The sequence below is a fragment of the Stenotrophomonas sp. 107298_Sma genome (assembly GCF_056480345.1).
This window is the reverse complement of sequence record NZ_CM151094.1, coordinates 4,284,610-4,340,405: the sequence shown is the minus strand read 5'-3', so window position 1 is coordinate 4,340,405 and position 55,796 is coordinate 4,284,610. Positions and strand designations below refer to the sequence as shown.

General features: G+C 66.4%; 55 protein-coding genes and 2 tRNA genes (1 of these 57 running past the window's edge). 30 read left to right on the top strand and 27 right to left on the bottom strand.

Annotated features, from left to right (window positions below; all coding sequences use genetic code 11):
- Positions 1-157 precede the first annotated feature (157 nt).
- The 3 genes from ACZK2G_RS20090 (at position 158) to ACZK2G_RS20080 (ending at position 3,638) form a co-directional block, all read left to right on the top strand.
- A complete protein-coding gene (locus ACZK2G_RS20090) occupies positions 158-1,657 on the top strand; it encodes a peptide MFS transporter (RefSeq protein WP_136639148.1) in 1,500 nt (499 codons plus the stop codon).
- A 19-nt stretch (positions 1,658-1,676) separates the two neighbouring features.
- Positions 1,677-2,276 carry a thioredoxin family protein gene (locus ACZK2G_RS20085; RefSeq protein ID WP_136639149.1) on the top strand — a complete coding sequence of 200 codons (600 nt, stop codon included), beginning with the start codon at positions 1,677-1,679 and terminating at the stop codon, positions 2,274-2,276.
- Between the two features lie 222 nt (positions 2,277-2,498).
- A complete protein-coding gene (locus ACZK2G_RS20080) occupies positions 2,499-3,638 on the top strand; it encodes a hypothetical protein (protein WP_478474198.1) in 1,140 nt (379 codons plus the stop codon).
- Between the two features lie 88 nt (positions 3,639-3,726).
- On the opposite strand, the gene ACZK2G_RS20075 is transcribed toward ACZK2G_RS20080, so the two are convergent.
- On the bottom strand, positions 3,727-4,284 hold the full coding sequence (locus ACZK2G_RS20075; protein WP_081307605.1) for a MarR family winged helix-turn-helix transcriptional regulator: 558 nt from the start codon (positions 4,282-4,284) through the stop codon (positions 3,727-3,729).
- A gap of 66 nt (positions 4,285-4,350) precedes the next feature.
- Here ACZK2G_RS20075 and hppD point away from each other — a divergent pair, with 66 nt between their 5' ends.
- Both hppD and hmgA read left to right on the top strand, forming a co-directional pair.
- Positions 4,351-5,463 (top strand): 4-hydroxyphenylpyruvate dioxygenase, encoded by a 1,113-nt coding sequence (hppD, locus tag ACZK2G_RS20070; RefSeq protein ID WP_211195207.1) that lies wholly within the window; start codon positions 4,351-4,353, stop codon positions 5,461-5,463.
- Between the two features lie 102 nt (positions 5,464-5,565).
- Positions 5,566-6,873, top strand: a complete 1,308-nt coding sequence (hmgA, locus tag ACZK2G_RS20065) for a homogentisate 1,2-dioxygenase (RefSeq protein WP_426354966.1) — start codon at positions 5,566-5,568, stop codon at positions 6,871-6,873.
- Positions 6,874-6,954: 81 nt separating this feature from the next.
- Here the strand turns inward: hmgA and ACZK2G_RS20060 are convergent, their stop codons facing one another.
- Positions 6,955-7,482, bottom strand: a complete 528-nt coding sequence (locus tag ACZK2G_RS20060; RefSeq protein ID WP_046984829.1) for a hypothetical protein — start codon at positions 7,480-7,482, stop codon at positions 6,955-6,957.
- A gap of 125 nt (positions 7,483-7,607) precedes the next feature.
- On the opposite strand from ACZK2G_RS20060, the gene ACZK2G_RS20055 reads away from it, so the two are divergent.
- Together ACZK2G_RS20055 and ACZK2G_RS20050 are read left to right on the top strand one after the other, a co-directional pair.
- Positions 7,608-8,261, top strand: a complete 654-nt coding sequence (locus ACZK2G_RS20055) for a hypothetical protein (RefSeq protein ID WP_253079264.1) — start codon at positions 7,608-7,610, stop codon at positions 8,259-8,261.
- A 73-nt stretch (positions 8,262-8,334) separates the two neighbouring features.
- Complete coding sequence (locus ACZK2G_RS20050) at positions 8,335-9,300, top strand: sodium:calcium antiporter (RefSeq protein WP_478474195.1); 966 nt, start codon at positions 8,335-8,337, stop codon at positions 9,298-9,300.
- A gap of 143 nt (positions 9,301-9,443) precedes the next feature.
- On the opposite strand, the gene ACZK2G_RS20045 is transcribed toward ACZK2G_RS20050, so the two are convergent.
- The 8 genes from ACZK2G_RS20045 to ACZK2G_RS20010 all read right to left on the bottom strand — a co-directional run bounded on the left by ACZK2G_RS20045 (position 9,444) and on the right by ACZK2G_RS20010 (position 17,333).
- Entirely contained in the window at positions 9,444-9,833 is a 390-nt protein-coding gene (locus tag ACZK2G_RS20045) for a Na+/H+ antiporter subunit G (protein WP_046984826.1), read from the bottom strand.
- Positions 9,830-10,114 carry a K+/H+ antiporter subunit F gene (locus ACZK2G_RS20040; protein WP_006399171.1) on the bottom strand — a complete coding sequence of 95 codons (285 nt, stop codon included), beginning with the start codon at positions 10,112-10,114 and terminating at the stop codon, positions 9,830-9,832. Before ACZK2G_RS20040 ends, ACZK2G_RS20045 begins: the two co-directional genes overlap by 4 nt.
- Positions 10,111-10,617: a Na+/H+ antiporter subunit E gene (locus ACZK2G_RS20035; RefSeq protein ID WP_006399169.1), complete on the bottom strand. Its 507-nt coding sequence runs from the start codon at positions 10,615-10,617 to the stop codon at positions 10,111-10,113. Before ACZK2G_RS20035 ends, ACZK2G_RS20040 begins: the two co-directional genes overlap by 4 nt.
- Positions 10,614-12,149 carry a monovalent cation/H+ antiporter subunit D gene (locus ACZK2G_RS20030; RefSeq protein ID WP_478474193.1) on the bottom strand — a complete coding sequence of 512 codons (1,536 nt, stop codon included), beginning with the start codon at positions 12,147-12,149 and terminating at the stop codon, positions 10,614-10,616. Before ACZK2G_RS20030 ends, ACZK2G_RS20035 begins: the two co-directional genes overlap by 4 nt.
- A complete protein-coding gene (locus ACZK2G_RS20025) occupies positions 12,146-12,538 on the bottom strand; it encodes a Na+/H+ antiporter subunit C (protein WP_046984823.1) in 393 nt (130 codons plus the stop codon). Before ACZK2G_RS20025 ends, ACZK2G_RS20030 begins: the two co-directional genes overlap by 4 nt.
- Positions 12,538-15,366: a monovalent cation/H+ antiporter subunit A gene (locus tag ACZK2G_RS20020; RefSeq protein WP_337302285.1), complete on the bottom strand. Its 2,829-nt coding sequence runs from the start codon at positions 15,364-15,366 to the stop codon at positions 12,538-12,540. The genes ACZK2G_RS20025 and ACZK2G_RS20020 overlap by 1 nt, the downstream gene beginning before the upstream one ends.
- Positions 15,367-15,699: 333 nt before the next feature.
- Positions 15,700-16,185: an Mpo1 family 2-hydroxy fatty acid dioxygenase gene (locus ACZK2G_RS20015; RefSeq protein WP_136639155.1), complete on the bottom strand. Its 486-nt coding sequence runs from the start codon at positions 16,183-16,185 to the stop codon at positions 15,700-15,702.
- A 221-nt stretch (positions 16,186-16,406) separates the two neighbouring features.
- Positions 16,407-17,333 (bottom strand): phosphoribosylaminoimidazolesuccinocarboxamide synthase, encoded by a 927-nt coding sequence (locus tag ACZK2G_RS20010; RefSeq protein ID WP_046983680.1) that lies wholly within the window; start codon positions 17,331-17,333, stop codon positions 16,407-16,409.
- Between the two features lie 141 nt (positions 17,334-17,474).
- On the opposite strand from ACZK2G_RS20010, the gene ACZK2G_RS20005 reads away from it, so the two are divergent.
- The 4 genes from ACZK2G_RS20005 (at position 17,475) to yegS (ending at position 20,191) form a co-directional block, all read left to right on the top strand.
- Positions 17,475-17,804: a J domain-containing protein gene (locus ACZK2G_RS20005; RefSeq protein WP_006399039.1), complete on the top strand. Its 330-nt coding sequence runs from the start codon at positions 17,475-17,477 to the stop codon at positions 17,802-17,804.
- Positions 17,805-17,861: 57 nt separating this feature from the next.
- Positions 17,862-18,539, top strand: coding sequence for a ribulose-phosphate 3-epimerase (gene rpe, locus ACZK2G_RS20000; RefSeq protein ID WP_046983681.1), 678 nt, complete (start codon positions 17,862-17,864; stop codon positions 18,537-18,539).
- A 12-nt stretch (positions 18,540-18,551) separates the two neighbouring features.
- Entirely contained in the window at positions 18,552-19,034 is a 483-nt protein-coding gene (locus tag ACZK2G_RS19995) for a GNAT family N-acetyltransferase (protein WP_426355731.1), read from the top strand.
- Between the two features lie 224 nt (positions 19,035-19,258).
- The gene (gene yegS / locus ACZK2G_RS19990) at positions 19,259-20,191 is read left to right on the top strand and encodes a lipid kinase YegS (protein WP_046983682.1); all 933 of its coding nucleotides are present in this window, start codon (positions 19,259-19,261) and stop codon (positions 20,189-20,191) included.
- 8 nt (positions 20,192-20,199) lie between these two features.
- On the opposite strand, the gene ACZK2G_RS19985 is transcribed toward yegS, so the two are convergent.
- Positions 20,200-21,225, bottom strand: coding sequence for an ankyrin repeat domain-containing protein (locus tag ACZK2G_RS19985; RefSeq protein WP_478474191.1), 1,026 nt, complete (start codon positions 21,223-21,225; stop codon positions 20,200-20,202).
- On the opposite strand from ACZK2G_RS19985, the gene ACZK2G_RS19980 reads away from it, so the two are divergent.
- The 7 genes from ACZK2G_RS19980 to ACZK2G_RS19950 all read left to right on the top strand — a co-directional run bounded on the left by ACZK2G_RS19980 (position 21,163) and on the right by ACZK2G_RS19950 (position 29,263).
- The gene (locus ACZK2G_RS19980; RefSeq protein ID WP_478474190.1) at positions 21,163-23,544 is read left to right on the top strand and encodes a Tle-like phospholipase domain-containing protein; all 2,382 of its coding nucleotides are present in this window, start codon (positions 21,163-21,165) and stop codon (positions 23,542-23,544) included. The genes ACZK2G_RS19985 and ACZK2G_RS19980 overlap by 63 nt on opposite strands.
- Before the next feature lie 176 nt (positions 23,545-23,720).
- Positions 23,721-25,196, top strand: a complete 1,476-nt coding sequence (gene trpE, locus ACZK2G_RS19975; protein WP_478474189.1) for an anthranilate synthase component I — start codon at positions 23,721-23,723, stop codon at positions 25,194-25,196.
- Between the two features lie 67 nt (positions 25,197-25,263).
- Complete coding sequence (locus tag ACZK2G_RS19970; protein ID WP_006399004.1) at positions 25,264-26,043, top strand: SIMPL domain-containing protein; 780 nt, start codon at positions 25,264-25,266, stop codon at positions 26,041-26,043.
- Between the two features lie 2 nt (positions 26,044-26,045).
- Positions 26,046-26,633 (top strand): anthranilate synthase component II, encoded by a 588-nt coding sequence (locus tag ACZK2G_RS19965; protein ID WP_046983686.1) that lies wholly within the window; start codon positions 26,046-26,048, stop codon positions 26,631-26,633.
- A 16-nt stretch (positions 26,634-26,649) separates the two neighbouring features.
- Positions 26,650-27,681: an anthranilate phosphoribosyltransferase gene (trpD, locus tag ACZK2G_RS19960; protein ID WP_046983687.1), complete on the top strand. Its 1,032-nt coding sequence runs from the start codon at positions 26,650-26,652 to the stop codon at positions 27,679-27,681.
- 74 nt (positions 27,682-27,755) lie between these two features.
- Positions 27,756-28,550 (top strand): indole-3-glycerol phosphate synthase TrpC, encoded by a 795-nt coding sequence (trpC, locus tag ACZK2G_RS19955; RefSeq protein WP_100435359.1) that lies wholly within the window; start codon positions 27,756-27,758, stop codon positions 28,548-28,550.
- Positions 28,547-29,263: a haloacid dehalogenase-like hydrolase gene (locus ACZK2G_RS19950; protein ID WP_136639161.1), complete on the top strand. Its 717-nt coding sequence runs from the start codon at positions 28,547-28,549 to the stop codon at positions 29,261-29,263. Before trpC ends, ACZK2G_RS19950 begins: the two co-directional genes overlap by 4 nt.
- A gap of 151 nt (positions 29,264-29,414) precedes the next feature.
- Here ACZK2G_RS19950 and ACZK2G_RS19945 read toward each other — a convergent pair whose 3' ends face one another.
- Positions 29,415-30,176, bottom strand: a complete 762-nt coding sequence (locus tag ACZK2G_RS19945) for a sulfite exporter TauE/SafE family protein (RefSeq protein WP_046983690.1) — start codon at positions 30,174-30,176, stop codon at positions 29,415-29,417.
- 55 nt (positions 30,177-30,231) lie between these two features.
- Positions 30,232-30,921, bottom strand: coding sequence for a cAMP-activated global transcriptional regulator CRP (gene crp, locus ACZK2G_RS19940; RefSeq protein WP_010482649.1), 690 nt, complete (start codon positions 30,919-30,921; stop codon positions 30,232-30,234).
- A gap of 149 nt (positions 30,922-31,070) precedes the next feature.
- Between crp and speD the strand changes: the two genes are divergently transcribed.
- On the top strand, positions 31,071-31,865 hold the full coding sequence (gene speD, locus ACZK2G_RS19935; RefSeq protein WP_006473908.1) for an adenosylmethionine decarboxylase: 795 nt from the start codon (positions 31,071-31,073) through the stop codon (positions 31,863-31,865).
- A gap of 166 nt (positions 31,866-32,031) precedes the next feature.
- Entirely contained in the window at positions 32,032-32,352 is a 321-nt protein-coding gene (locus ACZK2G_RS19930; RefSeq protein WP_005411314.1) for a DMT family transporter, read from the top strand.
- Between the two features lie 68 nt (positions 32,353-32,420).
- On the opposite strand, the gene coq7 is transcribed toward ACZK2G_RS19930, so the two are convergent.
- A complete protein-coding gene (coq7, locus tag ACZK2G_RS19925) occupies positions 32,421-33,065 on the bottom strand; it encodes a 2-polyprenyl-3-methyl-6-methoxy-1,4-benzoquinone monooxygenase (RefSeq protein WP_136639162.1) in 645 nt (214 codons plus the stop codon).
- Positions 33,066-33,261: 196 nt separating this feature from the next.
- Between coq7 and rplM the strand changes: the two genes are divergently transcribed.
- Both rplM and rpsI read left to right on the top strand, forming a co-directional pair.
- The gene (gene rplM, locus ACZK2G_RS19920; protein WP_006398837.1) at positions 33,262-33,690 is read left to right on the top strand and encodes a 50S ribosomal protein L13; all 429 of its coding nucleotides are present in this window, start codon (positions 33,262-33,264) and stop codon (positions 33,688-33,690) included.
- A 2-nt stretch (positions 33,691-33,692) separates the two neighbouring features.
- A complete protein-coding gene (rpsI, locus tag ACZK2G_RS19915) occupies positions 33,693-34,085 on the top strand; it encodes a 30S ribosomal protein S9 (RefSeq protein ID WP_005411311.1) in 393 nt (130 codons plus the stop codon).
- 236 nt (positions 34,086-34,321) lie between these two features.
- Here the strand turns inward: rpsI and ACZK2G_RS19910 are convergent.
- Both ACZK2G_RS19910 and ACZK2G_RS19905 read right to left on the bottom strand, forming a co-directional pair.
- A tRNA-Gln gene (locus ACZK2G_RS19910) sits at positions 34,322-34,396 on the bottom strand.
- Between the two features lie 58 nt (positions 34,397-34,454).
- A tRNA-Met gene (locus ACZK2G_RS19905) sits at positions 34,455-34,531 on the bottom strand.
- A 120-nt stretch (positions 34,532-34,651) separates the two neighbouring features.
- Here ACZK2G_RS19905 and ACZK2G_RS19900 point away from each other — a divergent pair.
- The 3 genes from ACZK2G_RS19900 (at position 34,652) to bfr (ending at position 36,205) form a co-directional block, all read left to right on the top strand.
- Positions 34,652-35,272, top strand: coding sequence for an RNA pyrophosphohydrolase (locus ACZK2G_RS19900; protein ID WP_006398836.1), 621 nt, complete (start codon positions 34,652-34,654; stop codon positions 35,270-35,272).
- 108 nt (positions 35,273-35,380) lie between these two features.
- Positions 35,381-35,590 carry a (2Fe-2S)-binding protein gene (locus ACZK2G_RS19895; protein ID WP_032951724.1) on the top strand — a complete coding sequence of 70 codons (210 nt, stop codon included), beginning with the start codon at positions 35,381-35,383 and terminating at the stop codon, positions 35,588-35,590.
- A 144-nt stretch (positions 35,591-35,734) separates the two neighbouring features.
- A complete protein-coding gene (gene bfr, locus ACZK2G_RS19890) occupies positions 35,735-36,205 on the top strand; it encodes a bacterioferritin (RefSeq protein WP_006398834.1) in 471 nt (156 codons plus the stop codon).
- A 58-nt stretch (positions 36,206-36,263) separates the two neighbouring features.
- Here bfr and ACZK2G_RS19885 read toward each other — a convergent pair whose 3' ends face one another.
- The 3 genes from ACZK2G_RS19885 to ACZK2G_RS19875 are packed head-to-tail and all read right to left on the bottom strand — an operon-like array spanning position 36,264 to position 41,012.
- Positions 36,264-38,462, bottom strand: a complete 2,199-nt coding sequence (locus ACZK2G_RS19885) for an ATP-binding protein (RefSeq protein ID WP_426354982.1) — start codon at positions 38,460-38,462, stop codon at positions 36,264-36,266.
- 1 nt (position 38,463) lies between these two features.
- Complete coding sequence (locus ACZK2G_RS19880) at positions 38,464-40,350, bottom strand: EAL domain-containing protein (protein ID WP_478474188.1); 1,887 nt, start codon at positions 40,348-40,350, stop codon at positions 38,464-38,466.
- 44 nt (positions 40,351-40,394) lie between these two features.
- Complete coding sequence (locus ACZK2G_RS19875) at positions 40,395-41,012, bottom strand: DUF4126 domain-containing protein (protein ID WP_046983694.1); 618 nt, start codon at positions 41,010-41,012, stop codon at positions 40,395-40,397.
- A gap of 179 nt (positions 41,013-41,191) precedes the next feature.
- On the opposite strand from ACZK2G_RS19875, the gene ACZK2G_RS19870 reads away from it, so the two are divergent.
- From ACZK2G_RS19870 to ampE, 5 genes are all read left to right on the top strand, one after another.
- Entirely contained in the window at positions 41,192-41,935 is a 744-nt protein-coding gene (locus ACZK2G_RS19870; protein WP_012512305.1) for a DUF6776 family protein, read from the top strand.
- 4 nt (positions 41,936-41,939) lie between these two features.
- Entirely contained in the window at positions 41,940-42,404 is a 465-nt protein-coding gene (locus ACZK2G_RS19865; protein ID WP_046983695.1) for a bactofilin family protein, read from the top strand.
- Positions 42,405-42,435: 31 nt separating this feature from the next.
- Positions 42,436-42,828 (top strand): iron-sulfur cluster insertion protein ErpA, encoded by a 393-nt coding sequence (erpA, locus tag ACZK2G_RS19860; RefSeq protein WP_046983696.1) that lies wholly within the window; start codon positions 42,436-42,438, stop codon positions 42,826-42,828.
- A 118-nt stretch (positions 42,829-42,946) separates the two neighbouring features.
- Positions 42,947-43,852 carry an NAD(+) diphosphatase gene (gene nudC, locus ACZK2G_RS19855; protein WP_478474187.1) on the top strand — a complete coding sequence of 302 codons (906 nt, stop codon included), beginning with the start codon at positions 42,947-42,949 and terminating at the stop codon, positions 43,850-43,852.
- 146 nt (positions 43,853-43,998) lie between these two features.
- Positions 43,999-44,886, top strand: coding sequence for a regulatory signaling modulator protein AmpE (ampE, locus tag ACZK2G_RS19850; protein WP_046983698.1), 888 nt, complete (start codon positions 43,999-44,001; stop codon positions 44,884-44,886).
- A gap of 385 nt (positions 44,887-45,271) precedes the next feature.
- On the opposite strand, the gene ACZK2G_RS19845 is transcribed toward ampE, so the two are convergent.
- The 8 genes from ACZK2G_RS19845 to ACZK2G_RS19810 all read right to left on the bottom strand — a co-directional run.
- Positions 45,272-45,697: a DUF2752 domain-containing protein gene (locus tag ACZK2G_RS19845; protein WP_006473646.1), complete on the bottom strand. Its 426-nt coding sequence runs from the start codon at positions 45,695-45,697 to the stop codon at positions 45,272-45,274.
- A gap of 43 nt (positions 45,698-45,740) precedes the next feature.
- Positions 45,741-46,019: a CD225/dispanin family protein gene (locus tag ACZK2G_RS19840; protein ID WP_005411298.1), complete on the bottom strand. Its 279-nt coding sequence runs from the start codon at positions 46,017-46,019 to the stop codon at positions 45,741-45,743.
- A 34-nt stretch (positions 46,020-46,053) separates the two neighbouring features.
- Positions 46,054-46,341: a CD225/dispanin family protein gene (locus ACZK2G_RS19835; RefSeq protein WP_012512303.1), complete on the bottom strand. Its 288-nt coding sequence runs from the start codon at positions 46,339-46,341 to the stop codon at positions 46,054-46,056.
- Between the two features lie 182 nt (positions 46,342-46,523).
- Positions 46,524-48,413 (bottom strand): MFS transporter, encoded by a 1,890-nt coding sequence (locus ACZK2G_RS19830; protein WP_478474186.1) that lies wholly within the window; start codon positions 48,411-48,413, stop codon positions 46,524-46,526.
- Between the two features lie 97 nt (positions 48,414-48,510).
- Positions 48,511-49,305, bottom strand: a complete 795-nt coding sequence (locus ACZK2G_RS19825) for an SDR family NAD(P)-dependent oxidoreductase (protein WP_295380246.1) — start codon at positions 49,303-49,305, stop codon at positions 48,511-48,513.
- 121 nt (positions 49,306-49,426) lie between these two features.
- Entirely contained in the window at positions 49,427-51,604 is a 2,178-nt protein-coding gene (yccS, locus tag ACZK2G_RS19820; RefSeq protein WP_478474185.1) for a YccS family putative transporter, read from the bottom strand.
- A 103-nt stretch (positions 51,605-51,707) separates the two neighbouring features.
- Positions 51,708-53,765 (bottom strand): TonB-dependent siderophore receptor, encoded by a 2,058-nt coding sequence (locus ACZK2G_RS19815; protein WP_478474183.1) that lies wholly within the window; start codon positions 53,763-53,765, stop codon positions 51,708-51,710.
- 327 nt (positions 53,766-54,092) lie between these two features.
- A protein-coding gene (locus ACZK2G_RS19810) for an efflux RND transporter permease subunit (protein ID WP_478474182.1) crosses the window boundary here: on the bottom strand, positions 54,093-55,796 show its 3' portion. Its footprint extends 1,419 nt past the window's final position; 1,704 of the gene's 3,123 nt are visible here — the last part of the coding sequence; the start codon falls outside the window, past its right edge; its stop codon occupies positions 54,093-54,095.

Here is a 55,796-nt window from a genome sequence, read left to right as displayed (position 1 = left end):
CCGGCGGCTGGATCGTTTCAGATGCAAGTTCAGCGAGCAGGCTGGCACCTGCCTCAAACGGCGTGTATTTGACGTGAACGCCAGAAGTCGGTGATCCTCGCGCGTTGCTCCACTGCACATCGGACGTGCTCGTCATCCACCGAACCAGGAAATCCGCATGAGCTTGAACGCCACTGCGAACACCCCAGAGCCGGCCGTGCCGGACTTCAAGACCATGATGGGCCACCCGCGCCCGTTGTGGATGCTGTTCATGACCGAGTTCTGGGAACGCTTTGCGTTCTACGGCATCCGCTGGGCCTTGGTGCTGTACATCGTCGCCCAGTTCCGTGATGGCAGTGCCGCCGGTGAAGCCGACGCCAGCCGCATCTACGGTGCCTACCTGGCGCTGGTGTACGCCGCGGCGATCTTCGGTGGCTACGTGGCCGACCGGGTGCTGGGGTACCAGCGCTCGATCCTGACCGGTGCGGTGATCATGGCCGCCGGCCTGTTCATGATCTCGTTGCCGGAAGAGCATCTGTTCAAGCTCGGCCTGGCCACGATCATCGTCGGCAACGGCATGTTCAAGCCGAACATCTCGACCATGGTCGGCAAGCTGTACGGCCTGAAGGATGAGCGTCGCGATTCGGGCTTCACCATCTTCTACATGGGCATCAACATCGGCGCGATGATCGCCCCGGTGCTGACCGAGTACCTGGCCCGCAAGGTCTTCGGCACCTCGGAAATGCCGTCCTACAAGGTCGTGTTCATCGCCTCGGGCGTGGGCATGCTGATCTCGCTGGTGTGGTTCTACATCGGGCGCGCCGGCCTGAAGGGCATCGGTGCTCCGCCGGCTGGCGCTGAAGGCTTCGGCCGTGTCGTCATGGTGCTGGTGGGCTCGCTGTTCGCCATTCCGGTGGCCTACTTCCTGCTGGCCACCGGCGCCACCGCGCTGGCCTGGATCCTGGGCGTGATGTTCGCCGCACTGGCCGTGCTGCTGCTGGTCGAGGGCATCCGCGAGGGCAAGGTGCAGCGCGACCGCGTGATCGCCATGCTGATCATCTTCGCCTTCAACGTGATGTTCTGGATGTTCTTCGAACAGGCCGGCAGCTCGTTCACCTTCCTGGCCGAGAACATCGTCAACCGCCAGATGGGCGACTGGACCTTCCCGACCGCCTGGTTCCAGTCGGTCAACTCGGTGGCCATCATCACCCTGGCGCCGATCATCGCCTGGATCTGGGTGGCCCTGGGCCGCGCCAATCCGTCGATTCCGCGCAAGTTCGGCCTGGGCCTGCTGTTCAACGGCGCCGCCTTCGCCCTGCTGATGTACGCCCTGTCGCAGATGGTGGTGGACGGCAAGATCCCGTTCTGGACCCTGTTCATGGTCTACGTCATCCAGTCCGTCGGTGAGCTGTGCCTGTCGCCGATCGGCCTGTCGATGGTGACCAAGCTGGCTCCGGTGCGCCTGGTCGGCTTCGGCATGGGTGGCTGGTTCCTGTCCACCGGCATCGGCAACAACCTGTCGGGCATCTTCGCCGGCGTTGTCAGTGGTGAAGGCGGCATGACGGTCGAGTCGGCACTGAAGGGGTATACCTTCGGGTTCTGGGCTCTGATCGGCTCTGGCGTGGTGCTGTTCCTGGTCGCCCCGCTGATCAACAAGCTGATGCACGGCGTCAAGTAATGATGAGAGGGTAGAAGGCATGCGTAGCAAGCTCGGTACTGCGGTAGCGGTGGTCTGTGCGGCGCTGATCGGCGCCTGTTCCCAACCGCAACCGCCTGCAGCCGCCGAGCCTACGCAGCCCCTGGATACCCGACCCACCGAGCCACCGGTCGCTGACCCCAGCGAACCGGTGGCCTCGGGCAACACCCCGGTGGCGGCGGACATCGCCGCCATCGCCGGGCTCGGTGCACAGTTCGACCCGGCCCGCGACCCGGCCAATGACCTGGCCACCGCCAAGGTGGAAGCCCAGCGCGGCAAGAAGCGCATCCTGCTCGAGGTCGGCAACGCCGCCTGCGAGCGCTGCCATGCGCTGGACGAACTGGTGGAAGGCAACGGCGACCTGCGCCGCTTCCGCGATGCCCACTACGTGTGGGTGAAGATCAACGCCAGTGACGAACAGCCCAACACCGCCTTTTTTGCCCAGTTCCCGATGATGGAACGCGACTACCCGTACCTGCTGGTGCTCGATGCCGATGGTGGACTGCTGGTCTCGCAGGCGACTGGTGAGCTGCGCAGGGGCGAAGCTTTCCAGCCTGCCCGAGTGAGCGCCTTCCTCAAGCAGTGGGCACCTGACCGGTAGTGCCGGCCGCTGGCCGGCAACCTGGCTGGGTGCCGCCTGCTGGTCAGCAGGCTCTGGTGGGTGCCAACCGTTGGTCGGCACAGACGTGCATCCACGCATGGCGTGGATCTATTGCGCGCGCCGTCACACTCTCCGAATCGGTGTCTCAATTTCACTGCGTGCACGCCGTTACCGGCAAGGACTTCAGTCGACGCCCCGTCGATGCAACCTACCGGAACGCCCATGCACAGCGACCACGCCGAACGATTGCCCGAACCTGCCAGCGCATTGGCCGAGAGCGGAGCAGATGAGGGCGTGAGCCTGCCGGCGCAGGAGGTGCTGCTCGATGACGATGGTACCGGCGAGAACACCGTTGAACTGACACCACCGCGCCACCGCCTGCCGCAGATCGCGCTGCCCGACAACGTGGTGCTGAAGGGGGCGGTGCAAAGGCTGGTCGAGCAGAAAGCGCGGCTGGATGCGCTGGCTGCCGAAGGCCAGCTGGCCGGGTTGCTGCCGCCGGAATGGCAGGGCCATGGCGCGCGGGCCATCGAACTGTCCACCTTCATCCAGGGCGTACTGCCGTTCCTGCAGCCGGGCGAACGTGGCGAAACCGCGCCGGCGCGCCTGCCGGTGCGCCACGTGCTGGGCGATGACAGCCGCTGGGGCCTGGACGATGTCTCCGAACCGAAATCGCTGGCCTGGTACCTGGCCAGTGATGAGCGCGCCACTGCCGGCAGCAAGGACGTGGCCGAGGCGTATCTGGTGGGTGCACTCGGCCTGGCGTGGATGCAGGAGGGACGCAGCCGTCCTGGATTCCTGCGCGCGATGGGCCAGGACAGCCTGGCGGCGCGGGTGACCATGCTTGGCTACCCGCCAGTGGGTGAGCTGGCGCTGTACAGCGTCACCGCCCATGGCCAGCCACAGATCTGGTGCGTGCATGGCCGACGCCGCATGCGACCGTTGGTGGCGCCGTGGCTGAGCGTGCCGCTGATGACCGCCTACGGCGTGCCGGCGCCGGTGGCGTGGCCGTCCAGCTTTCCGCCGGTGGAGGCCGTGGCCGAGCTGCTGGCGACCGCACGGCAGGGGCGCGCGCTGCCGGAAGTAGACCTGGGCAAGGCGGTAGCGAAGATCGCCGAGGACGCCGCATCCGACGCCTGGCAGCCGGTCAGCCTGCTGCAGCTCAACACCTGGTCGCCGCGCTGGCACTTCTTCCTCGGCACCTTCGTCGGCCTGCCGTCGCTGCTCTTGGTGGCTGCGGCACTGGCGCTGCCAGGGGCGGTCGAAGCGGCCACGGTTGCTGCGTCACTCGGTTTTGCAGGTGGTGCCATCGCCGCGCTGGCCGTGCCGTGGATCCATGCACGCCGCAAGCATCTGAGCTGAGGCGCGGAAAAAAGGGACAGAGGGGATAAAGCCGCAATCAGCACAGTTGTGCCCAAAACGACTTGATCCCCTCCGTCCCCTTTTTCTTTCAGACCCCTTCGCCCATCCGCTCCAGGCCGTCGCCGGCCAGGCGCAGGATCAGCTTCTCCAGCACCTGCTCCTCCTCCTCGCTCAGCACCGACATCAGCTTGCGGGTGATCTCGATCACCATCGGCGCAATGGTCTCGTACACCTCGAAGCCGGCTGCCGACAGCGCCAGCACCGAGCGACGGCGGTCGTCGCCATGGGTCTCGCGCTTGATGAAGCCACGCTCCAGCAGGCGGGCCACGGCGCGGCTGACCGCCACCTTGTCCATCGCCGTGCGGTCGGAGACCTCGCTGGCCGAGGAACCCGGGTACAGCGCCAGGATGGTGATCACCCGCCATTCGGGGATCGCCAGACCGTAACGATCGCCGTATAGCTTGGCGATGTTGCCGCTGACCCGGTTGGACAGCACGCTCAGCCGGTAAGGCAGGAACTGTTCCAGGTCGAGCAGGACGTGCGAGGAACGCAGGCGGGTCGAAACGGGATCGGCGGGGCTCATGTTGCGGTGCACCTTGCTGGTGGTTTCAAGTGTAACTATAAGGGGTAGGTCCAGACCCTGCATTCTCGCCGGGTCCCTACCTGCCCGCACCTGGTTTGTACCGATGCGGTACCGATTCGGAGCCACGCCATGAATACCGCAGTCCCGACCGCCTCGCATCCCAACCCCGGCATGCAGGTCACCACCTTCGAGAACCCGATGGGCATCGACGGCTTCGAGTTCGTCGAATTCGCCGCCCCGGCCGGCCGTGGCCAGGAGCTGCACGAGTACTTCCGGAAGATGGGCTTCAGCGCGGTGCTCAAGCACAAGCAGCGTCCGATTACCGTCTATCGCCAGGGCGACGTCAACTTCCTGGTCAATGAAGACCCCGATTCGTTCGCCGCCGACTTCGCCGAAAAGCACGGTCCGTGTGCCTGCGGCTTCGCCATCCGCTTCAAGAAGCCGGGCCAGGAGGTCTACCAGACCGCGCTGGGCAACGGCGCCGAAGCCATCGCCTTCAAGCCGGACAGCAAGGCGGTCAATGCCCCGGTCATCAAGGGCATCGGCGACTGCATGCTGTACCTGGTCGACCGCTATGGCAGCGCCGGCAGCATCTTCGACGGCGACTATGAGTTGATCGCCGGCGCCGACCTGCACCCGGTGGGCTTCGGCCTGACCTTCATCGACCACCTGACCCACAACCTGTACTTCGGCAACATGCAGCAGTGGTCGGACTACTACGAGCGTCTGTTCAATTTCCGCGAGATCCGCTACTTCGACATCAAGGGCCTGAAGACCGGCCTGGTGTCCAAGGCGATGACCGCGCCGGACGGCATCGTGCGCATCCCGCTGAACGAATCGTCCGACCCGAAGAGCCAGATCAACGAGTACCTGGACGCGTACAAGGGAGAGGGCATCCAGCACATCGCCTGCTTCACAGAGAACATCTACGAGACCGTCGAAGCGATGCGCGCGCAGGGCGTGGACTTCCTCGATACGCCGGAGACCTACTTCGACGTGATCGACCAGCGCGTGCCGAACCACGGTGAAGACGTGGCGCGTCTGGCGAAGAACAAGATCCTGATCGATGCCGATCCGGAAACCCACCAGCGCAAGCTGCTGCAGATCTTCACCCAGAACTGCATCGGCCCGATCTTCTTCGAGATCATCCAGCGCAAGGGCAACGAAGGCTTTGGCGAAGGCAACTTCACCGCGCTGTTCGAAAGCATCGAGCGCGACCAGATCCGCCGCGGCGTGCTGTAACGTTCATCGGTAGCGCCGGGCCACGCCCGGCGGCTGCTCATCTGTAGAGCCGAGCCATGCCCGGCTGCTATCCGTTCCGGCATCGCCGTTCCAGGAGCCACCATGTCCCCCGCCATCACCGCCCGCGGCTACCAGTCCGGCTTCGGCAACGAATTCGCCACCGAGGCCGTCGCCGGCGCGCTGCCGGTCGGGCAGAACTCGCCGCAGAAGGTGGCCCACGGCCTGTACGCCGAACAGTTGACCGGCACCGCCTTCACCGCGCCGCGCGGCAGCAACCGCCGCAGCTGGCTGTACCGGATCCGCCCGGCGGTCACCCATGGTGAGTTCACCCCGTTCGCGCAGTCCCAGCTGCAGTGCGATTTCGCTGCGCAGCCGGCGTCGCCGAACCAGCTGCGCTGGAGCCCGCTGCCGCTGCCGGAACTGCCGACCGACTTCGTCGAAGGCCTGTACACGATGGGTGGCAACGGCTCGCCCGACGCGCATGCCGGTGTGGGCATCCACCTCTACGCCGCCAACCGCGACATGGTTGGCCGCTACTTCTACGATGCCGATGGCGAACTGCTGATCGTGCCGCAGCTGGGAGCGCTGCGCCTGCTGACCGAACTGGGCGTGATCGAGATCGAACCGCAGCAGATCGCGGTGATTCCGCGTGGCGTGCGGTTCCGCGTCGAACTGCCCGATGGCCCGAGCCGCGGCTACATCTGCGAGAACTACGGTGCGCTGCTGAAGCTGCCTGACCTCGGCCCGATCGGCTCCAACGGCCTGGCCAACCCGCGCGACTTCGAGACCCCGCACGCGGCGTTCGAGGATATCGATGGTGATTTCGAACTGATCGCCAAGTTCGAAGGCCGCCTGTGGCGCGCGCCGATCGACCATTCGCCGCTGGACGTGGTGGCCTGGCACGGCAATTACGCGCCGTACCGCTACGACCTGCGCCGCTTCAACACCATCGGCTCGATCAGCCATGACCATCCGGACCCGTCGATCTTCCTGGTGCTGCATTCGCCCAGCGACACACCGGGGACCAGCAACATGGACTTCGCGATCTTCCCGCCGCGCTGGCTGGTGGCGCAGAACACGTTCCGCCCGCCGTGGTTCCACCGCAACATCGCCAGCGAGTTCATGGGCCTGGTGCATGGCGCCTACGACGCCAAGGCCGAAGGCTTCGTGCCCGGCGGCGCGTCGCTGCACAACTGCATGAGCGGCCATGGCCCGGATGCGCCGACCTTCGACAAGGCCTCCAACGCAGACCTGTCCAAGCCGGACGTGATCAAGGACACCATGGCCTTCATGTTCGAGACCCGCGCGGTGATCCGCCCGACCGCGCAGGCCTTGGCTGCCGGCCATCGGCAGGGTGATTACCAGCAGTGCTGGAACGGCCTGCGCAACAACTTCCGGTCGTCCCGCTAGCTTGGTGGGTGCCGACCTTGGTCGGCACGGATCCTGATCGCATCCACGCCATGCGTGGATGATTGCCGTCGGAACCTGCGGTTACGCCATCTCGGCGAACGCGTCGCAATGCTCCAGCGGCAGCGCTTCCAGCAGGCGCTGGCGTACGCGCTGGCAGTAGCCGTCCGAGGTCAGCGCGGGCAGCACCTGCAGCGCTGACTGCAGCCGCTGCAGCACTTCGTCTTCCGCACGCGCCTGCTGCAGGTCGCGGAACACCGCAGCGGCCTGCGGGTGGCGCTGCATCTCCAGGATGCCCAGCACGTAGATGCGCGCGGCCACCAGCGAGCGGCGGCGTTCGACCGGTGTCGCAGGCACCGCAGCCTGCGCTGGCAAGATGGCAGCGGCTTCGGGGGAGGGGGCGGGCGTCGCTGCGGCCGGCCCTGTGCTCAGATAGCCCGCCTGCACCAGCTGGATGACCATCGCCGGAGCCTCCGGGCCAAGCAGGCCGGTCAAGTCGGTGATGCTGCGCTGGCCGTCGCACAGGATCAGCAGCCGCCTCTGGCGCATGTCCAGCGGCGCGCGGTGGGCCTGCAGCGCGGTTCGGGCGAGATCGGTCTTACGCGGTTGCATGGAGGGGACGGCCAAGTCGGTGCACGCCGAGCCTGAACGAAGGCCATGAAACGGCGATGACAATGCAGCACCTGCACATGTGCTGCGCTAGCGTGCAGCCACCTTCGTGCCAGGGAACCGCACCGATGAAGCATCTCCCGATTGCTGGTCTGTTGCTGCTTTCGCTCACCGCCTGCGGCGGCCAGGACAAACAGGGGGCGGCCGGCAGTGGCAGCGACACCCCAGCCGAAACCGCGTCGGCGACCGGGCCCGCACAGTCCGCCGATCCCGATCTGGCCGCGCGCCCGGCCAATGATCTCCGCAGCGACAGCCCAGCACACCTGGACGGCTACGCCGGCGCGAAGCTCGGTGCAGCCATCGCCGAGGTCCGCAGCGGCTTCGGCACGCCGCTGCGGGGCGTGGGCAGCGATGCTGCCGGCAAACCGCTGCCGGTCGACGACAACAACGATGGCTGCTATTTCCTGCGTCCGCAGAATGCCGAAGATCCGCGCCTGATGATCGAAGGCCGCAAGCTGGTGCGCTATGACGTGCACAGTGCTGCGGTCATCGCACCGGGCGGCGGCAAGGTCGGCATGACCCTGGGCGAGTTGCAGGTGCTGTATCCCGAGCGCGGTGACGTCGTCCCCGACAAGTACGACGAGAAGGCCCAGCACCTGCGCGTGCGGCCGGCGCAGGAGGGCGGTGCGGTGGTCGACTTCGCACTCGGTGCGGACGGCCGGGTCGGCGCGTGGCGGGTGGGCCAGACCCCGCAGGTCGATTATGTGGAAGGCTGTGGCTGATCCTTGATCCACGGCCCAGCCTTGCGCGCGGGCCAAGCGTAGAATCGCGCCACGACCGCTGGGGGAGTGCTCGATGATCGCCATTGCAATTGCCTGGTTCCTGCTCGGCCTGCTGCTGCTGGCGCTGGGCGGGGACTCCATCGTCAAGGCCGTGTCCGGCCTGGCGCAACGCTTCGGCGCCAGTCCGTTCACGGCTGGCCTGTTGCTGCTCGGGGTGACCACTTCGCTGCCGGAACTGGCGGTCAACGCACGCGCGCTGGCGGTCGGCCAGCCGGAGCTGGCGCTGGGCAACGCGGTGGGCAGCAGCATCGTCAACCTGGGCCTGACCCTGGCCGTCGCTGCGATGGCTGCGCCGCTGCTGCTGCGCGCGCGATTGCAGACGGTACTGTGGTGGTCGCTGCTGGCGGCGGGCGTGGTGCTGATCCTGTTCGGTCTTGATGGTGGCCTGGCGCGCTGGGAAGGCGGCGTGCTGGTGGCCGGTTTCATCATCGTGCAGGTGGTGCTGGTGCGTCGTGGCCGCAGCGAGAGCGCCGAGGTGCAGGCGGTGATCGCCGAGTCCGCGTTGAGCCGTACCAGCCTGCCGTTGAACGTGCTGCGCGTGGTGATCGCGGCGCTGGCGCTGTACTGGGGCGCCCGCCTGGTGGTCGGTGCGGCGGCGGACTTCGGTGTTGCACTGGGGTGGACGCCGCTGCTGGTCGGTCTGCTGCCGGTCGCGATCGGTACCGCGCTGCCGGAGGTGGCAACCGCGATCGCTGCGGCACGCCGTGGCCATGGCGACATGGTGATGGGCCACGTGCTGGGCTCCAGCGTGGTCAACCTGTTGCTGGTGATCGGTGCGATGGCGGTCCTGCAGCCGCTGGCGCTGCCGGCCTCGTTCGTGCGCCTGGAGCTGCCGGCGCTGCTGGCCTTCGCGCTGGTGCTGTACCCGATGCTGCGTGGCGACCTGAAGATCAGCCGTGGCGAAGGCGTGATCCTGCTGGTCGCGTTTGTTGGCTGGTTCGTGCTGGAGCTGCTGCTGGTGGGTGCACCCGGGTTGTAGAGCCACACCATGCGTGGATGCGGTTGGTTCCGTGCCGACCAAGGTCGGCACCTACCGGTCACCCCGCCAATGATGCGGTAGCTGCCAACCTTGGTTGGCACTCGCAGCAACAAAGCGCCGACCAAGGTCGGCATCTACCGGGGTTACCGGTTCTGCGCGTGCTCTTCTTCCCGCACCGGCTCCGGCGGCGGCAGCTGCTCTTCGGCAGCCGGTTCGTTGCCGGGCAGGCTGGGGCGGGTTTCCATCAGCAGCGACAGCGCGGCCTTGGCCATCATGTGCGCGCTGATCGGTGCGGTGATGAACAGGAACACGGTGATCAGCAGCTCGCGCGGCTGCGGGTCCTGGCCGAGGAAGATGTGGTAGCACACCGAGCACACCAGCACGCAGCCCACGCCCAGCGTGCTGGCCTTGGTCGGCGCGTGCAGGCGCTTGAAGAACGTGGACAGCTTCACCAGGCCCAGCGCACCGACCAGGATGAAGAAGCAGCCGAACAGCAGCAGGATCGACAGGCCGACCTGGATCGCGGTGATCATTCGACGATGTCCCGGCGCAGCACGAACTTGCTCAGCACCACGGTGCTGCCGAAGCCGAGCATGGCGATGACCAGGGCAGCCTCGAAGTAGATCGCGGAGTTCAGGTACATGCCGAACAGCATCAGCTCGGCGATGGCGGTCACCGACAGCGTATCCAGCGCAAGGATGCGGTCGGGCACGGTCGGTCCGCGCAGCAGGCGCCAGGTGGCCAGCAGCATGGCCAGGCCGACCACGTGCATGCACACCACCAGCGTGGTCTGGATGATCTGGAATCCAGTCATGGGAAAATCTCCATCAACGGGGCTTCGTAACGTCGTTTGATCGTATCGATCAGCGCCTGCGGATCCTCCAGGTGCAGCACATGCACCAGCAGGAACCTGCGGTCTTCGCTGAGCGCGGCCGAGACCGTGCCCGGGGTCAGCGTGATCATGCTGGTCAGCGCGGCGATGCCGTGGATGTTGGCGATGTCCAACGGCAGCCAGATGAAGCCCGGATGGATGTTCTTCTCCGGGCCCAGCACCTGCAGGGCGACGCGGATGTTGGACATCAGGATGTCCCACAGGGTCACGCACAGCAGCTTGGGCAGCGGGCGCAGGGTACCGATGCGGGCGAACTCGCGGTCCAGGCGCGCGGCGAACAGTGGCACCACCACGCCCAGCACCAGGCCGAGCACGGTCTGGCCGACGGTGAAGCTGTCGGACATCAGCAGCCAGAACGCCACCACCATGATGCTGAGCATCGGTGAGGGAATGATGCGGCGGAACAGTGAGCGCTGGGCGGTCATGGCTGGCGGATCTCCGGTGCGGTCGCGCGCAGCTGCTGCACGTACTCGCCGGGCTGCAGCAGCTGTGCGGCGGTGGCGTCGGTGTAGCGCATCAGCGGCGCGGCGGCCAGGGTCATGCCGATGCCATAGGCCAGCAGGATGCAGGCGGCGTACAGCTCGACCCGGCGCAGCCGTGCCTTGCGCGGCTGCGGCGCTTCCGGATCGACCGGCGGCACGCGCCAGAACAGGCGGATGCCACCGCGGGTCAGGCCCATGATCACCAGCAGGCTGCTGACAAGAACGGCGGTCCAGACCGGGCCGGTGTACTGCGCCGGCATGCCGGCCAGCAGCGCGGCCTTGGCCAGGAAGCCGGACAGCGGCGGCAGGCCAGCCACCGACACCGCGGCGATCAGGAACAGCACCGCCGGCGTTTCCTTGCCCGGCATCGGCGCCACCACTTCCTTGCGGTCGCTGGCGCCACCACGGCGGCGGCGGATCAGGTCGGCGATCAGGAACAGCGCGGCGGCGACGAAGCTGCTGTGCGGCAGGTAGTACAGGCCGGCCGAAAGTACTTGCGGCGTGCCCACCGAGAAGGCGATGAACAGCGTGGCGGCCGAGACGATCACCAGGTAGGAGATCAGCACGCGCAGGCGGGTCGCGGCCAGCGCACCGAGGCCACCAAGCACCAGTGTCGCCACGCCGGCCCACAGGAGCCAGTCGCGGCCATAGCCGGCCATCGCACCGGCATCGTCGCCGAACCACAGCATCTGGATGCGCAGCACCGCATACAGGCCGACCTTGGTCATGATCGCGAACAGTGCGGCCACTGCGGCCGGCGCGCGCGAATAGGCTTCAGGCAGCCACAGGTACAGCGGCATCAGTGCGGCCTTGGCGCAGAACACCAGCAGCAACAGGCCCATCGTCGCCTTCACCAGGGTCAGCTGTGCCGGCGGCACCTCGGCGATGCGCTGCGACAGCTCGGCCATGTTCAATGAGCCCAGCGAGGCGTACAGCAGGCCCAGCGCGATCAGGAACAACGTCGAGGCGGTGACGTTGAACACCACGTAGTGCAGGCCGATGCGCATGCGCAGGCCGCGGCCGCCACTGAGCAGCAGGCCGTAGGAGGCGATCAGCATCACCTCGAAGAACACGAACAGGTTGAAGATGTCGCCAGTCAGGAACGCACCGTTGAGGCCGACCAGCTGGAACTGGAACAGCGCATGGAAGTGCGGTGCGCGGCGGTCCCAGCCCGAACACGCATGCAGCAGGCAGGGAATGGCCAGCAGCAGGGTGGTCAGCAGCATCCACGCCGACAGCCGGTCGGCGACCAGCGCGATGCCCAGCCGCGACGGCCAGTCGCCGAGCAGGTAGACGCTGATATCGCCACTGGCGGTGGTGGCGAACAACAGGCCCACCACCAGCGCCAGCGCCGACAGCGAAGTCCAGGCCACCGCGCGCTGTACCTTCGGGCCATAACGGCGGTGCTCGACGAACAGCGACAGCGCGGCACCGAGCAGGGGAACCAGGATCGGCAGGATCACCAGGTGGTTCATGCGCGGTCCTCGCCCTGGCGCGGCGGCACACCCTCATCCTGCAGGTCGTCATCCGGCTCGTGAGCGTCCACGTGGTCGCTGTGGTTGTCGCTGCGGCTGCGCATGGCCAGCACGATGCTCACTGCGGTCATCGCGAAGGCAATGACGATGGCGGTCAGCACCAGCGCCTGTGGCAGTGGATCGGTGTAGTTGCCGAGGTTGCTGTCCACGCCCTCCTGCAGCACTGGCGCCTTGCCCAGCACCACACGGCCACCAGCGAAGATCAGCAGGTTGGTGGCGTAGGACAGGAAGGTCATGCCGAGGATCACATCGAAGCTGCGCGCGCGCAGCAGCAGGTAGATGCCGATGGCGGTCAGCACGCCGATCGCGGAGGCCAGGGCCAGTTCCATCAGTGCATCTCCCCGGTACGTGCCGAGCGGCGTTGCAGGTCGATCTCGCCCTTGCGCGCGGTGCGGGTACGAGAGGGTTTCACGGTGGCCATCATCGACAGCATCAGCATCGCGCCACCGAACACCACCAGGTACACGCCGATATCGAAGCCGATCGCGCTGGCCAGCGGTACCTCGCCGATCAGCGGCAGGTGCAGGTCGAGGTGGCCGCTGGTCAGGAACGGCACGCCGAACAGCATCGACGCACTGCCGCTGAGGATGGCGATCAGCAGGCCCATGCCGATGCAACGGATGTAGTCGAAGCCGAAGCGCGATTCCACCGATGCGGTGCCCTGGATCACGTACTGGATCAGCAGCGGCACGGCCAGCACCAGGCCGGCGATGAAGCCACCGCCCGGCGCATTGTGGCCGCGCAGGAACAGGAAGATCGACACGGTCAGGGTCAGCGGGAACATGATCTGGGCCAGGTCGGCCGGCACCGGCAGCTTGATCGGCGGGCCGGGCATGATCTGCTCCGGTGCCATCCGGGTACGCCGCAGCAGTGCGTGTACCACCAGCGCGGCAATGCCGAACACGGTGATCTCGCCGAAGGTATCGAAGCCGCGGAAGTCGACCAGGATCACGTTGACCACGTTTTGGCCGTAGGCCTCGGGCAGGGCGCGGGCGAGCAGCTCGCCAGCCATGGTGTTCGGCGGCAGGGTCATCGCGGTGTAGGCGAGCGCACCCAGGCCGGCACCGGCGATGATCGCGATCACCGCATCGCGGCGCTTGCGCCAGCGCGGGCGCTCCGGCCCGGACTGCGCGGGCAGGTAGTTCATGCCCAGCAGCATCAGTACCAGGGTCACCATCTCCACCAGCAGCTGGGTCAGCGCCAGGTCCGGTGCGGACAGGAACACGAAGGTCAGCGCCACCATCAGGCCGACGCCGCCGACCAGCAGCACCGCCAGCAGGCGTTGCTTGTAGACGCGCAGGGTGGCGACCGCGCAGGCCATCATCACCAGCCACAGCGCCCAGCCCAGCAGCGGGATCGGCTGCGGCGCGGTCCAGTTCGGCGAGGCCGGATTGGCCACGAACGGCGCGGCGGCGACCACGATCGCCACCAGCACCAGGCCCAGCAGCATGCGCTGCAGGCTGCCGTTGGCGATGCCGTTGGTCAGGCGCTGTGCTGCGGCCGAAAGCAGGTCCAGCTGGCGGTGGAACACGTTGCGGCCGGGGCTGGTATTGGTCACCCCGTGCAGGTTGATCAGCCTGCGCAGGCCGAAGTACAGCGCCACGCCACCGACCACGCCGATCGCGCTCATCGCCAGCGGCAGGTTGAAGCCATGCCACACCGCCAGGCTGTATTCGGGCATAGCATTGCCGAGGATCGAGGCCGCAGCGGCGTGCAGCACCGGCGCCACGGTCAATGCCGGGGCCACGCCCACCGCCACGCAGATCACTACCAGGATCTCCACCGGCACCTTCATCCAGCGCGGCGGCTCGTGCGGTACGCGGTCCAGATCGTGCGGGCCGGGGCCGAAGAAGGTGTCATGCACGAAGCGCAGGCTGTAGGCCACGCCGAACACGCCGGCCAGCAGCGCGGCGATCGACACCGCCGTGCGCATGGCCTGGGTCCCGCCTGCGCTGATCGCCTCGGCGAACAGCATTTCCTTGGACAGGAAGCCGTTGAGCAGCGGAATGCCGGCCATTGCCAGCGAGGCGATGATCGCCAGCGCGCTGGTGAACGGCATCAGCCTGCGCAGCCCGCCCAGCTTGCGCATGTCACGGGTGCCGGTTTCGTGGTCGATGATGCCGGCGGCCATGAACAGCGAGGCCTTGAAGGTGGCGTGGTTGAGGATATGGAACACGCCGGCCACCACCGCCATCGGCGTGGACAGGCCGAACAGCAGGGTGATCAGACCCAGATGGGAAATGGTGGAGTAGGCCAGCAGGCCCTTCAGGTCATGCTGGAAGATCGCGTTCCAGGCACCGACCAGCAGGGTCAGCGCGCCGATGCCACTGACCGTATAGAAGAACAGATCGCTGCCGGCCAATGCCGGATGCAGGCGCGCCAGCAGGAACACGCCGGCCTTCACCATGGTGGCCGAGTGCAGGTAGGCCGAGACCGGGGTCGGCGCGGCCATTGCGTGCGGCAGCCAGAAGTGGAACGGGAACTGCGCGCTCTTGGTGAAGATGCCGGCCAGCACCAGGAACAGCGCGTACGGGTACAGCGCGCTGGCGCGGATCTGCTCGCCGGCGGCCAGCACCACGTCCAGGTCGAAGCTGCCGACGATGCGGCCGATCAGCAGCACGCCGGCCAGCAGCGCCAGGCCGCCGCCACCGGTGATCACCAGCGCCATCCGCGCGCCCTCGCGCGCGTCCTGGCGGTGCGACCAGAAACCGATCAGCAGGAACGAGCTGATGCTGGTCATTTCCCAGAAAACCATCAGCAGCAACAGGTTGCCCGACAGCACCATGCCCAGCATGGCGCCCATGAACAGCAGCAGGTAGATGTAGAAGCGGTGTGCGTTGTCCTGGCTGCTCAGGTAATAGCGCGCATACAGCACCACCAGCGCGCCGATGCCCAGCACCAACCCGGCGAACATCCAGGCCAGCCCATCCAGGCGCAGGGTGAAGTCCAGGCCGATCTGCGGCAGCCAGGGGACCATCGTCCGCACCACCTGGCCGTCGAGCACCGATGGGGTCAGCCAGGCGAGGATGGCCAGCCCGCCCAACGGCGCCAGCGCCGCCAGCCAGGCAGCAGTCGAGCGCGAACTACGGGGGAAGGCCGCAACAGCCACTGCCATCAGGAACGGCAGGGCCAGCAGCAGGGGCAGGCTGGGGAGCATGCAGGGAATCCATGATTCACGAGCAGGTCAGGGAGGATAACAGGCTGCGAAATGTCGCCGAAACCCATCGAACAGCGATCAATTGCATGTAACGTTCGCTGATTCATTTTTTCTGCGGCGCAACATCACGTTCCTGCAGTCGCTCCCTGGCTGCCCTCGGGGATCACCCTACGCCCACGCAGGGAGACCGCAGGCCCTGTCGCACAGGGGCTGCCGTCGACGGGCGGGAGGTGGGGGGCGGGTCACCGGCGCAGGCTGGCAGGGCCGCCGTGGACTACGGGTGACGGAATCTGCCCGTTCAGGAAACAACAGTCCTTGTCGGTCGTGGTCGGGTCAGTAGCGCCAGTCGAGCTTCCGATAGGCCTTGGCCATCACCCAGGCCGGGCCGATCAGCAGGTAGGTCAGGTCGGTCAGGAAGCTGGGCTTGCGGCCCTCGAACTTGTGGCCGATGAACTGTGCGATCCAGGCCACCACGAACACGCCCACCGCCAGCCAGAACAGATTGTGCAGGCCGATTTCCGCCTCCAGCAGCCGGCACAGGCAGCCGAACACGAAGAACTGGATGAGCATGCCGATGCCCAGCGGGCGCGACAGCTTGTTGTAGAAGCACCAGGCGCTGAACATCGCGAAGGCCGACCAGATCCCGTACTGGAACCAGGTGATCAGCGGCGGCACGCACCACAGCAGGGCCACCACCGACCACAGGATCGCCGGCACCGCCACCACGTGGATGCGCTGGTTGATGACATTGCGGTGGTCGTCGGAATAGCTGGCGAAATAGCGGTCGATCGGCCGCGCAAGCTCGGTGGATGTCTGCATGCTGCGTCGCTTCCTCGGACAACGGTAGTGCCGGCCGCTGGCCGGCAATCCAGAGCATAGCCGAGTTCGCGAGATTGCCGGCCAGCGGCCGGCACTACCCCAGGCAACCGGCAGTAGAGCCAGGCCATGCCTGGCTGCAGGTCCGCCGAAGTTGCCGGCCAGCGGCCGGCACTACCCCATTCAGAACGCCCCCAGCCGGACCGGCCGGGGGCGCAGGGGGATCAGTCGACGCTGATCCCGGCCAGACGCTGCAGCGCCTCGGCGTACTTGGCGCGGGTGCGCTCGATGATCTCGGCCGGAATGGTCGGGCCCGGGGCGGTCTTGCCCCAGTCCAGCGTCTCCAGGTAATCACGTACGAACTGCTTGTCGTAGCTCGGCGGGCTGGTACCCACTTCGTACTCGTCGGCCGGCCAGTAACGCGAGGAATCCGGCGTCAGCATCTCGTCCATGATGTACAGGCGGCCATCGGCGTCGGTACCGAACTCGAACTTGGTATCGGCCAGGATGATGCCGCGCTCGCGGGCGTAATCAGCGGCGAACTTGTAGATGCGCAGGGTGGCATCGCGCACGCGCTCGGCCATTTCGGCGCCGACCTGCTTCACCATCGCATCGAAGTCGATGTTCTCGTCATGGTCGCCGACGGCGGCCTTGGTCGAGGGGGTGAAGATCGGCTCGGGCAGCTGTTCGGCCTGGCGCAGGCCATCGGGCAGGTCGATGCCGCTGACCTTGCCGGTGCGCTGGTAATCCTTCCAGCCGCTGCCGATCAGGTAGCCGCGGGCGATCGCTTCCACCGGTACCGGCTTCAGCTTGCGGGTGACCACCGCACGCTTGGCGTACAGGGCCGCGTCCACGCCCTCGGGCAGCACGCTGGCCACATCGATGCCGGTCAGGTGGTTGGGCATCAGGTGCGCGGTCTTGGCGAACCAGAAGTTGGAGACCTGGCAGAGCATCTCGCCCTTGCCCGGGATCGGGTCGGGCAGGACCACATCGAAGGCCGACAGGCGATCGGTGGCCACCATCAGCAGGTAGTCGCCTGGTGGGGTCCCGGCTGGCAGCCGCTCGCGCGGGATATCGAACACGTCACGCACCTTGCCGCGGTGGCGCAAGGGCAGGCCGGGGAGATCGGATTGCAACAGCGTGGTTGGCACGGGCACTCCTGGGGCTTCGTCGATACGGCTGCCCAACGGACCCGGCGGGCCCGCTGACCAGCGGGCGGCCTAGTGTAAAGCGGTCCGGGCCCGCTGTGACGTAAAATGAGCGTCCATTTCGCCGGTCGACCCTGGGGCGCCATGCGCTGGTACGGAAAACTGCTCGGATTCATCGCCGGCGCCCTGCTGTTCCGGCCCAATCCGCTGTTCGGTGCGGTCATCGGCCTGCTGATCGGCCATGCCTTCGATTCGGACTGGTTCCGCCTGAACAAGGAAAACCCGTACCGGGAGCTGGGGCTGACCTCCGAGGCCACCGATGCCGAGGTCGAGCGTGCCTACCGCAAGCTGATCTCCCAGTACCACCCCGACAAGCTCGGCGGCGCGGCCCCCGAGCTGCAGCAGCAGGCCGAGCAGAAGTCGCGGCGCATCAACGCCGCCTACGACCGCATCAAGACCCTGCGCAAGCGCTGACCCCATTGCCCCGCCTGCGGGCGGGAGACCCCTTTCCCCGTTCCGAAGGCCCCGGCCATGTCCAACTGCCTCATCGCTCCTTCCATCCTCTCGGCCAACTTCGCCCGCCTGGGCGAGGAAGTCGACAACGTCCTGGCCGCGGGTGCCGACTGGGTCCATTTCGATGTGATGGACAACCACTACGTGCCCAACCTGACCATCGGCCCGATGGTCTGCCAAGCCCTGCGCAAGCACGGCGTCACCGCGCCGATCGACGTGCACCTGATGGTCGAGCCGGTGGACCGCATCATCCCGGACTTCGCCGAGGCCGGTGCCACCTACATCAGCTTCCACCCGGAGGCCAGCCGCCACGTGCACCGCACCATCCAGCTGATCCGCTCGCTGGGCTGCAAGCCGGGCATCGTGCTCAACCCGGCCACCCCGGTGGACATCCTCGACTGGGTGCTGGATGACCTGGACCTGGTGCTGCTGATGTCGGTCAACCCGGGCTTCGGCGGCCAGGCCTTCATTCCGTCGGCCTTGGACAAGCTGCGCGTGGTGCGCCAGAAGATCGATGCCAGTGGCCGTGACATCCGCCTGGAGATCGACGGTGGCGTGAAGGCCGACAACATCGGCGAGATCGCCGCCGCTGGCGCCGACACGTTCGTCGCCGGCTCGGCCATCTTCAACGCCAAGACCAGCTACCAGGACGTGATCGCGCAGATGCGCGCCAACGTCGCTGCAGCGCGGGGCTGAGCCATGAGCACGGTGGCCGTGTTGAACATCCGTCCGGCCACCGTCGCCGATGCTGGCCTGATCCTTCGGTTCATCCGCGAACTGGCGATCTACGAGAAGGCCGAGCAGTCGGTGCAGACCGATGAGATCGGCATCGCCGAAAGCCTGTTCGGCGCCGACGCTACCGCCCGAGCGCTGGTCTGCGAGGCGAACGGCGAAGCCATCGGCTATGCGGTCTATTTCTACAACTATTCCACCTGGCTGGGGCGCAAGGGCATCTATCTGGAAGACCTGTACGTCAGCCCGCAGAAGCGCGGCTGCGGCGCGGGCAAGGCGCTGCTGAAATACATCGCGCGCCAGGCCGTGGCCGAAGGTTGCGGCCGTTTCGAATGGTCGGTGCTGGACTGGAACACCCCGGCCATCGAGTTCTACACCGCCGTTGGCGCGAAACCGCAGGACGAGTGGACCGTGTACCGGCTGCAGGGCCAGGCATTGCAAGATTTCGCCAACGGTTGAGATGACGTGCATCCACGCCATGGGTGGATGCTTCTGGCAGACAAAAAAAAGCCACGCCAAACGTTGGCGTGGCCTTGCTGCATGCGTGGGAGGCTGATCCTGCCTCCATCCGTCGTCCCTGCTATGGCCTTCCATTCTCCGGCAGCTGAATGACATCTGCGTGACATTCACCGCTGGCAAACGGCGTGTTGCTAGCCTGAGCGCCCTTTCACTGGATGTACTGCATGACCACCCCGCGCTGGCGCCTGATCCTCAACGGAAAATCCGCAGGCAACGACGAACTGCGCGACGCCGTCGGCCATTGGCGCGGGCAGGGCGTGCAGCTGGAAGTGCGGGTGACCTGGGAAGACGGTGATGCCGAGCGCTACGTCGCCGAGGCCATCGACCACGGCGTGGACGTGATCGTGGCGGCCGGTGGCGACGGCACGCTCAGCGCGGTCGCAGAGACGCTGGCGCATCGCGACGAGCCGGCTGAGGCGCTGCCTTCGCTCGCGCTGGTCCCGATGGGCACCGCCAACGATTTCGCCACCGCTGCGGGCATTCCGGTGGAGCCGCAGGCGGCCTTCGCACTGGTTGCCGGCGGCCACCCACGCCCGATGGATCTGCTGCGCGTCGATGCCGACGGCAAGCCATGGTGGTGCGCCAACCTCGCCAGCGGTGGCTTCGGCACCCAGGTCACGGTGGAAACCGATGCGGGCTTGAAGAAGATGCTTGGCGGTTTGGCGTATGTCATTACTGGCATCGCCAAGCTCGGTCGCATCGAACCGATCACCGCGCGCCTGAGCGGGCCGGATTTCCAGTGGGAAGGTGGGTTCATCGCGCTGGGTATCGGTAACGGCCGCCAAGCGGGTGGTGGTCAGCAGCTGTGCCCGCAGGCACTGATCGATGACGGCCTGCTGGATGTCACCGTAGTGCCGGAACTGGAGGGTGAAGTCGCAGCCACCCTTGGACAGATGCTGACCGGCGGCAAGGAGGCGGCGCTTGAACGTGTCGCCACGCGCGCGCAGCTGCCGTGGCTGCAGATCGACGCAACGCAGCCGTTGACGTTGAACCTGGACGGCGAACCGGTGCAGGCACGCCGCTTCCGCATCGAATGCGTGGCCGGCAGGGTGCGCATGCATCTGCCGGATGACTGCGTGCTGCTTTCCGGCAGCTGAGACAGGAATCAGAGCAGCGGAATGTCTTCTTCCTTTGTGGGGAAGCCGAAGGCTTCACGCTTGTCGCGGATGCCTTTTGGCATCGGGGGACGAGGGATGCCCCGGGCGACAAGCCACTGCTGGCACTTCTTCTGCCATGGCAGAAGATCGGGTGTAGTGATGCCCCAGAAGATGTGCTCGGCGATCAGCATTCTGTCGGGAGCGCCGATGGATGATTTCAGCATCACCGTAGGGTCGGCCCCGTGCTCCAGCAGCCAATAGGCATGCTCGAATCCACCCCGGGTGGTGTACCAGCTGAGGACTGTGTCGGCGGTGCCGCGATTGGATTCATTGATGTTCGCTCCATTCTCAATCAGAAGTTTCACGTTCTCCCACTGATTGCCTGCGATGAAGGCTTGAAACAGCAACGTTTCGCCTGCCGAATTCCGCGTGTTGGGATCGCCGCCGTACTTGAGCAGCAACTGCAGGTAGCGCGCGTCGTCCAGCTTTGCGGCGTAGACCATGGCGTTGTTGTAGCCAAGTCTGCGGCCATCCACGACCTTGTAAGCGCGGGCATTTGGATCTGCCCCGTTTTCAAGAAGTGCGCGGAGGCCGTCCAGACTGCCTGTGCGTAGAGGCCAGGCGACCATGGGAATCCCGTCTTCACGCGAGAACGTCTTGTCCGGATCGACACCCTCTTCAACGATGAGGCGGCGAATGGCCTTTGAATCGCCGCTTTCCGTGGCGATGGCAAGCTGCAGAGCCCTCCCTTCAAAGTAGTTGTCTGCTCCATGACTCGATGATGCCGCGCAGCCGCTGATCAGCAAAAGTGTGAGACAAGCCGCGGAGATGAGGGCTTTCTGCACACATTTGTGAAAGTGAATGCGCATTATCATCCTGATGATTGGGCTGAAACGTGACATTAGCAAAAAGTTCTGATAATCGATAAGCATCGCGCGCCCAAGCCCGTGCCCGGCGCAATGGAGTTTGCCATGAATGGAACCGACATCGAGGCGCGTGCGCGCGCCCTCCAGCAGCAGGATCTTCTCGTTCAACAGCTGCGGGAAAGCGGCAATGACAGGGAAGCTGATCGTCTTCAGGAGACCTATCACGCGCGTGAAATGTCTGGTCTCGCAGCTGATGTCTATCAATCAGCCAAGCACGAAGGTGCGCCTCCCGTGGGATGGACGCGCGGCAGCTCCGATCCGGATGCACTGCGCGCTGCAGGCATCAACATGTCTGACGAAGAGTTGCGTGAGCTTCTGCAACCGCCGCAGTCTGGATTCCGTGCGGAAATATATGTTCCCGACAAAGCGCTTTTCGGTGCAGACGCAAAGCCGGTGGTGGTCTACAAAGGCTCCACCGGTAAGATCGCCGATCCTCTTGCACCGAATGGATGGCGTGAGTCGGGCGGCGAGGATTTTCTGAACAATGGGCAGCAAGGCATTGGGATGCGAAGCGACTACTACGATCGCGCCATGTCACTTGCCACGCAGCTGAATGATCGCATTGGCAATAACTTCGAAATCGCCGGTCACTCCCTCGGTGGCGGCATGGCTTCCGCCGCGTCGGCCGTCACCGGCGCACGGGCTACCACCTTCAATGCGGCAGGCCTGCATCCGGAAACGGCGGCTCGTTTCGCGAAGGAAAATGGTCTGCCCACCTTCAACCCGCAACAAAGCGTGCACACCTACCAGACCACCGGCGAGGTGCTGAATGACGTGCAGAACGGCATGCAGCGCCTGAGCGAGCAGCAGCGTCGCGGCTATGGCGTGCTTGCCAATGAAATGGGCATGTTGCTGAAGGAGCCCGCCATGCAGAAGCTGGTGGGCGACAAACTGCGCGAGATGATGCCACCGGGTGCGCAGACGTCCGCAGCGCAGTTCATCGAACAACTGGCGACCCAGCCGGGGCAGGAAGCCCTGCGCAATATCCCGGTTGCCGCTGGCCGTGCCGAACTGCTGCTCGAGGCCAAGGCACTCGACGCACAGGGCAATATCGTCAATCGTTCGCAGGTAGCGGCGCCAAGCCAGGTTGCAGAGCTGGCTGGACCGCTGTCCACGGTGCTGCACGCCACTGGTTACGGCATGCGCGGTGGGCGTGTGATCGGTGAGCAGGTTGAACGCGCGGGTGCGACTGGCGCGCATGTGCTGGACAGGGTCGGCGATGGCGCAGAGCAGATCCTCAGGACCCAGGGCATGGCCATTGGCCAGGTCGTGAACATGGGATCGACCACGCTCCAGGTGGGTACCCGGGCGACCACCACCGTGATCGCCTCCGGGCGCGAGCTGACCGGAGGCATAGAGGCAACCCTGCACCGCGCGCAGTCGCAGGCCAGTTCCCATGGCATGTCCGCACTGTCGTGGGTAGCCGGTCGGATTGGTTTGGATGACGCGTCCGACAGGTTGGCCAAAGAGGCCGAAAGGGCACGTACTACGGGCGAGCAGCGTGCGGTGCTCGCATCGCGGCAAGCACATGCGGATGCCGAGGGGACGCGTGCCTTTGGCGAGCGGACGGCCACGGCCATCGGCAATGACGGGCAGTGGGTGGCCGGCAAGCTGCAGAACGGTTTTGCCACCGCCGGCGCCCATGTGGACCGCGGCTATGACCTGGTGGCATCGAAGGTAAAGGGCGTTACCGCCCAAGCGCCAGCTGCCATGGCGACGGTCGGGGGCATCAGTGTGGGGGTGGGCACTGCGGCAGCAACGCATGTACCCACCGGTGTCCTGCCATTGGATGCGGTGAAGCTCTCCAATCTCGCTCAGTCCGCGCGACTGATCCGTGACATCGGTCCAGCGTTTGGCGAGGCAACTGCCCGCCATGGCATGGCCGAGACTGTCATTCCCAGCCTGGACTCGGAACTGATCAAGCAGGAAGCCGTCGCCCGCAAGCTGGTCGAGCAGCACCAGCGCATACAGCATCCCGAGGATGGCCGCCGCGCCAGCGTGGCAGCAGAGCCCGCTGCGCGCGGGCACGGCATCAATGACCCTGGCCACACCGACTACCGGTTGTTCAATGGCGCACAGACCGGGGTCCACGCCCTGGACCGCGCCCACAACCGGGTGCCTGACCTGCAGAGCGACCAGCTCGCCGGCGCACTGGCCGTACAGGCCAAGCGCGAAGGGCTGGAGTCCATTTCCCACGTGGTGCTCAGCGAGGATCACAGCCGTGCCTTCGCGGTGGATACGCCGGACCTGAACGCCGCGCACCGCCGCCATGCCCACGTCGATGTGGCAGCGGGCATGGCCCAACCCCTGAGCGCGAGCACGGCCCAGGTTGACGCGATCAACGCCAGTCGCGAGCAGGCGCAGGGGGTATCGCTGGCCCAGCAGCAGGTGCAGGAGACCCAGGAACAGGCACGGCGGATGGGCTAGGGCGGCGCAAACCGCCCGTCGCCAAAGGGTTTCCCTGCGGCCAAAGCTGCGATACAGTCATTGGGTGTCCAGCCTGACGACCCCGCATACCCTTTCTTCCGCACGCCGTTGGTGGCGATGGTGGCCTGTTGCCGTCGTCCGTCCCCATAACGCTGTGTCCCGGAAGGAAAGTCGTCTTGAACTCGCACGCTCAGTTTCTGCAGCAGGCCGCTGAAGGCCACACCCATATTCCCGTTGTCCGCGAAGTGCTGTCCGACCTGGACACGCCGCTTTCGGTCTATCTGAAGCTCGCCGACGGCCCCAATACCTACCTGTTTGAATCCGTCGAAGGCGGCGAGCGCTTTGGTCGTTACTCGATCATCGGCCTGCCGGCACGTCGCGTGTACGCCTTCCACGGCCACACCCTGACCGTGCGCCAGGACGGGCAGGTGGTGGAAACCCGCGAGGTCGCCGATCCGTTTGCCGAGGTCGAGGCGCTGCGCAGCGCCCATTCGGTGCCCAAGCTGGACGGCCTGCCGGGCTTCACCGGTGGTCTGGTCGGCTGGTTCGGTTTCGAGTGCATCGGCTACATCGAGCCGCGCCTGGCCCCGCCGGCTGGCCGCGATGAGCTGGGCACGCCGGACATTCTGCTGCTGGACTCCAACGAACTGGCGGTGTTCGACAACCTGAAGGGCCGGCTGTACCTGATCGTGCATGCCGACCCGCGTACCGACGGTGCCTTCGAGCAGGCCCAGGCACGCCTGGATGCGTTGACCGCCAAGCTGCGCGCACCGGGTGCCGGCTATCCCGCACCGCTCAACAGCGACGTGCTGGACGAGTCCGATTTCGTCTCCGGGTTCACCCGCGAAGGTTTCGTCGATGCGGTCCAGCGCAGCAAGGAATACATCCGTGCCGGCGACATCTTCCAGGTGGTGCTCAGCCAGCGCCTGAGCGTGCCGTTCAAGGCGCGCCCGGTGGATGTGTACCGCGCGTTGCGCGCATTGAATCCTTCGCCGTACATGTATTTCCTCGATGTCGGCGACCTGCAGGTGGTCGGTTCCTCGCCGGAAATCCTGGTGCGCCTGCAGGACGGTGAAGTGACCGTGCGCCCGATCGCCGGCACGCGTCCGCGCGGTGCCACCGTCGAGCAGGACCTGGCGCTGGAAGCCGAGCTGCTGGCCGATCCGAAGGAACGCGCCGAGCACCTGATGCTGATCGACCTCGGCCGCAACGACGCCGGTCGTGTTTCGAAGGCGGGCACCGTGGAAGTGGGCGAGCAGTTCGTGATCGAACGCTACAGCCATGTCATGCACATCGTCAGCGAAGTGACCGGCCAGCTGCAGCCCGGCCTGAGCTACGCCGACGTGCTGCGCGCCACCTTCCCGGCCGGTACGGTCAGTGGTGCGCCGAAGATCCGCGCGCTGGAAGTGATCCGCGAGCTGGAACCGATCAAGCGCAATGTCTACGCCGGCAGCATCGGCTACATCGGCTGGCACGGCGATGCCGATACCGCGATCGCGATCCGCACTGCAGTGATCAAGGACGGCCGCCTTTATGTGCAGGCCGGTGCCGGCATCGTTTACGACTCGGACCCGGACAAGGAATGGGACGAGACGATGAACAAGGGCCGCGCGCTGTTCCGCGCCGTCGCCCAGGCCGCCAAGGGTCTGTGAGTTCTGCCGTGCCGTGGCCGACGCCGCGGCACCTTCCGCTGTTCCCATTCAAGACAAGGAGTACCGCATGAAGCTGCTGAGCGCATTGCTGTGGTCGTCACTGCTGGCCACGATGGCCCCGTCTGCGTGGGCGCAGGCCAATACCATTCCCTCGCAGCCGCACCTGCTGGTGAAGGGCGAGGCGCGTCGCGTGGTGATGCCGGACCGGTTCGGCCTGCAGTTGAACATCGAGGAAACCGACATGGATGCGGATGCGGCGCGCCGCCGCGTGCAGGACAACGTTGCCCGCGTGCTGGCGCTGTTCAAGCAGTACAAGGCGGTGGAAGGCAGCGTACGTGCGGACAACCTGCGGATCGGCCCGGCAACCCGCTATGAGCAGAGCCGCCAGGTCTTCATGGGTACCCAGGTGTCGCGCCAGTTGCGCGCCAGTTTCGCCAGCGTGAAGCAGATGCAGGACGTGCTGGGTGCGCTGAAGGCCAATGAGAACGTGCAGGTCAGCAGCGTTGCCCCGACCTACTCCGGTGAAGTCGCGCTGCGCCGCGAGCTCAAGGGCGAGGCCGCGGCCAAGACCCGGGAGTCCGCGCAGGGGCTTGCCAAGGCCTATGGAACAAAAGTGCGCGGTCTGTACAGCATCTCCGATGTGGCGCCGAACTTTGCCTATGGCATCCAGGCCGGGCAATGGCCGCAGCTGGGCGAGGATGGTGAGTATCTCGACAGGATCTCGGTGACCGGCAGCTACGCACCGGCCTCGGCACCGGCGCCCGCTGAACGCGAATCCATCGAAGCCGGCCCCATCACCTACACCGAAAACGTATACGCCATTTTCCTGATAAGCGACGGAACCTGACCATGTTGTGGATGATCGACAACTACGACAGCTTCACCTACAACCTCGTGCAGTACCTGCAGACGCTGGGCGCCGAGGTGAAGGTGGTGCGCAACGATGCGATGAGCGTGGATGAGATTGCCGCGCAGAAGCCCGAACGCATCGTCATCTCGCCCGGCCCGTGCACGCCCAACGAAGCGGGCGTGTCGCTGGCGCTGATCGAGCGTCTGGGACCGACCACGCCGATCCTCGGCGTCTGCTTGGGCCACCAGGGCATCGGCCAGGTCTACGGCGGCACGGTCATCCGCGCCGGCAACATCATGCACGGCAAGACATCTCCCATCCGCCATGAAGGCAAGGGCGTGTTCGCCGGCCTGCCGGACCGCTACCAGGCCACCCGCTACCACTCGCTGGTGGTGGACAAGCACAGCCTGCCCGACGCGCTGGAAGTGACCGCCTGGACCGAGAACGAGGATGGCTCGATCGAAGAGATCATGGGCCTGCGCCATCGCCAGTTCCCGGTGGAGGGCGTGCAGTTCCACCCCGAATCCATCCTCACCGAACACGGCCACGCCCTGCTGCGCAATTTCCTGCAGCGTCCGGCGGCCTGATCCAAGGAGCATTCCGATGAGCTTCTCCCCCCAGGAAGCCCTGCAACGCACCATCGAACACCGCGAGATCTTCTTCGACGAAATGGTCGACCTGATGCGGCAGATCATGCGCGGCGACGTCTCGCCGATGATGACCGCCGCCATCCTCACCGGCCTGCGGGTGAAGAAGGAAACCATCGACGAGATCGCCGCTGCGGCCACGGTCATGCGTGAATTCGCGCTGGCGGTGCCGGTGGCCGATACCACCCACCTGGTCGACATCGTCGGCACCGGTGGCGATGGCTCGCACACCTTCAACATCTCTACCTGCGCGATGTTCGTCGCCGCTGCGGCCGGTGCGCGCGTGGCCAAACATGGCAACCGCAGCGTGTCGTCCAAGTCCGGCAGCGCCGACGCGGTCGAAGCGCTGGGTGCGGCTATCGAGCTGCAGCCGGCGCAGGTGGCCGCGGCCATCGAACAGACCGGTATCGGCTTCATGTTTGCGCCGATCCACCATCCGTCGATGAAGGTGGTCGCGCCGGTGCGCCGCGAGATGGGCGTGCGCACCATCTTCAACATCCTCGGCCCGCTGACCAACCCGGCCAGCGCACCGTCGGTGCTGATGGGCGTGTTCCACCCCGATTTAGTGGGTATCCAGGCACGCGTGCTGCGCGAGCTGGGCACCGAGCGCGCCATGGTGGTCTGGGGCCGCGACAACATGGACGAGATCTCGCTGGGCGCCGGCACCCTGGTCGGCGAGCTGCGTGACGGCAAGGTGCGCGAGTACGAGATCCACCCGGAGGACTTCGGCATCGCCATGTCGGCCAGCCGCAACCTGCGCGTGGATGGCCCGGAGCAGTCCATTGCCATGCTGCGTGCGGTGCTGGACAACACCCCTGGCCCGGCGCTGGACATCGTGGCCCTGAATGCAGGCGCCGCGCTGTACGTGGCCGGCGTGGCCAGCGACATCGGCGATGGCCTGGCCCGCGCGCGTGCCGCCATCGCCAACGGCAGCGCCCGTCAGCGCCTGCAGCAGTACGTTGACACCACCCGCGCGCTGGTAGCCTGAGCGCGCGGTTCAGCCCGACCCCCTCGATGGCCGATAATGGCCGTCCTCACCGCCCCCGCATTGAACCGACGACGATGAGCGACATCCTGCAGACGATCCTGGCCCGCAAGGCCGAAGAAGTGGCCCAACGCCGTGCCCAGCGTCCCCTCGAGGACCTGCAGGCCGCCGTTGCCAGCGCCCCGCCGGTACGTGGCTTCGTGCGCGCGCTGCAGGCGGCGGTGGCCAACGGCGACCCGGCGGTGATCGCCGAGGTGAAGAAGGCCAGCCCGTCCAAGGGTGTGATCCGCCCGGATTTCCGCCCGGCCGACATCGCCGTCAGCTATGAGTTCGGCGGTGCCAGCTGTCTGTCGGTGCTGACCGACGTGGATTTCTTCCAGGGTGCCGATGCCTACCTGCAGCAGGCCCGTGACGCCTGCACGCTGCCGGTGCTGCGCAAGGACTTCGTGATCGACGCCTACCAGGTGTACGAGGCGCGCGTGCTGGGCGCCGACTGCATCCTGCTGATCGTCGCCGCGCTGGACGACACGCAGTTGGCCACGCTGTCCGAACTGGCGATGTCGCTGGGCATGGACGTACTGGTGGAAGTGCACGACATCGACGAGCTGGAGCGTGCGCTGCAGGTGCCGGCGCCGATGATCGGCATCAACAACCGCAACCTGCGCACCTTCGAGGTGTCGCTGCAGACCACGCTGGACATGCAGAAGGCGGTGCCGCGTGATCGCCTGCTGGTCACCGAGAGCGGCATCCTCGGCCCGCAGGACGTGGCGCTGATGCGCGACGCCGGCATCCACTCGTTCCTGGTGGGCGAGGCCTTCATGCGCGTGGAAGAGCCGGGCGAGGGCCTGCGTCAGCTATTCTTCGCGGCATGAAAACGCACTATCCAACGCCGCGCGAGGATGCACCGCTGGTGGTCTTCGACTTCGACCACACCCTGTACGACGGCGATTCGGGCACCCACCTGTTCGCCTCGCTGATCAAGCGTAATCCGCTGCGGATGCTGGCGGCGCTGCTGGTCACCCCGATCGCCGGGCCGCTGGTGGCGATGCTGCCGACCCGTCGAACGGGTATTTCGGTCTATGTGTGGATCGGCAGTTTCGGCCTGCACCGTGCGCGCGATTTCAACAAGGTGATCGACGCCTACGTGCTGCGCAATGAGGCGCAGATGCGCGCCAAGCTGCTGCCGCAGGCGCTGGAGGTGTTCGCCGCGCACCGTGCCAAGGGGGACCGCGTGGTGGTGGCTACAGGCGCACCGCCGGAACTTGCGCGCGCGATCCTGGCCTTCGTCGCCCATCAGGACGTGCCGGTGATCGGTACCGAGGTCGGCCCGCGGCTGGGCGGGGTCGGCCCGACCCGCCACTGCCACAATGAAGAAAAGATGCGCATGCTGCGCGAGCGCGGCTACGGCGATATCGACATCGCCTACTCCGACAGCACCGCCGACCTGCCGCTGCTGCTGGCCGCCAAGGCGCCGGTGGTGGTGAACCCGAAGCCGGGCCGCGTGGAGTTCTTCCGCCGCGTGCTGCCGGCCGGTACCCGCATCCTCAACTGGGGTTGCGTCGACCGCGGCGGCGAGAAGGCGTAATCGATCCCGCCTGCCCGCCGGGCAGGGACCCGGTAGTGCCGGCCGCTGGCCGGCAACCTTGCATCCCCTTCCGCAGCTCATGAGGTTGCCGGCCAGCGGCCGGCACTACCGAATCCCACGCGGGTAGCGCCGGGCCACGCCCGGCGAGCGGTCAGCGGTACAGGTGCCCGTACACCGCGTGGCCGATCTGGAACAGGCTGATGCCCAGCACCAGCACGCCGACGGCCACCAGCACCCAGCGCTCCTTCACCCGCTTGACCAGGATCGCCGCCACCGGCGCGGCCATCATGCCGCCGATCAGCAGGCCGGCGACGATCTGCAGGTGCTGCACGCCCATCGACAGCAGGAAGGTGGCCGAGATGGTCAGGGTGACGATGAACTCGGCCGCGTTGACCGTACCGATGGTGGTACGCGCCTGGCCGCCGCGGGCGAGCAGGGTGGAGGTGGCCACCGGGCCCCAGCCGCCGCCGCCGCTGGCGTCGAGCAGTCCGGCGAAGAAGCCCAGCACCGGCACCCGACGGATCTCGCCCTGGGGCATCCAGCGCCCGGCCGCGCGGGCCAGGATGATGATGGCCAGCACCAGCAGGTAGAGGTAGATCAGTGGCCGGATGATGTCGCCGGGGATCTGGGTGAGCACGTAGGCGCCCACGGCGCCGCCCACTGCGCCGGGCAGGGCCAGACGCAGGAACAGGCGCTTATCGACATTGCCGGCTGCCAGGTGCGACACACCCGAGGCGCCGGTGGTGAACACTTCCGCAGTGTGGATGCTGGCGCTGACCTGCGCCGGCGGCAGGCCCATGCTCAGCATCACCGACGAGGACACCAGGCCGAACGCCATGCCCAGCGCGCCGTCCACCAGCTGCGCGCCGAGGCCGATGAGGATGAACCACCAGAATTCGCTGCTCAGTTCCATGCACCGAGCCTAGCGCGCGAAGGAGTGCGGACCAAGGTCCGCACCCACCGGTTGCTCAACGGGTGCCGTACAGCACCACGGTCTTGCCACGTGCATGCAGCAGGCCGTCGGTCTGCAGCTTCTTCAGCACGCGGCCAGCCATTTCGCGCGAGCAGCCCACCAGACGGGCCAGTTCCTGCCGCGAGACGCGCAGCTGGCTGCCCTGCGGGTGGCTCATCGCCTCCGGCTCCTGCGCCAGGTCGTGCAGGGTGCGCACGATCCGGTCAGTGACGTCCAGGAACGCCAGGCGACTGGCCTTGCGGCTGGTGTCGAGCAGGCGCTTGGAGATCTGCTGGCCCAGCGCGTAGAGCAGGCGCGGGGCATCGGCCGACAGCGGGCCGAGGAACAGCTGGTGCAGGCGCTCGTAGCTGATTTCGGCCAGCTCGCAGGCGGTACGGGTCCGCAGGATCACCTCGCGGCGGTCCGATTCAACGAACAGGCCCATCTCGCCGACAAACTCGCCGGCACCGAAGTAGCCCAGTACCAGCTCGCGATCGTCATCTTCCTCGGCCATGATCGAAACCGAGCCGCTGATGACGTAATACAGGGTTCCCGCCGGGTCACCGGGTCGGAAGACGTCGGTACGGGTGGGGTATCGCCGCCTGTGGCTGTGCGCCAGGAAACGATCGATTGTGGCGATATCCAGGGCCAGTGGACTGCTAGCTAGGCGCACGGTTGACACGATAGGAGCGCTCCCTCTGCGCATGAACGGATTCACGGGGTCGATAGCGGAGCTTAACCAGCGCAATTGTTAAGGGCAAACAGTGTGCCAGATGTGAGCGGTCTTCACGTTCCCCCCGGGGACAGTTTGCCCCATAATTCACCCTTTCCCTTCTTACACAGGAATCGACCGCCGTGGTCAAGCCGTTGCCTCGCCTGAGGCTGCAGGGTTTCAACAACCTCACCAAGGCGCTGAGCTTCAACATCTATGACGTGTGTTACGCGCGCACCGAAGAGGAGCGTCAGCGTTACATTGAATACATCGATGAAGAGTACAACGCCGACAGGCTGACTCAAATCTTGACCGATGTCGCTGAGATCATCGGCGCCAACATCCTCAACGTGGCCCGCCAGGATTACGATCCGCAGGGTGCCTCGGTGACGATCCTGATCTCCGAAGAACCGGTGATCGACAAGAAGCAGGCCGGCAAGGAGCTGATCTCCGATGCCGTGGTCGCGCACATGGACAAGTCGCACATCACCGTGCACACCTATCCGGAAACGCACCCGCAGGAAGGTATCGCGACCTTCCGCGCCGACATCGATGTGGCTACCTGTGGCGTCATTTCGCCGCTGAAGGCGCTGAACTACCTGATCGAGAGTCTGGAATCGGACATCGTGATCATGGACTACCGCGTGCGTGGCTTCACCCGCGATGTGAAGGGCAAGAAGCACTACATCGACCACAAGATCAACTCGATCCAGAACTTCCTGGCCAAGAACATCAAGTCGCGTTACGAGATGTTCGACGTCAACGTCTACCAGGAAAACATCTTCCACACGAAGATGCACCTGAAGGACTTCGACCTGGACCAGTACCTGTTCGAGGAGAAGGCCAAGAACCTGTCGTTCAAGGAACGCATGAAGATCGAAGCGCTGCTCAAGCGCGAGATCGAAGAGCTGTTCCACGGCCGGAACCTGTCCGAGTAAGCGCCATGCGCGATGCCGGCAGGCATCGCCACCCAGGCGGGACGACCCGCCCCGTGGAACCTGCGCTTTGCGCACTGTATAGTTCCACGGTGATGTACCGACCCACGGCCCGGTGTGAAAACACCGGGCCGTTTCGTTTTTTCAAAAAGGTAAGGAGCCCCCACCCATGCCCTGGATCTATCTGTTGCTGGCCGGCCTGTTCGAGATCGGTTTCGCCCTCGGAATGAAGTACTCCGAAGGCTTCAGCAAACCCCTGCCCACCGCCGCCACGGTGGTGTCCGCGCTGATCAGCCTGTACCTGATGAGCCAGGCGATGAAGAGCATCCCGGTCGGCACGGCCTATGCGATCTGGACCGGCATCGGCGCCATGGGCGTGGCGGTGCTGGGCATCTACCTGTTCAACGATAGTGCGTCGCCGGCACGCCTGGCCTGCGTGGGCCTGATCGTGGCTGGCGTGATCGGCCTGAAGCTGGTCTCGCCCAATTAACTGGTAGTGCCGGCCGCTGGCCGGCAACCTCAGGATCTTGCCGGCCAGCGGCCGGCACTACCCGGGGCTTACAGCCGGTAGGCGATGGTCTTCATCACCTTGGAGGCCAGCGCCATCGCGCCCGGAATCGGGAACGGCAGGCGGCGTGCGCCGGCCTGCTCGGCGTGCTCCGCGTGGCGGGCCTCGTCGTCCTTCATCACCTTGATGACCGCGCGGCTGCGCAGGTCGCCTGGGGGCAGATCGACCAGGTGTTCGTCCAGATGGGCCTCCACCTGGCGCTCGGTCTCGACCACGAAGCCCAGGTTCCAGCCGTCGCCGCGCAGCCCGGCCAGGGTGCCGATGGTGTAGCTGCCGGCATACCACAGCGGGTTGAACAGGCTTGGGCGGCTGTCCAGCTCGCCCAGCCGGGTGGCGCACCACGCCAGGTGGTCGGTTTCTTCCTGCGCCGCTTCCAGCAGGTGTTCGCGCGTGGCCGGGTCGCGGGCCACGGCGGCCTGGCCGAAGTACAGGCCCTGTGCGCAGACTTCGCCCACGTGGTTGATCCGCATCAGGCCGGCCGCGTGGCGGCGCTCGGCGCTGTCCATGCCCGGCTCGTCGGTATCCGCGGCCGGGTAGGGGCGGGCCGCCGGCGGATTGCCGAAGACCGTGTCCAGGGCGCGTTGCGCCTCGGTCAGCAGATGATCCAGCGGGGTGGTCTGGCGGAGCACGGTCATGGCGGTACGCGATGGGGCGGAAGACCCCGCGATTCTCGCCCGGCCCCGTGCCCCTGCCAACCCGCGGCTGGGGGTGGCTTGCACCGGGGGCTTGACCTGCGTACAATCCCGCCTCTTACGCTTCATCTTTCACAACGCGTGGCAGAGTTCCGGCGAGTCCTTCGCCGCAATGAGCCCGACCTAACTAGAGTTCTTCATGAGCACTTTCACTGCCAAGAACGAGACCGTCCAGCGCGACTGGTACCTCGTCGACGCCGAGGGCAAGACCCTGGGCCGTCTCTGCACCGAGCTGGCCCGCCGTCTGCGTGGCAAGCACAAGCCGGTCTACACCCCGCACGTTGATACCGGCGACTACCTGGTCGTCATCAATGCAGAAAAGATTGTCGTCACCGGCAAGAAGCTGCAGGACAAGATGTATCACCGTTTCACCGGCTACATCGGCAACCTGAAGACCGAGTCCCTGGCTCAGGCGCTGGAGCGCCACCCGGAGCGCGTGATCGAGACCGCCGTCAAGGGCATGCTGCCGAAGGGCCCGCTGGGTCGCCAGATGTACCGCAAGCTCAAGGTCTACGCCGGCACTGAGCATCCGCACGCCGCACAGCAGCCGCAGGTTCTGGATATCTAATCATGGCTATCACTCAAAACTACGGCACTGGCCGCCGCAAGTCCTCCACCGCTCGCGTGTTCCTGCGCAAGGGTTCGGGCAACATCACCGTCAATGGCCGTCCGCTGGACGAGTTCTTCGGTCGTGAGACCGCGCGCATGATCGTGCGCCAGCCGCTCGAGCTGACCAAGAACACCGAAAGCTTCGACATCCTGGTCACCGCCGCTGGCGGCGGCACCACCGGCCAGGCCGGTGCGATCCGTCTGGGCATCGCCCGTGCGCTGGTCGAGTACGACGAAACCCTGAAGTCCGAGCTGCGCAAGGCTGGCTTCATGACCCGTGACGCCCGTGAAGTCGAGCGTAAGAAGGTCGGTCTGCACAAGGCCCGTCGCGCCACCCAGTTCTCCAAGCGCTGATCTACCGCGCCTGGTTGGGCTCCTTCGGGGGCCCGCTGGATGGAAAAGCAAAAGCCCGGCTTCGGCCGGGCTTTTGTCGTTCTGGGGTATGCATTTCGAGGTTGCCGGCCAGCGGCCGGCACTACCTTGGCTTCCTGTAGCGCCGAGCCGATGCTCGGCTGCTCTTCGCCAGGTTGCGGGACCAGATTAAAAAGCAAAAGGCCAGATCTTTCGATCTGGCCTTTTGCTTTTTAATCTGGCTGCCCCGGATGGATTCGAACCACCGAATGCCTGAGTCAGAGTCAGGTGCCTTACCGCTTGGCGACGGGGCAATGTAACGTGTAACTATTTTCTCACTTTTCACACTGAAAAACAACTTGGATTTCAGTGTGGTGGCTATGGGTGGACTCGAACCACCGACCCCAGCATTATGAGTGCTGTGCTCTAACCGGCTGAGCTACATAGCCTCGGTGAGCCCGCTATTCTGCTGATGTGTATCGACCCTGTCAACACTTTTGTGTCGTGCTTGTAGGCCGACAGACGGCATGGGATAGTCCCAACCAGTAGATTTTTTAGGAGTCCGCATCGTGATCGATCCGGACGGCTATCGACCGAACGTCGGCATTGTGCTGATGCGGCAGGACGGCCAGGTGTTCTGGGCACGACGTGTGCGCCGGGATGGCTGGCAGTTCCCGCAGGGTGGCATGAATACCGACGAGACGCCTGTCGAGGCCATGTATCGTGAACTGCAGGAAGAGACCGGCCTGCTGCCTGAGCACGTGGAAGTGCTCGGGGCAACGCCCGGCTGGCTGCGCTACAAGCTGCCGGCGCGGGCCATCCGCCGCAACGAGCGGCAGGTCTGCATCGGCCAGAAGCAGGTCTGGTTCCTGCTGCGCCTGACCGGTGACGAATCCCATGTGTGCCTGGACCATACCGATTCGCCGGAGTTCGACCACTGGCGCTGGGTGGATTTCTGGTACCCGGTGGAGCATGTGGTGATGTTCAAGCGCGGCGTCTATGCACGCGCTTTGCGACATTTGGCGCCGCTGGCACGCGGGGTGGCCGGGCAGGGCGTCACGGCCATGCCCAAGAGTGCTGCCGAGGCCTGGATGCCCGGCCACACGGCTGGCCACGATCGCCCACGAAAGCGTCCGCGCAGCCGTGGCTACTGGCCGAAGAAGGCGCAGGGCGACGTGCCGCCGGCGTAACCGGCTGAACGGTATCGAGAATGGTTCAGGTCTCTGATTGACAACCATTCTCGTTTCCATTGGAATAGCCAACAGGCCACCTCTGGCCTGTCAGCCCGGTTTACGCCTGTGTACGTCTGCATCTGCAACGGAGTCACCGACCACCAGATCCGCGAAGCCGCCAGCCATGGCGTCACGTCGGTGGCCGAGCTGACCATGCGTACGGGCTGTGGCGCCACCTGCGGTTCCTGCCTGGACATGGCCGGCGAACTGCTGGCCAAGGCGCGCGCCACCCACGACCTGCCGTTGCCGGTGCTCGGCCTGGCACAGGTCGCCTGAGCAACCTTTTTCGCGGCGCATTGACGCCGCTCACTCGTTCCCTTCACTGCGTGCCGCACAGGCCAATGCGCACGATTCGCGTTCCTTCACCGGCGCGCGCAAGGCGCTAAAGTGCCTGCGTTTTCAGCGCGCAGGAGCACCCCCATGAAGGGCGACAGCAAGGTCATCGAATTCCTCAACAAGGTCCTCTACAACGAGCTGACCGCGATCAACCAGTACTTCCTGCATGCCAAGATGCTGAAGAACTGGGGCATCAAGGAACTGGCCGAACACGAGTACAAGGAATCGATCGACGAGATGAAGCATGCCGACATGCTCGCCGACCGCATCCTGTTCCTCGAAGGCCTGCCGAACTTCCAGGCGCTGGGCAAGCTTCGCATCGGCGAGAACCCGACCGAGATCCTGCAGTGTGACCTGTCGCTGGAACGCGACGGCGTGGTCACCCTGCGCGAGGCCGTGGCCTATTCCGATTCAGTCGGCGACTACGTCAGCCGCCAGCTGTTCGTGAAGATCCTCGATTCGGAGGAAGAACACATTGACTGGCTGGAAACCCAGCTCGACCTGATCGAGCGTATCGGTGAGCCGAAGTACCTGCTGAGCAAGCTGGAAGAGTGACTTAGCGTCGAGCTTGCTCGACTGTGTCCAGCATGGCGATGGTCGAGCAAGCTCGACGCTACCGATGCTGTGCCAGGTAGCCCGTCAGCGCCACGCGCGCCCGGGCGAATTCCGCAACCAGCAGCGCCACCGCCACGGCGGGGCGCTGCAGGCTGCCGGCACGGGCTTCATGCTCGATGCGCTGCGCGACCGCCGACAGCGACAACACGCCCACATTCGCACTGGATGATTTCAGGGTGTGCGCGAGTGCCTGCAGGCGCGGCTCGTCGCCGTTCTGCGCGGCCTGCTGCAGCTGCTGCACCATTGCGGGTGCATCTTCCAGGAACACCGCGACGATCTGGAGCGCGGCATCGCCGATCACCGCGTGCAGTTCGTCCAGAACACCGCGGTCAAGCACCGGCTGCGGAGCGGCGTGGTCTTTTGTGTTTTGTAGAGCCGAGCCATGCTCGGCTGGCGGGGCTCGACCGGCCGCGGGGGCGTTGCCATCGAGCAAGCTCGACGCTGCGACATCGCTCGATCGTTGCCCCCAGCGCTTCAACAGCGCATGCAACGTGGCGCGCGCGATCGGCTTGGACAGGTAGTCATCCATTCCGGCCTGCAGGCAGCGTTCGCGGTCACCGGCCATGGCATTGGCGGTCATTGCGATGATCGGCAACCGCGGGCGACCGGATTCCGCTTCCTCGGCGCGCCACTGGCGGGTGGCGGCGTAGCCATCCAGCACCGGCATCTGGCAGTCCATCAGAACCACATCCACGCCGCCCTCGCGCAGCGTGAGCAGTGCCTGTTCGCCATCGCTGGCGTTGCGCACCTCGCACTGGAACACCCGCAGCAGTTGTTCGGCCACCATGCGGTTGACCGTGTTGTCTTCCACCAGCAGCACGCGCAGGTGCAGCGGCGGCAATGCCGCTGCCGGCTGCCCATCTTCGGCGTTGGCCAGCAGCGCAGCCGGGCGCGCATGCGCCACCGGAACGGCCAGCAGCGCATGCAGGGCGGCATCATCGAAATGGGCGGGTAGCTGGTGCTGGCGCGGGTGCGGCGGGAGCGCCTCGTCCTGCAGCCACAGCACCCGCAGTGCGTCGTCCTCGCCACGTTCGGCCAACGCCCGCTGCAGCGTCACCTCGCCGTTGCGGCGCGCACGTGCATCAACCAGCAGCCAGGCGGGCGCCTGCTGGCCCGGGCGCGGTACCGCGCGCAGGCGTTCGACCAGCGTATCCAGTTGCGGCAGCGGTTGAACCTGCAGGCCGTGGTGGGCCGCGACGCGCTCGACGCGTGCCTGTAGCGAGGCATCGGCGCTGAACAACAGCAGCGCTGCCGGTGCGCGCGCCATCGCGGGCAGGTCGCCGGGGACCTTCAGCAGCGGAATCTCGAACCAGAACGTGGCGCCCTGGCCAGGCGTGGACTGCACGCCGATGCGGCCCTGCATCAGGTCGATGATGCGCTTGCAGATGGCCAGGCCCAGGCCGGTGCCACCGTAGATGCGGGTGGTCGAGGCATCGGCCTGGCTGAAGGACTGGAACAGGCGCGCCTGCAGTGCCTGGTCGATGCCGATGCCGGTATCGGTGATCTCGAAGCGCAGCTGGTGCTGCGCGGCACCTTCGCCCAGCCGTTGCACGCGCAGCTGCACCTGGCCACGCGCGGTGAACTTGATCGCGTTCGCAAGCAGGTTGCTGAGCACCTGGCGCAGGCGCACCGGGTCACCACGCACCGGCAGCCGCACCGACGGGTCCAGCTGCAGGCCCAGTACCAGGCCCTTCGAATCGGCGGCGCGCTGCATCAGCTGCACCACGCCATCGAGCAGCTCGCGCAGGTTGAAGCTGGTGATCTCCAGTTCCAGCGCCTGCGCTTCCAGGCGCGAGTAATCGAGGATGTCGTCGACGATGCGCAGCAGCTGCTGCGAGCTGGCCGAGGCGGTGGCCAGCATCTGTCGCTGGTCCTCGCCCAGCGGTCCACGTGCGATCAGCTCCAGCATCGGCAGGATGCCGTTGAGCGGGGTGCGGATCTCATGGCTCATCGTGGCCAGGAACTCGCCCTTGGCCAGCACCGCGGCTTCGGCGGCCTGCTTGGCCTGCAGCAGCTGCTGTTCCAGCTGGCCCTGGCGTTCGGTGGTGCGGCGCAGCTGGTCGCGCTCGCTGGCCAGTACGCTGCGCTCGCGCTGCAGGCTGGCCAGCGCACGGTTGCGCGTACGCAGGCGCAGGCCCATCAGCAGCACGATGGCGGCCGCAGCAAGGGCAACCAGCAGCGCGCCCCACAGCGGCACGTCAGAGCACCGCGTTGTGGAAGTCGAAGTTCAGGTCACTGCCGGCCGACTGCACCATGTTGCCCTGGATGTAGTCGACGCCACCGACCCACATCGCGGCTGCGGCTTGTGGGTCTTCGATCTGCTGCCCGATGATCTGCAGGCCGGCGGCATGCGCCTGCTCGATCGCCCTGCGCAGTTCTTCGCGGGTGGCCGGGTTGGCATGGCTGCTGGAGAAGCGCGCGGCCATGCGCACGAACGATAGCGGCAGCTGGGTCAGCAGTGCATCGGCGTCGGCACTGGGTTCGAACTGGCTCAGGCAGAAACGCACGCCGGCGCCGGACATGCGCTGGCAGAACTGCTGCAGTGGCACGGTGTGGATCAACGCGTCGGGCAGGCGTACGTCGACCACCAGCGCGCTACCGGGCAGGTCGCGCCGCTGCAGCGATTCCAGCAGCCAGTCGGCGAAGGCATCGCGCTGCAGGGTGCGCAGCGACTGCGACACGAACAGGTTCAACGGTTGCGTGGCATGCCGGTACAGATCGAGCAGGCCCAGCGCATGGTCCATCACCTGCTGGTCGAGATCAGCGATGCGGCCTGCCGCTTCCGCAGCCGGAATCACCTGGCCGGCCGCCAGTACCGTGCCATCGGCCTGGCGCAGGCGCAGCAACAGCTGGTACTGCGCGGTGTTGCCGCCGGCGACGGCGACGATCGGCTGGTAGGCCAGTTCCAGTTGGCCTTCCAGCAGGGCCAGGTGTTCCTGTTCGGTGATCGCCTGGCGATGCACATGACCGGCGACGCCGGCGCTGAGCAGGCGCGCCTGCAGGGTGGTGCGCTCGACCGCTTCCAGCGCGCTGTTGGCATCGTCGAAGCCCGGCGACATCGGCGCGTAACCGACCACGCCGCGCAGGTGCACCGATTCGTCGTCGCGGATCACGAAGGCCCGCGCCGACAACTGCTCGCGCAGGGTCGCGGCGATGCCTTCGAGGCTGTCTTCGTCAGCACTGCGGGCCAGCAGCAGGAAACTGTTGTCGTTCAAGCGCGCCAGCAGGTGCGGATGACCGGCTTCGGCCAGGCGCTGCCCGGCCTGCACCATCAGGCGCTCGAACGCGGCATAGCCGTAGCGCTCGCGCAGGCCCAGCGCGCTGGCCACTTCAATGAAGAACACGCCCCCGTGGTCGCGGTGGGCGAGCGCGGTGTTGAGCTGCTGCAGCACGTGGTGGCGGGTCGGCAGGCCGGTTTCCGGATTGCTGGTGGCCGGTGCGCCGGTGGCACCGGGCAAGGTTGCGGCCTGGGCACGTGCGCGGCGGATGCGGTTGGCCACCGCCGCGATCAGGTGGCGGGGGCGGATCGGCTTGCTCAGGTAGTCATCTGCACCGCTGTCGAGCACCTCGAACTGGCGCTCCGGATCCGGATCGCCGCTGAGGAACACGATCGGCAGCAACTGCAGGCCAGGCTGCTGGCGGATCAGCGCGGTCAGGCGCATGCCGTCCAGGCCGGGCAGGTGCAGGTCCATCAGGATCAGATCGGGGCGATGTTCCTTGATGGCCTGCAGCGCGCCATCGGCATCGCTGTGCACGATCGCCTGCATCCCGGCACCGTGCAGTACGCTCTGCGCGAACAGGGCCTGGGCGCGGTCATCCTCGACGATCAGCACGCGGTAGGGCGAATCGGAGGGCGGCGGTGCCTGGTCATTGTTGCCTGCTTCAGCCAGTGCGCCAGGGCCGGGCAGCGGCGGCGGTGCGCTGCCGATCGTCGCCGGCGTGTCAACCGCGGCCAGCGACGGGGTTGCCGCCGCGGCGGCTGCGACCGGACTTGCCGGTTCAGCGGTCCAGCGTTGCCAATGATCGGCCGGAGGGGTTTCAGCGCGTCCCGGGCGGGCGCCCGCGGGGGATTCGTTTGCGGCCATCGGTGCTCCTGGTGTTCGCGTCCATTATGCGACAAGCCCGGCGTTCAACCGGTGCCGGGCTGTCGCGGACCGTCTGCGGCGACACCGCGTGCCAGCCAGCGCACGCCTTTCCACAGGGTGCGCCAGACCAGCCACACCAGCAGGGCACCGGCCAGGCTGCAGGCCAGCACCACGATCAGCGCGATCCACGGATGTGCCAGGGCCAGTGCCAGGCCGCCGATCACCACGGTGTCTTCGGCAGCGGACGCGACCCAGTTGCTGGCCGGTTCCGGCGAGGTGTTGAGCAACGCGCGGGTGCCGGCCTTCAGGCCATGGCTGGCCAACGCGACACCGGCACCGGCAGCAAGCGCGCCGGTGCCCAGCTGCCCATCGGGCGACAGCGTGGCGGCGGCGAGGAAGGCACCGGCAGGCACGCGCGCGAGCGTCTGCACAAGGTCCCAGGCCGAGTCCACGCCGGGAATCTTGTCGGCGAAGAATTCGGCCACGGCCAGCGCCGCGGAGGTGCCCAGCACCCACCATGACTCGGTGGCCTGCAGGGCGGGGGGCAGGTCGACCCAGCCGAGCAGGCCGGCCAGGCCGACGCCGAACACGGTGAGGTAGACGCGAATACCGGCCAGCCAGGCCAGCAGGATGCCGATCACGAACAGGTGGGCTTCGGTCATGGCGATGCTCCGGCGACGGAACTGTGCAGGGGGCCACACTATCGGCGATGGCGTGCCTGAACGCCACAGACCGCCGCCGGTCCCTGCGCAGGAAACCCACCTGTCCTGTCATACACTAGCCCGTCGTTTGCCACAGGGGCCGTATCGGTGTCGCCCTCGCGATGCCCCGGAAACCACCCATGAACAACCGCCCACCCATGCGCGTGCAGGTGCGCCTGCCCGGCGCGCCGCAACCGCCGATGGACCGTCGCCGCCTGCTGGTGATCGGTGGCATCTGGCTGCTCAGCCTGGTGTTGGCCGCGCTGGGTGGCTGCTGGATGGCCACGCCGCGCGATGCGCAGGGCCAGCGCCTGCAGGCCGCCGAGAAGCGTGCCGAGGGCCTGCAGACGCAGCTGACCGAGTTGCGCCAGAAACAGGCCACGCTGGAAGCCTCCGACCGCATCAGCCGCGCCGCCAATACCGAGGTGCAGTCCTCGCTGGCCGAGCGTGACGAAGAAATCGCCGGCCTGCGCGCCGACGTCGCCTTCTATGAGCGACTGGTGGGTTCGACCAGCCAGCGCAAGGGCCTGAACACCCATTCCATCGAGTTCAGCCCGGAAGCGGCCGGCACCTGGCAGTACACCGCCGTGCTGACCCAGAACCTCAACCGCGGTGCCATCAGCCAGGGGCAGATGCGCTTCACCGTGGAAGGCGTGAAGAACGGCAAGCTGGCCACGATCAGCTGGGATGATCTGCACCAGCGCAGCAAGGTGCCGGGACAGGATTACTCGTTCCGGTACTTCCAGCAGATCAGCGGCAGCGTGATGCTGCCGGCTGACTTCACCCCGCAACGCGTGCGGGTGACATTGGGGAGTGGTGCGGGGGGCACCACCCAGGTATTCGACTGGAAACAGGCCGGTGCGCCGGCCGCCAAAGGGGAGTAGGCAGATGTTCGGAAGCAGCAAATCCAACCGTGAAGGCCAGCTGGTGGTGGATGCCCTGATCGGCAACCAGGTGGTGATCCGCGGTGATGTGGAATTCAGTGGCGGGCTGTACGTGGAAGGCCGCATCCATGGCAAGGTGATCGCCGCTGAAGGTGCCAGTGGCGCGACCCTGACGGTCGCCGAGCATGGTGTGATCGAGGGTGAGATCCGCGCCCAGGTGGTGGTCATCAGCGGTCGTCTCGACGGCGACGTGCACGCCACCGAGAAGGTCGAGCTGACCCCGAGCGCGCGGGTCAACGGCAATGTCCATTACCAGGTGGTGGAGATGAATGCGGGCGCCCAGCTGAACGGCCGCCTGATCCATGCCAGCGCCCCGATGGCGGCCCTGCCGGCGCCGGAAAGCGACGATGCCAACGGTGGCAAGGGCGATACCGCCGCGCGCCGCAAGCTGGCCGAGGCGATGGCTTGAAACCCAGCGTCGACGCCCCCATGCTGAGGCCATGAGCACGCTAGTCTCCCTGCCCGGCGCCAGCCCGGTCGCCGCGCCCGATTACCAGTCGCTGGAGCGCCCGCTGAACTTCACCGAGTCGGCGGCCGCCAAGGTCAGATCTTTGATCCAGGAAGAGGGCAACCTCGACCTGGCCCTGCGCGTGTACATCGAGGGTGGCGGCTGTTCGGGCTTCCAGTATGGGTTCGAGTTCGACGAGAACCGTGCCGAGGACGATCTGGCGGTGCAGACCAGCGGGGTGACCCTGCTGGTCGACCCGCTGAGCCTGCAGTACCTGATGGGCGCCGAGGTGGACTACACCGAGAGCCTGACCGGTGCCCAGTTCGTGATCCGCAACCCGAACGCCAAGACTACCTGCGGCTGCGGCAGCAGCTTCAGCATGTAAACAGGCCGCGGGGCCTGCCCCCTGCGCGACAAGGTGTGTGGAGCAAGCTCCACCCCACAGCTGGTTTCCGCAAAGCCTGCGGCTTGCCACCCGCATCGATTGACGGCACGCTTGCCGGATGCCCAATACTCCTTCGCCGCTTTCCGGTTTCGCCTTCGTGGGCGAACCGCTGGAGCGCGCCGATGCCCTGCGCGACGATGCCGATGCACTGGCGCGCCTGTGGCCGGGCGCGCGCATTCTCGTGCTCGATCAGGACGGTACCGCCTTCACCGGCGACGACGACCAGCCCTTGGCGCTGACCGGCGCCGACATCGGTGGTGGCCCTGGTGCCGCAGTCTTCCTCGGCCTGCGTGGCGAGCAGGCCTGGTTCTCGGTCGAAGCCGCCAGCGTTTCGGTTACTGCGCCGCGCCGGCTCGACCTGCGCCAGGCCGCCCTGCTGTGGTCGATGGCCGATGCGACCGCCTTCAGCTATGCCCGCGGCATGTCCTACTGGCATTCGCGCACCCGCTTCTGTGGCGTGTGCGGCGGTGCCGTGGCATTTGCCCGTGGCGGCTTTGTCGGCCGTTGCACGCAGTGTTCCACCGAGCACTACCCTCGGGTCGATCCGGCGGTGATCGTGGCGGTGGAGAACCAGGGCCGGCTGCTGCTGGGCCGGCAGTCGAACTGGGCGCCGCGCCGTTACTCGGTGCTGGCCGGCTTTGTCGAACCGGGCGAGACCTTCGAACAGACCGTAGTGCGCGAAGTACACGAGGAAAGCAAGGTGCGGGTGACCGCCTGCCAATACCTCGGTTCGCAGCCGTGGCCGTTCCCTGGTGCGCTGATGATCGGCTTCCGTGCGCAGGCCCAGGATGACCTGCCGACCGTGGACGGAGAGCTGGAAGACGCGCGCTGGTTCAGCGCCGAAGACGTCGGCGCGGCGCTGTCACGTGATGTCGAGGACGATGGCCAGGGCATCCGCCTGTCGCCGCCGATCTCGATCTCGCGGGGCCTGATCGAGCATTGGTACCGCCAGCAGCAGGGGTGATGGCAAGGGGCTGCCACGCGTGTTCTGGTGCCAGCATTGCCGCCACCTGAACACGCCTCGGGTTACAGTGCGATCCATCGCAGGAGGCGTCGCTGCGACAGGTAAGGTAGCGACGCCTAGCGTTCTGTTTCGTAGGGAGACCTGCCATGTTCACCACTCTGGCCGCCGTGCTGGTGGCACTGGCCTTGGGCCATGTGGCTCCGGCCGCTGCCGCTTCGCTGCGCCGTTTCGATGGCTTCCGGCGCTGGCTGGGCTGGCTGGACGCGCGGGGTGGCAAGGCCTGGCAGGGGCCGGCAGGCGTGGCCCTGGCGCTGCTGCCGCCGCTGCTGCTGATGGCGCTGCTGGCCTGGCTGCTGCGCGGCGCGCTGTTCGGCCTGCCATCGTTGCTGCTGGGCGTGGCGGTACTGGCGTGGTGCTGGGGCCCGCGCGACCTGGACCGCGATATCGAAGCGATCATCGATGCCGACGATGCCGCGACGCGTCAGGCGGCGGTGCGCAACCTGCAGTCGGCCGGCGGCAGCCTGCGCGAGGACATTCCGTCACTGGTCGAGGCGACCGTACTCAACGCGCTGCGGCGCTGGTTCGCGGTGCTGTTCTGGTTCCTGCTGCTGGGCCCGGCCGGTGCGCTGGGGTACCGGCTGCTGGCACTGATGGCGGAAAGCCCGATGCGCGCGCGCGTGCCGGTGGAGCCGCTGGCACTGGCACAACGCCTGCTGGGCTGGATCGAGTGGCCGGTGGCGCAGTTGATGGCGTTCTCGATGGCGCTGGTGGGTAACTTCGATACGGCGTGGAAGGCCTGGCGCCAGGCCCATGGCGAACGCCTGGCCGGTGACATCGGCTTTCTTGGCGCGGTGGCACGGGCCAGCGTCAACGCCGAGCTGCGCGAAGATGCGCACGATTACACCGAGGCGGGACTGTTGCCGGTATGGCAGCGGCTGCCGGACCTGCGCGATGCGATGAGCCTGGTGTGGCGGATGCTGCTGCTGTGGCTGGCGATCCTCGCCCTGCTGGTGATTGCAGGCTGGGTGACGTAGTGGCTTTGCCGGGCTTGCAGCCCTGCACCTGCAGAGGCAAAGGTCGGAGCAACAGCAACAGCAGCTCTGGATTGCTGATGGTTGGGCGGGACGGTGTGGGGCTGCAGGACACGCCGTAAACCCGTCCCTGGGGGCTCGATGGCGCCTCGCTCGTGCGCGCAGGACAGCGCACACGTGCAAGCGGCGACCGAGCTTACATGGGTGAGGGCGCTTTGCTTGCGAAGCATTGCTTCGCAAGCGACCGAACGCCCAGCCGGCAGCGGCTGGGCCGGACCCCGGAGGGGGACTTACAGCGCCCCCTGCGCAGGCCACCCACCCGGCCAACCCCAAAGCTTCTGCCTTCAAACGCCGCCCACCACGAGGGGCTGCGCCGTTGGCTGGAAACCTAGATCGGTGCCAGCGCAGTGAACGGTGCCCACGGCAGGTTGCGCAGCAGCGCATACCCGGGCAGCACCCAGAGCCAGAACACGGGATTGGCCAGTACCCGCATCAGCGGGTCGAGCACACGGGGGCGGATGCCGGCGATGTTCAGCAGCATCAGCAACAGGAACGGCAGGCTGATGACCAGCAGCGGGTTCATCGCCATCGCGCCGGGCAGGTCGAAATGGACCAGGGAATACAGGCAGCGCGTGCTGCCACAGCCGGGGCAGTACAGGCCGGTCAGCGCGTACAGCGGGCAGCTCGGCAGCGGATTGCCGGCGACATACGGATTGACGTTGCGCAACACCACCGTGGCACCCACGGCCAGGCCGGCGGAGACCAGCAGCGGTGCCCAGCGGGCGAGTCGGGAACGAGCGGGAAGCGCGGACATGCAACAACGGATCCGGCGCAGGCGCCGGATCCGTCCAGGCGTATCAGTAGCCGCTGTTGCTCATCGCGCCCATGCCGCCGAGCACAACGAAGAACAGCACGTACAGCACGACCAGCACGGCCCAGGCGATGGCCGACCAGATGGCCCACTTCTTGGCCTTGGCAGCGGAGTCCTGGGCACCGGCGATGTCGCCAGCCGCCAGCTTGCCGTTGACCTGTGCGGCGTAGACGATCGACACGATGCCGGCCGGCAGGCAGCAGAACAGGGTGGTCAGGATGGCCCAGACCAGGTTGTTCGGGACCTGCGGAGTAGCAGTATTCATGGGTTCAAGCTCCTTGATGGGTGGTGGTGGTGAATCATTGGTCGGAAAGAGCGCCCAGTACGGCCAAGCCGCCGAACAGCCCGAACCACAACAGCAACAGGACCGGCAGGGACACGGCCGAAGCCACCGCCCACCAGCCCGCCTTGCGCGACGCGCTGTAGGCCCCCGGCAGGTCGCCGGCCGCGCGGCGGCCATCGACCTGGGAGGCATAGACGATCGACACCACGCCCAACGGCAGGCAGCAGAACAGCGTCGTCAGGATTGCCCAGACCAGATGGTTGGGGATGTAGACCGGACGGCTGAGCGGTGGTGGTTGATTCAAAGCGAGACTCCATTCCTTGGTGGTCGGCCGTTGTGAATCGGCCGGACCTCCCCCCTGTGGGTGCGTAATCTACCGCAACCGGCGTTGCATGTATGCGTTTACAGTCTCGGTATTCCGTGTTCGCCACTGCACGGTAGCGTATGCGGGAAGGTCGCCGGGTCCGCCTAGGCGAGCCGATTCCGTCAGGCGTGGTCACCACGCAGCGCCCGCACGTGGGCCTCCAGCACCGGGGCGCTGGTGGTGTGGCCATCCACGGCCGGCGCGGCGACCACTTCTACGGTGGCGCGGAAGCGGCGCGGTACACGCATGCGGCCCAGCCGGGTGTCGCGCCGGCTCCACATGCTCGACCACATGCTACGCAGCGCCATGGGTACCACCGGCACCGGCCGCCGTTCGAGGATCTTCTCCACCCCGGACTTGAACGGTGCCATCTGCCCGTCGCGGGTCAGCGCACCCTCGGGGAAGATGCAGACCAGTTCGCCTTCGGCCAGCGCCGCGTCGATCTCGTCGAACGCGCGCTGCATCAACGCCGGGTCTTCGCGGGCACCAGCGATCGGGATCGCCTTGGCGGTACGGAAGATCCAGCGCATCACCGGAATGTTGAAGATCTTGTAGTACATGACGAAGCGCACCGGGCGCGGGATCGTCGCCGACAGGATCAGCGCGTCCATGTAGCTGACATGGTTGCAGACCAGCAGCGCGGCGCCTTCGTCGGGCACGTTGGCCTCGATGCCGTGAGGGCGCAGCCGGTACAGCGTGCGCACCATCACCCAGCTGAGGAAGCGCATCAGGAATTCGGGGACGATGGTGAAGATGTAGATCGCCACCAGTGCGTTGGCGATGGCCAGCGCCAGGAACTGCTGCGGAATGGTCCAGTGCAGCAGCTTGTGCGCGGCCAGCGACAGCAACGCGGCGCCGACGATGAAGCCGGAGTTCTGGATGTTCAGCGCGGCGAACACGCGTGACATCTGCGCCTTCGGCGTGCGGCTCTGGATCAGCGCGAACAGAGGCACCACGAAGATGCCGGTGAACAGGCCGATGCCGATCAGGTCGATGACGATACGGATGCTGCCAGGCTGTTGCAGGAACGGGCCGATGGACAGCCCGTGCACGGTCGCCTCGCCGCTGCGGGCGAAGTACAGGTCGAGCAGGAACGCGGTCATGCCAAACGCACCGAGCGGCACCAGGCCGATTTCCACCGTGCGTGCCGACAGCTTCTCGCACAGCAGCGAGCCGACGCCGGTGCCCACCGAGAACAGGGCCAGGGCGAAGATGTACAGGGTCGGTTCGCCGCCGAGGTTGGTCACCGCATAGGCCGGCAGCTGCGAGGTCAGCACGGTGCCGACGAACCAGAACCAGGACACGCCCAGAATCGCGTTGCGCACCGCTTTCTGCTGGCGTGCCATGCGCAGCACCGCCAGCGACTCCGGCAGTGGGTTCCAGTTGATCTTCAGGTTCGGGTCGCCGGCATCGACCTTGGGGATCAGCCGCGCGGCGATGTTGCCGCAGATCGCAAGGCCGATGATCGCGCAGGCCGCCACCACCGTGCCATGACTGCCGGCAACGGTGAATACCAGACCGCCGACGATCATGCCGGAGAGGATCGACATCGAGGTGCCCATCTCGACCAGGCCGTTGCCGCCGGTCAGCTCTTCGGGCTTGAGCACCGACGGCAGCACCGAGTACTTCACCGGGCCGAACAACGTCGACTGCATGCCGGTACAGAACAGCGCGATCAGCAGCACCGGCAGGCTCTGGGTGAGGAACCCGGTGGCCGCCAGCGACATGATCACGATCTCCATGCTGGTGGTGATCACGATCAGCCGCGATTTCTCAAGTTTGTCGGCGATCTGCCCGGCCAGTGCCGAGAACAGGAAGTACGGCAGGATGAAGATGGCCGGTGCCAGCGTGGCGTACAGCCCCAGTTCTTCCTCCGGCACGGCCATGAACAGCAACATGCTGATGATCGCCTGCCGGTATACGTTGTCGTTGAACGCACCGAGCGCCTGGACGACGAAGAACGGCAGGAAACGGCGCTGGCGCAGCAGGGCGAACTGGTTGTGACCGGACATGGAGCCTCCTTGACCGGCGCAGCCTAGCATTCCTGCCTATCCGCTGTGGGTGCGGACCTGTGGGTGCGGACCGTTGGTCCGCACACTTTGAAAGGTGTCAGACGATATCGTCGACCACGCCGCCATCCACGCGCAGCGCCGCGCCGGAGGTGGCCGAGGCCTGCGGCGAGGCCAGGTACACCACCATGTTGGCCACTTCCTCAACCGTGGCGGTGCGCCGGATCACCGAAGACGGCCGGTGCGCCATCACGAACTCGCGGCCGATCTGCTCCAGTGGCTTGCCGCTGCGCTGGCGTTCATCTTCGAACATCGCCGCGAAACCATCGGACAGGGTGGGGCCGGGCAGCACCGCGTTGACGGTGACACCGCTGCCGGCCACGCGCTTGGCCAGGCCGCGCGACAACGACAATTGCGCGGTCTTGCTGACCCCGTAATGGATCATGTCGGCGGGAACGTTGCGGGCCGACTCGGAAGAGATGAACAGCACGCGGCCCCAGCCAGCATCGACCATCGCCGGCAGCAGCGCCCGCGACAGGCGCACGCCGGACATCACGTTGGTCTGCCAGTAGCGCTCCCAGGTCGCATCGTCGGTCTCGAAGAAGTCCTCGGGGCCGAAGATGCCGGCGTTGTTGACCAGGATGTCGACCTTGGGCAAGCCGGCCAGCAGCGTATCGACACCGGCCGCATCGGACAGGTCGGCAGCCACGCCGAGCACGTCGGCATCTGGAACGGCGTCGAGCAGGCGCTGGCGGGCGCGCTCGACGCTGTCGGTGCTGCGGCCATTGAGGATGACCCGCGCACCGGCGACGGCCAGGCCCTGGGCAATCGCCAGGCCGATGCCGGCGGTGGAGGCGGTGACCAGCGCGGTACGGCTGCTGAGTTCGATCTTCATGGAGGAATCCGGGGCAGGGGGATCACGCAGTATCCGCGTGGCTGCGTGATCGGGATGCAGCGCTGGATGCAACGCGATGTTGCGTTGGCGGTAGCACCGGGCGATGCACGGCGGCAGGCTGTCAGGTGAGCGTGCGTACCGCCTCATTGGCCGCCGCGCGCACCTTCGGCAGCATCCGCAGCACCAGCGCCATCTGCGTGCGGATCAACTGCAGCTTCGGCGGCATCGCCTCGTCAATCTGCTCCAGCTCGGCGGCCACCGCGCGGTCGGCATCATTGTCCTCCTCTGCGACCGGCTGCCGTGCGGTCAGGGCCGTCGCCAGCTGCTGCAGCGCCTTGCGCACGCGCTCACCGGCAGCCAGTGCCAGCGGATCGCCGGCGTAGCTGTCCACCTGGTCGCGGTGCGCACCCAGGGCCGACAGGTGCCCGAGCAGCGTGTTGGACAGCGCCAGGAAGTGGAAGCCGGCGTCCAGGTTGCGGCGCACGTGGCCGGGTTCGCGCAGCATGTTCGACAGCGCGGTAGACAGCGCGGCGTCGGCGTTGTGCATGTCGCGGCGGGCGATGCGGTAGGCCAGGTCGTCGCGCATGCCGCTGCGGTACTGGCCCAGCACCGAATCCAGATAGCGCGCAGCGGTATCCAGCACCCGCGCCAGTACAAGATGCAGTTGCCGGCCCTGCCAGTCGGGCAGGATCAGGAACGCGGCCGCAGCGGCGATCGCACAGCCCAGCAGCGTATCGACCATGCGCGGCACGATCAGCACGAAGCCGTCGCCGATCAGGTTGAAGCAGGTCAGTGCCATCACCGTGATCGCCGCCGACGCTACCAGGTAGCGGTCGGTGCGGGTGAAGAAGAACAGCAGCGCCGACAGCAGCGCGATCAGCAGCTGCACGTGCAGCTGCGGGAACAGCTGCAGCAGTGCCCAGGTCAGCACCAGGCCGAACAGCGTGCCGACGATGCGTTGTGCAAGGCGCTGGCGGGTTGCACCGAAGTTGGGACGGCACACGAACACGATGGTCAGCAGCACCCACGAGCCGTTCTGTGCATTGAACAAGCGGATCGCAGCGAAGCCGGCGATCAGTGCCAGCGCCATGCGCAGTCCATGGCGGAACAGCACCGAGCCCGGCGTGAGCTGCTGGCGGATACGCACGCCCATCTCGCGCAGGCTATGCGGGTTGCTGTCGCGCAGGCGGGTGTCAACGTTGTCGAGGCTGGCCTCGGAACGCTCCGCATCGAGCAGGCGGCGCTCGATGCTGCGCAGGTTGTGCACCAGCAGGTCCAGCGAGCCGAGCAGGCGCTGCCATTGCGGACGCTGCTGGTCGCGCAGGTAGGCCAGCGCATCGGCCAGGTCGCGCCCGGCCTGCTGGTTGCTTTCGCCATACACGAACGGACGACGCAGGCGGATCGCCTCGCCCAGCCGCGCACAGGCCTGGCCCTGCAGGTCGAGCAGGCGCTGGCAGCGGTACAGCACGTCGCTGTGGAAGAACGCATCGACCAGCGCGCCGTACGGGTAATGCGAGGAACTGGCGCGCTCATGGAAATCCTGCGCCATGTAGTACAGGCGCAGGTACAGGCCGGAATTGACGCCGGGCCGGCCGGAGCGACCGAAGCGGGCCAGGATCGCGGTCTTGGCTTCGTTGAGCGCACCGACCACGCGCCGGTTCTGTTCGGCCAGGTCCAGCTGGCGACGCTGCAGGTCGGCCTCGCGCACCGGTTCGAACAGCGCGGCCTTCAGCTGCAGGTAGCGGCCCAGTTCCACATACAGGCGCGCCACCCGTTCGCGCACCGGCCGGTTGGCGAACAGCGTGGTCCACAGGATCGACAGCAGGCCGTACCAGACCGCACCGGCCAGCAGGTGGCTGACCGCTTCCAGCGCGCTGTGCAGATCGCTGGCCCCGTGCTGTTCGAGGCCGATCATGGTGTAGATCGAAAGCGTCACCGTGGCCTGGGCGATGGACGCATAGCGCTCGCCCAGCGCACCGAGCAGGGTCAGGCCGAAGGTGGACAGCGCCAGCGCGGCGATGAAGATCCACGGCCATGGGAACAGCCAGATCACCGAAGCCGCGGCGAGGCAGAAGCACAGCAGCGACAGCGCCACGGCCTTGGTCCGGCCCCACCAGTTGTCGTCGGTCTCGGCGATGGCGCTGGCGATGATGCCCAGGAACACGCCGGGTAGCGCGGTCAGTGCATCCAGCTGCCAGCACACGGCGACAGCTGCGGTCAGGGCGATGAACACCCGCAGGCCATAACTGGCCTTCTCGTGGGCCCACAGGCGGCTGAGACTGGATTGGCGGGCGGACATGCAGGCTCGGGAGGCGGAATGCCCCCATTATTGCGGGCCTTGCGTGAAATCCGGTAGCGCCGGGCCGTGCCCGGCGAGGGCGCAGCGCGGCGCTACCGTTGGATCACATCTCCCAACGCACGCTCACCGCGAATGTGCGCGGCAGGCCGGCGCCGGCGTTGGACCAGTACCTGCGGTTGGCCAGGTTCTCGACGCTGGCACGCAGGGTCACCGGATGGCCGGACGCCAGCAGGCGATAGCCGATGCCTGCGTTCACCAGCGTGTAGTCGGGCAGCTTCAGGGTGTTGTCGGCGTCGTACCAGACATCGCCGTAGTAGCGCACGGCGGCATAGGTCTCCAAACCGTCTACCCACGGCAGCTGGTAGGTGGCGTGCAGTACGCCGCTCCAGCGCGCAGCACCGGCGGTACGGTTGCCTTCCTGTGCGGCGCTGCCCGGGGACAGCTTGTCGTAGGTCGGATCCAGCCAGGTGACGCCGCCGCCGACCGTCAGTGCATCGTTGAGGTGCAGGTCGGCACTGGCTTCGATGCCTTCGTACAGCGTGATGCCATCCTGCACCAGGCGCTTGCCGGCCGGCGTGAGCTCATCGATGTTGGCACCACGTTCCAGCCGGAACGCGGCCACGTTCGCATTCCAACGCGCCGCTTCGACCTTGGCACCGATCTCGTACTGCTTGCTGATGGTGGGATCGAGCACGTCACCGGCGTTGAGGTAGCTGTTGCCTACGCGGCTGCCCGCTTCCAGCGACTCGATGTAGCTGGCGTAAAGGGTGACCGCCTCGCTGGGCTTGAACATCACGGCGTAGGTCGGGGTGACCGGGTAGGTGTGGTATCGCCCCTTGGTTTCGAAGTCGTTGTAGCGCCAGCCCGCCAGCACCGACCAGCCGCTGCCGAGGTTCACCGTATCGCTTGCGAACACCGCCTGCTGCACCGTCTCGTCGCCGCGGGTCATCACCCGCGAACCGACGGCGTCGTGGCGGATGGCATGGCGCTGGTACAGGTTGGCGCGGCCGATCAGGTTCCACTCGTAGGGACGGTCCCAGCCCAGCCCGGTCTGGTGGCTGATGCCTGCCACCACCTGATGCTGCAGCGGACCGGTGCGGAAGCTGCCCTGCAACATCGCCTGGGCCAGCTTCCACTCGCTCTTGCCACCCAGTTCGTAGACATTGACGTCGTAGTCGCCGTTGAGATCATCGATGTAGGCGAAGATCTTGTTGACGTCATTCCATGAAGTGGTGACGCCATAACTCAGGCTGGCCTTCCAGTCACTGTTGATCTGCCAGTTCAAGCCGGTCGACAGCAGGCTGGAGCGTGTGTCGTAGTAGGTGCCGGGCACGCTGTTGTCGGTATCTCCAGAGATCGGCCGCGGCAACGAGGTCAGGCCACGGAAGTAGTACTGCGGCGATTCCTCGCGCAGGTCGCGCGACTGGAACACACCGTCGAAGGTCCAGGTGAGCGCATCACTCAGGCGCGCGTCCAGCGACAGCGCGCCGACCTTGCGATCGACATGCCCGCCGTTGAAGGTCTCGCCCTTTTCCTGGAAGGCGTTGAAGCGGTAGCCGAACATCTGCTCGTTGCCGAAGCGGCCGCCAACGTCGATGCCGCCGCTGACGATGCCCTGTTCGCGCCAGCCCAGCTGGGCGGAGAACGTGGGCGTGTCGGTTGGCTTCTTGGTGATGTAGTTGACGATGCCGCCGGGGGTGCCGAAGCCATACAGGAATCCGCCCGGGCCTTTCAGCAGATCGACCTGTTCCATTACTTCCAGTGGCCATTCGGTGCCCCAGGACGAGACCTGCAGGCCATTGACCCGGTAGCTGTCGTAGTTCAGCTCCAGACCGCGGTTGCGGATCGGCGAGCTCCAGCCACTGGCATAGGCGCTGACCTGGGTGCTGACCGAGGGGTCGAGCAGGAAGGCTTCACCCAGCGAGACCACCTGGCGCTGCTCTATCTGCTCGCGGCCAACCGCGGTGATCGCGAACGGAGTGTCGCGCAGGGCGCGGTCGCCCAGTGCGCCGGCGTCGGTATGGGTGCGCTCGGCAGTGACTTTCACCGCATCCAGATCGGTGGCGCTACGGCTGCCGGCCGGCACTTCGGCGTGGGCGGCACAGGCGGCGGAAAGGGCAACGGCCAGCAGGGCCAGGCGGGGGGAACGGGAAGGTAGCATCGATGGTGGTCCTCGACGGACGGCCACGGGCCATCCGCCCACGGGTGGGGGAAGGGGCAGTGGCTGGGATCACACAGGCGTGCCGGAAGCCGGCAGCGGGGCGCCACAACGGAGCGCAGGACCATGGCTGGATGAGAATTGTTCTCTTTTCGTTACGGCGCGTCAAACCCGGAGGCGTGCGGACCAACGGTCCGCACCCACCATCCACACCCACCATCTGCATCCACGGTAGTGCCGGCCGCTGGCCGGCAGATTGGCTGTATGGAGAAAGCCGGCCAGCGGCCGGCTCTACCAGTAGTAGATCCACGCCATGCGTGGATGACCCTTCTACGCCCGCTGCGCGCGCTTGAGCAGCTTCGCTTGGCGCTTGCGTGCGCGGCGTGCCCGCCAGCGTTCGGCCAGGCACGAGAAGATCACGTACAGCGCTGGTGTGCTGAGCAGCGTCAGACTCTGCGAGAACAGCAGGCCGCCGATCATCGCGATACCCAGCGGGCGCCGCAGCTCGGACCCTTCGCCGAGGCCGATCGCCAGCGGTACGGCGGCCAGGATCGCCACCATCGTGGTCATCATGATCGGGCGGAAGCGCACGATACTGGCCTCGCGTGCCGCTTCGCGCGGCGCCAGCCCATGCTCGCGCTGCGCCACCAGCGCGAAGTCGATCATCATGATCGCGTTCTTCTTGACGATGCCGATCAGCAGCACCAGTGCGATCATCGAGATCACCGACAGTTCGGTGTTGGTGCCGAACAGCGCCAGCAGCGCGCCCACGCCGGCCGCCGGCAGCGTGGACAGGATGGTGACCGGATGGATCAGGCTCTCGTACAGCATGCCCAGCACCAGGTACACGGTCAGGATCGCGGCAAACACCAGGATCAGCATGTCGCTGGGATCGGAGTTGAACCCGAAGCCCGCATCATCGGCCAGGCGGATGTCGCCGGGCATGCGCATGCCGGCCACGGTCGCGTCGATGATCGCCTTGGCCTCACCCATGCTCACGTTCGGCGCCAGGTTGTAGCTCAGGTCCATCGTCGTGTACTGGTTCTCGTGGGTGATCTGCGACGGCGCCAGCCCCGGCACCTGCTTGGCCATCGCCGTGATCGGCACCATCTCGCCGTTGCGCGCCCGCACGTACACCTCGTCCAGCGCTGCCGGCGTAGCGGTCTGCGAGGGCAGGGCGTTGACCACCACGCTGTACTGATTGATGTCCGAGTAGATCGTCGAGATCTGGCGCTGGCCGAACGCGCCGTACAGCGCCCCATCGATGGCGCCGACCGAAACGCCCAGGCGCGCAGCCTTGGCGCGGTCGATCTCGATGTTCTGGCGCAGCCCGGCATTGTCGACATCGGTGCCGACATCGCGCAGCTTCGGGTTCTTCTTCAGTTCCGCCTGCAGCTTGGGCAGCCATTCCTGCAGGGACGCCAGGTCATTGCCCTGCAGCGAGATACGGTACTGCGCGCCCTGGCTGGAGCCGCCGCCATCGTTGCTGGGCAGATCCTGGATCGCACGCAGGCGCAGCTGCAGGTCGGGGTAACGGTCGGCCTTGGCGCTCAAGCGTGCCAGTGCATGTGCGGTGGTTTCGCGGCGGCCTTCCTTGCGCGATTTCAGCTCGACGTTGAACTGTGCGCTGGAGCCCTGGCGGCCGCTGCCCAGGCGTACGCCCACGGTCTTCACCGCCGGGTCGGCCATCAGCATGTCGGTGATGCGACGCTGGCGGGCGACCATGTCTTCGAAGGAGACGGTGGCACTGGAGTTGGCGCGGCCCCAGATCAGGCCGGTGTCCTGCGGCGGGAACGCGCCCTTCTTCACTGCGCCGAACAGGAAGATGGTGACGCCGATCAGGATCAGCGGCGTCAACGACAGCAGCAACGCGTGGCGCAGCGAGAAGTCGAGGAATACGGTGTAGATGCGCAGCATGCGCTCGTGGCCGGCATCCAGCCAACGGCCGAAGCGCGACGGCGCTGCCTTGTGATCATGGGCACTGAGGAAGCGGCTGCACAGCGCCGGGGTCAGCGTCAGCGAGACGACCATCGA

Coding starts and splice junctions, on each gene's coding strand:
- ACZK2G_RS20090 (WP_136639148.1), top strand. CDS start 158: ATGAGCTTGAACGCCACTGCGAACACCCCAGAGCCGGCCGTGCCGGAC.
- ACZK2G_RS20085 (WP_136639149.1), top strand. CDS start 1,677: ATGCGTAGCAAGCTCGGTACTGCGGTAGCGGTGGTCTGTGCGGCGCTG.
- ACZK2G_RS20080 (WP_478474198.1), top strand. CDS start 2,499: ATGCACAGCGACCACGCCGAACGATTGCCCGAACCTGCCAGCGCATTG.
- ACZK2G_RS20075 (WP_081307605.1), bottom strand. CDS start 4,284: ATGCAGGGTCTGGACCTACCCCTTATAGTTACACTTGAAACCACCAGC.
- hppD (WP_211195207.1), top strand. CDS start 4,351: ATGAATACCGCAGTCCCGACCGCCTCGCATCCCAACCCCGGCATGCAG.
- hmgA (WP_426354966.1), top strand. CDS start 5,566: ATGTCCCCCGCCATCACCGCCCGCGGCTACCAGTCCGGCTTCGGCAAC.
- ACZK2G_RS20060 (WP_046984829.1), bottom strand. CDS start 7,482: ATGCAACCGCGTAAGACCGATCTCGCCCGAACCGCGCTGCAGGCCCAC.
- ACZK2G_RS20055 (WP_253079264.1), top strand. CDS start 7,608: ATGAAGCATCTCCCGATTGCTGGTCTGTTGCTGCTTTCGCTCACCGCC.
- ACZK2G_RS20050 (WP_478474195.1), top strand. CDS start 8,335: ATGATCGCCATTGCAATTGCCTGGTTCCTGCTCGGCCTGCTGCTGCTG.
- ACZK2G_RS20045 (WP_046984826.1), bottom strand. CDS start 9,833: ATGATCACCGCGATCCAGGTCGGCCTGTCGATCCTGCTGCTGTTCGGC.
- ACZK2G_RS20040 (WP_006399171.1), bottom strand. CDS start 10,114: ATGACTGGATTCCAGATCATCCAGACCACGCTGGTGGTGTGCATGCAC.
- ACZK2G_RS20035 (WP_006399169.1), bottom strand. CDS start 10,617: ATGACCGCCCAGCGCTCACTGTTCCGCCGCATCATTCCCTCACCGATG.
- ACZK2G_RS20030 (WP_478474193.1), bottom strand. CDS start 12,149: ATGAACCACCTGGTGATCCTGCCGATCCTGGTTCCCCTGCTCGGTGCC.
- ACZK2G_RS20025 (WP_046984823.1), bottom strand. CDS start 12,538: ATGGAACTGGCCCTGGCCTCCGCGATCGGCGTGCTGACCGCCATCGGC.
- ACZK2G_RS20020 (WP_337302285.1), bottom strand. CDS start 15,366: ATGCTCCCCAGCCTGCCCCTGCTGCTGGCCCTGCCGTTCCTGATGGCA.
- ACZK2G_RS20015 (WP_136639155.1), bottom strand. CDS start 16,185: ATGCAGACATCCACCGAGCTTGCGCGGCCGATCGACCGCTATTTCGCC.
- ACZK2G_RS20005 (WP_006399039.1), top strand. CDS start 17,475: ATGCGCTGGTACGGAAAACTGCTCGGATTCATCGCCGGCGCCCTGCTG.
- rpe (WP_046983681.1), top strand. CDS start 17,862: ATGTCCAACTGCCTCATCGCTCCTTCCATCCTCTCGGCCAACTTCGCC.
- yegS (WP_046983682.1), top strand. CDS start 19,259: ATGACCACCCCGCGCTGGCGCCTGATCCTCAACGGAAAATCCGCAGGC.
- ACZK2G_RS19980 (WP_478474190.1), top strand. CDS start 21,163: ATGAATGGAACCGACATCGAGGCGCGTGCGCGCGCCCTCCAGCAGCAG.
- ACZK2G_RS19970 (WP_006399004.1), top strand. CDS start 25,264: ATGAAGCTGCTGAGCGCATTGCTGTGGTCGTCACTGCTGGCCACGATG.
- ACZK2G_RS19965 (WP_046983686.1), top strand. CDS start 26,046: ATGTTGTGGATGATCGACAACTACGACAGCTTCACCTACAACCTCGTG.
- trpD (WP_046983687.1), top strand. CDS start 26,650: ATGAGCTTCTCCCCCCAGGAAGCCCTGCAACGCACCATCGAACACCGC.
- trpC (WP_100435359.1), top strand. CDS start 27,756: ATGAGCGACATCCTGCAGACGATCCTGGCCCGCAAGGCCGAAGAAGTG.
- ACZK2G_RS19950 (WP_136639161.1), top strand. CDS start 28,547: ATGAAAACGCACTATCCAACGCCGCGCGAGGATGCACCGCTGGTGGTC.
- ACZK2G_RS19945 (WP_046983690.1), bottom strand. CDS start 30,176: ATGGAACTGAGCAGCGAATTCTGGTGGTTCATCCTCATCGGCCTCGGC.
- crp (WP_010482649.1), bottom strand. CDS start 30,921: ATGCGCAGAGGGAGCGCTCCTATCGTGTCAACCGTGCGCCTAGCTAGC.
- ACZK2G_RS19930 (WP_005411314.1), top strand. CDS start 32,032: ATGCCCTGGATCTATCTGTTGCTGGCCGGCCTGTTCGAGATCGGTTTC.
- coq7 (WP_136639162.1), bottom strand. CDS start 33,065: ATGACCGTGCTCCGCCAGACCACCCCGCTGGATCATCTGCTGACCGAG.
- rplM (WP_006398837.1), top strand. CDS start 33,262: ATGAGCACTTTCACTGCCAAGAACGAGACCGTCCAGCGCGACTGGTAC.
- rpsI (WP_005411311.1), top strand. CDS start 33,693: ATGGCTATCACTCAAAACTACGGCACTGGCCGCCGCAAGTCCTCCACC.
- bfr (WP_006398834.1), top strand. CDS start 35,735: ATGAAGGGCGACAGCAAGGTCATCGAATTCCTCAACAAGGTCCTCTAC.
- ACZK2G_RS19880 (WP_478474188.1), bottom strand. CDS start 40,350: ATGGCCGCAAACGAATCCCCCGCGGGCGCCCGCCCGGGACGCGCTGAA.
- ACZK2G_RS19875 (WP_046983694.1), bottom strand. CDS start 41,012: ATGACCGAAGCCCACCTGTTCGTGATCGGCATCCTGCTGGCCTGGCTG.
- ACZK2G_RS19870 (WP_012512305.1), top strand. CDS start 41,192: ATGAACAACCGCCCACCCATGCGCGTGCAGGTGCGCCTGCCCGGCGCG.
- ACZK2G_RS19865 (WP_046983695.1), top strand. CDS start 41,940: ATGTTCGGAAGCAGCAAATCCAACCGTGAAGGCCAGCTGGTGGTGGAT.
- erpA (WP_046983696.1), top strand. CDS start 42,436: ATGAGCACGCTAGTCTCCCTGCCCGGCGCCAGCCCGGTCGCCGCGCCC.
- nudC (WP_478474187.1), top strand. CDS start 42,947: ATGCCCAATACTCCTTCGCCGCTTTCCGGTTTCGCCTTCGTGGGCGAA.
- ampE (WP_046983698.1), top strand. CDS start 43,999: ATGTTCACCACTCTGGCCGCCGTGCTGGTGGCACTGGCCTTGGGCCAT.
- ACZK2G_RS19845 (WP_006473646.1), bottom strand. CDS start 45,697: ATGTCCGCGCTTCCCGCTCGTTCCCGACTCGCCCGCTGGGCACCGCTG.
- ACZK2G_RS19840 (WP_005411298.1), bottom strand. CDS start 46,019: ATGAATACTGCTACTCCGCAGGTCCCGAACAACCTGGTCTGGGCCATC.
- ACZK2G_RS19830 (WP_478474186.1), bottom strand. CDS start 48,413: ATGTCCGGTCACAACCAGTTCGCCCTGCTGCGCCAGCGCCGTTTCCTG.
- ACZK2G_RS19825 (WP_295380246.1), bottom strand. CDS start 49,305: ATGAAGATCGAACTCAGCAGCCGTACCGCGCTGGTCACCGCCTCCACC.
- yccS (WP_478474185.1), bottom strand. CDS start 51,604: ATGTCCGCCCGCCAATCCAGTCTCAGCCGCCTGTGGGCCCACGAGAAG.
- ACZK2G_RS19815 (WP_478474183.1), bottom strand. CDS start 53,765: ATGCTACCTTCCCGTTCCCCCCGCCTGGCCCTGCTGGCCGTTGCCCTT.